Source organism: Arthrobacter sp. P4_H3 (genome assembly GCF_056400885.1).
In genome coordinates, this window is record NZ_JBFUKK010000030.1 from 1 (window position 1) to 40763 (window position 40763).

Below are 40763 nucleotides of genomic sequence, written 5' to 3' on the forward strand. Positions count from 1 at the left end.
TCGTGGCGAACGTCGCAAGCTTCAAACGATTCTCATCGTTCAGGACCGGCGTCGACCACTTGTCAACCCGGGCATCAACCGCTTCCGATGGCACGCTCAACGCATTCTCCGTCTTCGCTGACAAGATTCCCACCTCTACTTAAGGCTCAATATGCGCGGTATCGGCAACAAACCTGCCAGCCAACAACTCACGCAATCCAATTGTTTGGATACGATACCATAACCGGATTGGACACGAATCCACAAGCCCTCGCAGATGTGCCTGCGGCCCCGAGATGGCTGGTTCGCGGGTGGGCTGATCCGAGCGCGGATTAGTTGGGGGATTGCCGATGTTCGGATTGGTGAGGCATCCTTCCGACGGTCGTGGAACTGAGCCTTACCAACACCCGAGTTACCCGTAGGCCCTCCCGTTTCAGCAGAATTGAAGCGTCAACTTGAATACGATGCCATTGCGGCTTGACTGAAGACATCTGTTGATGATCGAATCCGTGTATGCACACAACAGGCACGTCAGCCGAAGGCTTCACCACTCGAGTAGCGCAGGAGGTTGTCGCGCTCCGCTACGACAACCTGCCGCCGCAGGCGCTGACTAGGGCACGGCATGTCCTGCTTGACTGGCTTGGAGCCACGATCGCTGGCTCCGTTGAACCAACCGCGCGAATAGCACAGGCGATCGCATCTGAACCTGGCTCACGACCGGTGGCGAGTCTCATCGGAACGCACCTCCGCAGTTCGCCTCGGGACGCTGCGCTTGCCAACGCGGTTGCCGCTCACGCTTTGGATTTTGACGACTCAAGCATGTGGACTGACGGGCATCCGTCCGCAGCCATCCTCTCGGCAACCGTGGCGCTTGGCGAGATGCTGCAGTCAACGACCGGCGAGCTCGTGGAAGCGATCATTGCAGGTCTGCAAGGACAAGCCCGCATCGCCCTCGCAACCGGTCCGTCGGCATACGAAAAGGGCTTCCACGGCACCGGTACGTACGGCACATTCGGTGCCGCGGGCGCTTGCGCCCGGCTCCTCCACCTCGACGTCAATGGGCTTGAGCGAGCATACGGTCTAGCCGCCACCCAGTCCGCTGGCCTCAAACGCACTTTCGGTACCATGGGCAAGCACCTCAATGCCGGCAAGGCGGCAGCCGACGGTATGCTGGCCGCCCAACTGGCGGCGAAGGGATTCACGGCACCCTCGGACGCTATCGAGGGGCGCCAAGGCTTCGCATGGACTCACAGCACTACCTTCGACCCGTCCCGCCCGCAGGCCGTCATGGGCGACCGCCTGGCCATTGAGTCGGTCCTCTTCAAGCGGCACGCATGTTGTCATGGCACGCACTCGTCCATTGATGGAATTGCGCAACTACGCGGTCAACACTCTTTCACCGACGACGACATCGACGAGGTGCGCTTGCTCGTTTCTGACAAGATGCTCGACATCTGCTGCATCAGCGAGCCAGCAACAGGGCTTGAGGGAAAATTCAGTGTGCGCCACGCTGCAAGCGTCGCGCTGGCTGGCCTATTCGCTGGTCCCGAGGCATTCACCGACGAGTCTGTTCGAGATCCGCGTCTGGTCGCATTGCGTGAGCGAGTTACAGTGGTCCCGGAAGCCGATAGGCCGCTGGACGGGCCGACGCGCGTGCTCATCACCCTCGCCAGTGGCGACCGCTTCGAATCCGAAGTCGATGTCTTCGAACCCACCCCCGATGCCGCGCTGGCGACGGAGTGGGAAGCGCTCGTTACCAAGTTCACCTTGCTCTCGAGTCCCATCGTCGGCGCCTCAGCAGCCCGAGAGCTCGTGCAGCGCATTGCACGGCTGGATCCAGACTGCCCCGTCAATGAACTGCTGGACCTGCCGGCAGATAGATGACCATCAGGAAACTTGCTGTGGCGTGACCCCCGGACCTGCTGATGTCGGATCGGGTTCCTAAAGTAGGATCATTATCATGGTGGAGAGTATGACGGAGAGTATGACAGAGAGTAATGCAAAGACGGTCATGACGAGCCGAGATATTGCGCTGCTCTGCGGTGTGTCCCAGAGCACCGTTTCACGTGTGCTGAGCGGTCATCCAAATGTCTCCGCGAAGACCCGTGAGGCGGTCACGACAGTACTCAACCAAACAGGCTTCGTGCCGAACGCCTCCGCGCGAGCCATGCGTACCCTGCGGACGAAGACGATCGGCGTCGTTGTGGGCACACCAGTCAATCTCTACCATATGGAAGTGATGGGACAAGTGCACGAGCACGTTGCCCGTCATGGGCTGCGGTTGAGTGTGTGGCTGGCCGACGCTGATGGCTATGCTCCCGATGCTTTGCAGGCCCTGCGAGAGCGGTCCGTCGACGGGTTGATTTACACCACAGCCGTAGACCCGATGCCGTCGCTCGAGGCTGATATAAGAACCGGCGCTCCCATCGTGCTCATGGGGCGCACGATTCGAGGGACAGAAACGGACATCGTGGCCGGGGCCAATGTGCAGGGCGGCCGCCAGGTCGCTGGCTACCTCGTGCGCAGCGGTCGCCAAAAAGCCGCACTAATTGGAGGCCGGGCTTTCAGTCCAGGGCGTGAAATCGAGCAGGGTTTCCGTCGAGGTCTAGATAACCTCGGTGCCCCCATCAGCGACCGTCGTGTCATTTACGGGGACCTCTCCTACGCTTCCGGCCAGGAGGCGCTCGATGAGTTGTGGAAAGGGGATGACAGGCCGGACGCCATCTTCTGTGTCAATGATCTCATCGCCTACGGCGTCCTCGACGCCGCCAGGGTAAAAGGGATTCGGATACCTGAAGAGCTGTGGGTGATCGGGTACAACGGCCTCACAATGTCGGGCTGGGCTGCTTATGACCTGACCACAGTGCAACAGCCGATCGAGCGCATGGCAGAGATTAGCGTAGACCTTCTCCTGAAAAGGATCGACGGCGTGCACGCGTCTACGCCACAGCGACGGCGGCTGGAGGGAGAACTCATCGTTCGAGGATCAACAGCTTACGCGCCCGCCCAGCCCTAGTCCGGGTCGAGGGCGCTTTTACACCACGATGTCGCTGAGCATCTGACGCGTAGATTCACCCTAGGCGGCGGCGAGTCTTCGTGGCAGGTCTTCGTGATCAGGCGTTTTTAGAATGCGCCGTCGAGTGCGATGCGCCGGCAGGCGCACCTTCCTGGCTGCAGGTCCTGTATCCACAGGTTCTGTGGGATTGGAGGCCCGGGCTCCTCGCGCTCTGACATTCACAGGTTGCCAGTTCGAGCAGGTGGAGCCATTCAGGCCCCGCTTCCGCGGTAATGCCTCGGTTCCGCCCAGTACGCTTTCGAACAGCTCAATCAACGCCGTTGGGTGAAACCAAATTATCGAGCGCACGTGCCAATATCGGAAGTGCATCCGAGACTTGCGCCACCTCTGCCGGTGTCATTTGGTTGGTCAATTCTGCCATGATGCGAGTCCTGGCCCGACGAACCGCATGGTAGGCTTCCTTGCCCTCATCCGTCATCGAGACAAGGTACGCGCGAGAGTCCGATTCGTCCGTTGTTCTGCTGACGTAACCAGCTGCCACCGCTGCCGCTACCTGCCGGCTGAGGGTGGACCTATCGAGCCCAAGACGGTCTGCGAGATCAGAGATCCGGAGAGTGCCGGCGGCGGACAACCGAGTGAGTATCGAAATCATAGATCGATCTATCGAAACGCCGGACGTCTCCACTAACCTTGCGTGGAACTTGTAAAGGGACCAGCGAATGATGGATCCCAACGCCTCATCAATCACGCGCTGATGAGGATTAAGCTCGACCATATCGCCCACCGATGTTACTGCTCCCATTACCACCCTTCCTCGATTTTCAAACTAGTGATTGCCTCAGTCGCTGCGGATCGTGTTTTCGCTCCTGGTCGAAAGACCTCGTCCGCCAAAATGACCACAAAAGGGAGCCCTGATCCTAACGGGGCGGACCATCCGGTTAGGTGCACCACACACGTATAGGATAACTGGCTTTCCGTCTCTAGCCGTGGTTCCAGCACCCGGGTTCAGGACAGCGGGGATGACGAACATAGGATTGTCTCCGCCGACGGGATCTGCTGTCCGCCTTACCGCCGCTCCACCTGCCTACTGACCTCACTGTTTAAAGCCACCGAACCTTCTCCCGGGAAATGACGGTCAGTAGCGCACTCTCTGTTCCCAAGGGGAGCTTAGTGCTGCGCGGCCAACTGTTGATGTGGTTCAGTCGCCTCAACTTGGAGTAGTTGGGTTTGCACTCCGCGTGGTGATGCCCCAAAGAGCTGATTGGCAGTCATCCGATAGTGAAGCTCGCCCGGCAGTTCTTGCGGGGTGACCCATACCTGGTGGCCTTGGGATACTTCAAATATTTGCCGCGGTCCATCGCCACCCTGGCGCCAACCAGCAGGCTCAATTCGGCGTGCTGGCGGGCAGTTGTTCCGTTGGTTGGCATGTGGCTCGCAGGCGCAAACTGGTTCGGGTAGTGAGTGGGGCCAGGAGCCGATGACTTCCAGTGCAATTTCGGTCTTTCGCCCTGAGTTTTCATGTAAGAAATTCCTGGCCTGCGCCGGCGGCCCAGGAACGCACGCACGCCACGTCGTCCACAATCTGTGAGACGAGCTGATCGACTCGGTGAAACCTTCGTTGCGGGCGAAGATAGACGTTCAGAGTCACCAAAACGGTCCGACCGTACAAGTCACCGCTGTAGCCCAGAAGATGGGCTTCCAGTAGCCGCGCGCCTTTACGGTAGTACGTTGGGCGGCGACCCACCGAGATGGCGGCCGCGTATGTCTCGCCCGGCCCTTCGGGGCCAAAGTTGACGGTCCCTGCCCAGACCCCGTCTCGAATTTCCATGTCTTGTACGGAGATGTTGGCCGTGGGATAGCCGAGTTCGCGACCCCGGGCATCGCCATGCTCAACTACGCCTTCAAGCCGGATGGTGCCGCTGATTCGCCCCCTGGCACCAGAGAAGGCATTCGCTTGGATCAAATCATTCATATTGACTCACTAGCAGTAACGGTTTGGGGGTATTTAGGCGCCCACGGTCGAGCTGCCGGGAGAGTAGCTGGGTTGTGGCCGGTTGCTTCGAGTACGTTGTCCAGCCAAGTTACTCGGTTTATAAAGCGCTTCGCCTTGTCCGGATTGGTCCACCGGTAAGAGTCATGCTCCCAGTTGATTTCAAGTCGCCGCCGGGATGTGACTGCAGTGAAAGTGTAAACGAGCCAAGGCGTCCCGAGTTCGTCGGCGACTACCAGATCCGGTCCTTGCCGGAGTTCCAAAAGGTCTTTGGCCTGTAGCCCCGTTTCTTCGGACAACTCTTCGAGAGTTTGCTGTCTCGGTGTTGCCCCTGCTTCCATATACCCCGTGATGCAATGCCAAAGGCCACTGTCGTGGCCAAGGAGACCGCTTCTTTTGAACAGGGCAATCCTCCCGCGCCATTCGATGACAACAGCAATGACGACGTGGTCTCGAGGGACGTCATATCCAGAGTTCATTCAGTCTCCCATCGAGGGCTTCATTGGTGTGACGCATGGTGCCACGACGTCAGTTTTTGGTTACCGAGCCCATTAGCGCTGCGATAGGCCGCAGGATGATGGGCCGGGTGCCCACCCACAGCACCGCCATAAGCGTGAGGGCTCCGGCGAAGAACCAGAAACCGACCCAGCTGTCATCATTGCGACCGGCGAACATGTGGTTGAGATTTCGCAGGGCACCGGTCGCGAATACGAGGGTCACATGGCCGACGATGAACAGCACGAAATAGAGCATTACCGGGAAGTGGATGGCCCGGGCGACTTCGACGCGGTAGACCTTGTTGATTTTCGCGTCCTTGGGCCATGCCCCTGACATGCGGATGCCGGTGACGATTGAAAGCGGTGCGGCGATGAAGGCGGTCACGAAGTACGCGATCATCTGCAGGCTGTTGTATGACACCCAGGCGTTTTCAAGCGGCCAGTCAAGAGACGCGTACTGCAGTGCGGCCGACAATGCGTTGGGGATGTGCTCCCATGAGGCTGGCACCAAGCGCTGCCACTGGCCTGTCGAGAACAGTAGGACGTAGAAAGCGAGCCCGGTACCGACCCACAGCGCATTGAGGCTCAGATGCAGCCACAGGTCGAGACTCACCTTGTTCGGCTTGCCCTTGGTGCGGATGAGCCCCTGATTGTTTCGGGTCCAGTAGGCGGGGGGTCGCTGGGTGGTGCGCACGTGCCAACCGCTGCGGATAATCATCAGCATCAGTAGCATGTTGAAGAAGTGGCTCCATCGCAACCACTCGGGGAAGCCCTCGGGTGCTCCGAGCGGCAGTTGGACGTGGCCAGGGTAGTTGGTCACGAACGACTGCACGCCGGAGAGAGTGCGCAGCCACTGCGCGCCGAACACTATCGCAGTGAGCACGACCAACGCGGCAGGGATCACCCACACAAGCGTGAACCAGCGGCTGCGCTGGCCCTTCTTCTTCACAGTGCTGCTAGTCATTTCTGCCGCGCCTTGATTCCCTCGACTAGCTTCGGTACTACTTCGAAGAGATCTCCGACGATGCCGAAGTCAGCGATGTCGAAGATGGGCGAGTCACTGTCCTTGTTGATAGCGACAATCGTCTTGGCGGTCTGCATCCCGGCCCGGTGCTGAATCGCACCCGAGATTCCGAGGGCGATATAGAGTTGTGGCGAAACCGTGATGCCGGTCTGCCCTACCTGGTGTGAATGCGGCACGTACCCTGCATCCACGGCCGCCCGCGATGCCCCCAAGGCAGCGCCGAGCACGTCGGCAAGGTCTTCGACAATCGAGAAGTTCTCCTTTGAGCCGACACCGCGGCCACCTGACACGACCGTGGTTGCACCCTGCAGTTCGGGGCGGGTCGACACGATTGTCTCGTCGTTCACAGCCGTGATGACGGTTGACTTCGATCCGTCGACCTCGATGGGGACAGTGCTGGTCTCGGCGGCTGCCCGGGGCGCGACATCCTCGATGGCACCGGGCCTTACCGTCGCGATAGTTAAGCCCCCGGTGACTGTAGCGTCGGTGTTGTAGGCACCTCCGAACACCGAATGGGACCCGACAATCCTGTCACCGTCCGCGTGCACACCGACGACGTCGAGGAGCAACGCTCCGCCGGTGCGGACCGCCAGTCGACCCGCGACCTCAGCCCCGTCCAGAGTATTCGCGGTCAGCACCGCAGTTGGCGAGTACTCGGCCACCGCAGCCTGAAGCGCGGCAACCTGGGCGGCGGCAACAGTGGTCGTCGCGGCATCAGTCTCGGCGATGTACACCAGCGCTGCACCCAACTCACCCAGACGCGAGGACACTGCTGCACTTTGCCCGGGCGCGACCGCCGCAACCGCAACGGGCGTGCCTATGGAGGCGGCAGCACCGATCAACATCTCCGACGAACGACGGATCATGCCCTCGGGGGAGACCTCGATGAAAGCAAGAACGTTTGACATCGTGATTTTCTCCAAATCTCTTTGCAGCTTAAAGAAGCCGCTCGGCAACGAGGAATTCGATGAGCCTGTCGGCTGCAGCGCCTTCGTCATGGATTTTCGTACCGGCCTGGCGGGCGGGACGTGCGGACGTGGAAAGGACGACCGAGCGGGCCAGGCCGGGGAAGGAAGGATCGATCCCGAGGTCAGATAGCGAGACCACGTCGACCTTCTTGCGCTTGGCCGCCATGATCCCTTTGAAGCCGGGAAAACGGGCCTCGTCTGCGCTCTCGGTGATAGACACGACGGCCGGAAGTGTCGCCCGCACTTCGCGCGTACCCGACTCGGTCGCCTGTGTTCCTGTCACCTCGTTGCCCACCTGCAGTCCGTTGAGCGAGGCCAGATACGACAGGCCTAGGTGCTCCGCGACCATGGCGGGGATAACACCACCCCGGCCATCGGTCGATGCATCGCCCGCCAGGACCAGATCAACACCGCCTACCCGCTCCACCGCCCTTGCGATAACCAGGGCGGAACGTACAGCATCCGCCCCCACTAACTCGTCATCGAGAACGTGCACTCCGGAATCGGCACCCATCGAAAGTGCTTTCCGAACGGACGCTGTCGCCGATTCCGGACCCATCGACAGGACGATTACCTCGGTCGTCTTGTCAGCGTCCTTCCGCTGCAGCGCGACCTCGATTGCTCGCTCGCTGATCTCATCGATAACCGCGTCGCTCTGCTCACGATCAACCCGGCCGTCGGCCAGGAGGGTGCGCTCCCCATAGGTGTCTGGCACCTGCTTGGTCAGTACAACAATTTTCACTGGCTACTCCTTTGATACATGGATATCCCCGACGGTGGTCGAGAGGCCGCTTCTGCGGCAAGGTGCGGCGCAAGCGGGCTCCCATAGCGAACATTCCAGGTGTTCCCCTTGCAGGAGGGGTGATTTAGGCGACCTCGAAGAGGCCTGCCGCGCCCATGCCGCCACCGATGCACATTGTCACGACCACGAGCTTCGCACCTCGACGTCTGCCCTCGATCAGGGCGTGGCCCACCATTCGTGCGCCGGACATCCCGTAAGGGTGGCCAATGGAGATAGCCCCACCGTCTACGTTGTACTTTTCGGGATCGATTCCCAGAAAGTCACGGCAGTAGAGCGCCTGGCAGGCGAATGCTTCGTTGAGCTCCCACAGGTCGATGTCATCAACGGAAAGGCCATGCTGCTTCAGCAGCTTCGGCACGGCAACGACGGGACCGATACCCATCTCATCGGGTTCCACTCCAGCGACCGCGATACCTTTATATATGCCGAGTGGCTGCAGGCCACGCCGAGATGCCTCACCGGCCTCCATCAACACCGCGGCTGAAGCCCCGTCTGAAAGCTGCGATGAATTGCCGGCCGTGATTGCTGCGATCTTCGCGACCTCCCCGTCCTTCAGCACCGTCCGGAGAGAGGCGAGGCCCTCCAAAGTGGTCCCCGGCCGGTTGCCCTCATCCTTGGTCAGTGTGACCTCACGGAAGCCAATCTCCTTTGACTCTTTGTCCTGCACCATCATGGATGCGGTGAACGGAACGATCTCGTCATCGAACGCCCCCGCCTCCTGCGCGCGGGCGGTTCGCTGCTGTGAAAGCAACGCGTATTCGTCCTGCTCCTCGCGCGAGATCCCGTACCGCTCCGCTACGATCTCGGCCGTGTGCAGCATCGGCAGGTAGATGCCCGGATGATTCTCCTGAATCCAAGGATCGACCGCCCGGTCCATGTTCATCTTCTCGTTTTGCACAAGCGAGATCGATTCCACGCCGCCCCCGATCGTTACCTGCTGGCCATCCACAATGATCTGCTTAGCGGCGGTCGCGATTGCCATTAGGCCCGAGGCACACTGACGATCGAGGGTCATGCCAGACACGCTCACTGGCAGGCCCGCACGCACCGCCGACTGGCGGGCCACATTCGTTCCCGTGTTGCCCTGCTGCAGTGCAACACCCAGGACGACGTCATCAACCTCGGCACCGTCGATACCTGCACGCTGCACCGCGTGCGAGATCGCGTGACCGGCGAGGGATTGCCCTTCTGTGTTGTTGAAGGCGCCACGGTAGGCACGGCCGATTGCCGTGCGGGCGGTCGAAACGATCACAGCTTCTCTCATGGGGTTCACTCCTTTGTCGAACACATCCGAAATTTTATTTGTACCATACACGTAATTTGCTCTGGGTGACAGAGGATACCGACATTTTCAGGGAGCAGATGCCCAGTGCGGCGGCGCGTAAGAAGGAAATGTCCCCCTGACATCAGCTGGGCGAAGGAGTCGTACTCCAGATTCGGGGCAACATTTGGACGAACGGCGTTTTCGTTCCAGGCCGTTCTGCTACGTGCTGGAGGAGTCCTCAAGCACGTGGAGTGCGATCATCTCGGCGACTGCTGCAGGTTTCTGCACCCCATCGATCTCGACGACGATGCTCGTTGCGATGCGTGCGCCCTGGGGCACCCGCTCGACCAAAGCGATACTCGATCGAGCGCGTATCCAGCTACCCACCGGAACGGGGTGGACGAAGCGCACCTTGTTAAGCCCGTAATTGATGGACATCAGGGTTCCTTCGATCTGCACGGCACCCTCGGTGAGACGTGTGAGAAGCGACAATGTAAGGAAGCCGTGCGCTATGGTGGCGCCGAACGGGCTTTCCTTCGCCCGCTCGGGGTCAAGGTGAATCCACTGGTGGTCCTCGGTGGCATCTGCGAAGGTGTTCACCCGCTCCTGAGTAATTTCGAACCAGTCGCTTACTACTTCGGCCCCACCGGCTGACTCGACAGCGGCGATATTTGGATATGTCGCCATGGCGTCAGTCCTTCGGGCCGCCGGCGACGTAGAGCACCTGTCCGGAGACAAAGGATGCTTCGTCGCTCGTGAAGAATGCAGCAGCAGCGGCAATATCGTCAGGAACGCCAGGGCGTCCAACGGGGATCTCTTTGACGACGTCAGAGAGGAAGTCTTCGAAGGAGACTCCCAGACGCTGCGCCGTCTGTCGGGTCATCTCAGTCTGGATGAATCCGGGGGCGATGGCGTTGGCAGTCACACCGAACTTGCCCAATTCGATCGCGAGCGTCTTGGTGAAGCCCTGCAGGCCGGCCTTTGCAGCCGAGTAGTTCACCTGCCCGCGGTTGCCGAGCGCCGACGTGCTTGAAAGGTTAACGACCCGTCCCCAGCCAGCTTGGACCTGGTGGGCTTGAACGGCACGTGACATCAGGAAAGCACCCCGAAGGTGCACATTCATCACGGCGTCCCAGTCGTCGTCGCTCATCTTAAAGAGGAGGTTGTCGCGGAGGATTCCGGCGTTGTTGACGAGAACAGTGGGTGCCCCCAACTCTTCGGTAACCCGTTCGACTGCGGCTTTGACGGCACCCGAATCAGAAACGTCTGCACCGATGCCGATGGCCTCACCACCGGAGGCCTGGATGGCCTCAACCGTGGCAGCCGTGTCGGTCTCGTGCAGGTCGATCACAGCGACGCGGCGGCCATTTGTGGCCAGGCGCTGAGCAATCGAGGCACCGATACCCCGCGCACCGCCAGTGACGATTGCAGTTCTCTTATCTGTCATTTCCTAAAGCTCCTTGCTCATTCATTGCAGCCTCCCCTGACAGGGCTGACGTGCGTTGTTTTGTTATTGTCGGGGCTGCCGCCGGGCTGAAAGTCATAGCCATGACGCCAGAACTGCGGCGGGGTCGCACCCTTAGAAGCCGAGGTCGCGGCCAATGATGTTTTTCATGATCTCGTTCGAGCCGGCCCAGATCTTGGTGACGCGGGCATCTTTCCAAGCGCGGGCGACGCGGTATTCATTCATGAATCCATAGCCGCCGTATAGCTGGACGCAGTGGTCGAGAACGTCATTCTGTATGTCAGCAGCCCACCATTTGGCTTTGGCGGCATCGACGGCGGAGAGCTCTCCGCGGACTTGCGCAGCGACGCACTGGTCGACGTATGCCTGGGTCACCTCAGTCTTTGTCACGAGTTCCGCGAGCAGGAATTTGTTGTGCTGGAACGACCCGATCGCCTGGCCGAAGGCTTGGCGATCGCGTGCATACTCAATCGTCTCGTCGAGGATCTGCCGCGCGTGGGCGAGATTGGTAACGGCAGCGCCAATGCGCTCCTGTGGAAGTAGTTCCATCATGTGGCCAAATCCGCCATCGAGACTTCCGATTAGGTGGCCCTCACTGAGGTGGACATTGTCGAAGTAGAGTTCGGCGGTGTTGGCCTCAGGTTGGCCCACCTTATCGAGTGGCGTTCCGCGGCTGAAGCCAGGCATCGATGCTTCCACAGCGAAGAGAGAGATTCCCTTCCCACGGCTACCTGGAGTCGTGCGCGCGGCCACGATAATAAGGTCCGCAGAGCCTCCGTTGGTGATGAAGATCTTGGATCCGTTGAGAATCCAGCCACCGTTCGGATTTCTTACGGCAGTGGTTCGGAGTGCGGCCAGATCGGAACCGGCGGAAGGCTCGGTCATGCCGATTGCCGTCACAATGGAGCCGTCACAGAATCCGGGCAACCAGCGTTCGCGCTGCTCTGGCGTCGAGAGCTTTACCAGATACGGTGCCACCACATCGAAATGAATACTCAGCGACGATGCGAGGGCGAGGTTCACTTTGGCTAGCTCTTCGAGCAGTACGGCATTGAATCGGTAGTCACCAGCTTCGCTTCCGCCATACTCCTCAGGAACCTCAAGCCCAAGGAAGCCGTGCTTGCCTGCTTCCTCCCAGACTTCCCGAGGGATACGCTTGCTCGAGGCATGCTCGTCGACGTAAGGGGTAACGGAGCGTCGAATGAATTCGGTGACCGAGCTGCGGAAGGCCTTATGGTCATCGTCGTAGAGTGTGCGCTCAATCATGTGGGATAACTTCCTCGGTATCTGCCTTGACGGACTCGTGGTTTTTTGCCTTGTTCACAGGGGTGCTGCTGCAGTTGCAGCGGTGCAAGGCGATATTGATTGCATCATACACGTAATACTCCGCACTGGGAATGCCGCCAGAGAGGCGCCGGTGAGGGGAGGTAGCGCTGGCCGTAGCGGGCGCGGTTTTATGTTACTGGACGACACCCATACGAGAACGCTTCCTGAGTCTTTGTTGCGCTTTCCCTAGCTGTCGATAGTTGACATATCAGGGTAGCGCGCGCCAGCTGCCGAGCCGGCAGGCGCCAGCCCATTGAGTAGTTCAAGATCCTTCGGGGAAAGTCCGACCTCAATCGCGCCCAAGTTCTCCGCCAGTCGCTGCCGGTTTTTGGTACCCGGAATGGGGACGATGTGCTCTCCCTGTGCGAGTAGCCACGCAAGGGCAAGCTGCCCCGGTGTGCACTGCTTCTGGTCCGCAAGTTCTTTTACGCGGTCCACGAGTTGCAGGTTGCGGGTGAAGTTCTCGCCTTGGAACCGAGGGGAGTGTCTGCGAAAGTCGTTTTCCGGGAAATCCTTCGGGCTGCGAAGCTGGCCAGTGAGGAATCCACGCCCGAGCGGGCTGTATGGCACGAAGCCGATGCCCAGCTCGACCAGGACGGCGAAGACCTTCGTTTCGGGCTCACGTTCCCACAGGGAGTACTCGGTTTGCAGTGCCGTGATTGGATGCACGGCGTGGGCGCGGCGGATGGTATCCGGCGCAGCCTCGGAAAGGCCCAAGTGCCGAACCTTTCCTGCCTGGACCAGCTCGGCCATTGCGCCGACGGTTTCTTCGATGGGGACGGTCTTGTCCACCCTGTGCTGGTAGTACAAATCGATGTAGTCGACGCCGAGGCGTCGCAGGCTCGCGTCGCATGCGGCGCGCACATATTCAGGCTTGCCGTTGACTTCAGCCCAGGAGCCGTCGTCGCGCCTTTGAGTTCCAAACTTCGTGGCCAGTACGACGTCGGAGCGCCGGTCGGCGATCGCCTTGCCTATGAGCAGCTCATTAGTGAAGGGTCCGTACATGTCGGCCGTGTCCAGGAAACTGCCACCTGCGTCGAGGAAGGCATGGATGGTGGCAATGTATCCGCGTTCGTCCCCCTCCTCGCTGAACTCTCTCATGCCCATGCAGCCGAGGCCGAGGGTGGAAACGGCCAATGAACCAAGCATGCGATATTCCACGAGATTTTCTCCTATGGGCGACAGAACGTGCGCTGGATGGTGATCAGAGGGTGTTTGCTGGCCTGTATAGGCGCGATGACCGCTGGGGTCGCAAGGCACAACCAACAGGAATCTTTTTTGGACTCGTATGCAAGCCCTATGGCCCAGCTTACAAGACCCTCATGATGCTCATCTAGAACGGGCCGCTAAAGCGCTCTGCCGCGCGAACTGAAACTATCATCGGGGTAACGTGGAACGATGGAACTAGACGATGTTGGAACCGGAAACATCGGTGGGCCGAAGCGGAAGCTGTCCGGAGGGGATCAGTCCAGCTTTAGGTCGACGGTGGCGGAAAAGGCTGTGCAGTTGTATGCCGCGCACGGCTTCGAGGCCACCAGTGTAGAGGATATCGCTCGTGCCGCCGGGATTTCGCGAAGCACTTTTTTTCGGCACTTCCGCTCTAAAGAAGATGTGGTTTTCGCTGATCACGATGAGTTAATCGACCAAGCGGGTGCGTTTCTTGCCGAGACTCACGACGATCCTTGGCGTGCTGTCTGCGAGGTCGCCGCCATGGTATTTCGCCACTACTATCGGCAGGGAGCCGTGGCAAGGCAGCGTTATCAGGTAGTCAATGGCGTTCCGGCGCTGCGGGACAAGGAATTGGTCATGGTCTTTCGCTACGAGCAGCTGTTTAACCAATTTTTGCGCCGGCGTTTACCAGGGTTGGCGCCTCTGGAAGGCATCAGATTTAGTTCCGCCGTCGTTAGCACCAATAACTATTTTCTGCGCACCTTTATGCGCGACGACGTTCCGCCAACTGAGGATCAACTTTGGAGTGCGCTGGACGACGTGCGCCGGTTACACAACGTTCTCCACGAAGGGCGGCCGACCAAGGAGGAGGTTGTCGTTGCCGTTTTCCCCCGATCCATGCCGTCCGCAGAGATTGCGCGCCAGATTCAGCAACGCTTGATCTGACGCCCATTGGTGCGACATGAAACGTAGTCTCACTTGACTTGACACTGAGTCCCAGGCTGAACTTGCGTGTCTGTTCTCTTCTACGCAAGGAAGCGCCGTGTCCGAGAAATCAGCAATCCGAGAGATCTTCCAAGCTCCGACAGCCATCCGCACCGATAACATCGAACACGCGGGCTTCCGCTTTGCCCTTCTGACCCTGGCGAATGATGAACAGCGCCCGATGACCATGGGCCCGGCATCCCTGGCAGAGTTCGCGGCCGCTGTGCGCGCCCTGGACCTGTCCGCCGTCGATGCAATGGCAGTCACCGGCACGGGTTCTGTGTTCTGCGCCGGCGCGGACCTGCAGAAGCTGACGGAGGCGGCCACGCCCGAACAGGCCGTGGACATGGCATGCCAGGGCCTCGAGGCTTTTCGCTTGCTGGCGGCGCTTCCCATCCCCACCTTTGCGTTTATCAATGGTTCTGCGCTGGGCGGGGGACTGGAACTCGCCCTGCATGCGGGCTACCGCACGGCCGCGCAATCGGTTCTTTCGCTGGGTTTCCCCGAGGTGCGACTGGGTCTGATCCCTTGCTGGGGTGGTATTCCTCGCACGGCAGCTTTGATCGGCCCAGCGCTGACGGCCCGCATCGTGGTTTCGGATTCGCTCGCGGGTAAGCACCTTACCGCGGCGAGTGCCGCCGAACTGGGCCTTGTTGACGCCGTACTTCCGGACGAGAGTTTCCTTACCGCGTCGCTGGACTTCGCGGCCGGAATTCTCCGGGGCGGGGCGCAGGGACCGATCCGGGTTACGGGATCGGCCACAGAGGTCGCCGCGCTGGCCGACATCAGAAACGAGCTCGATGCCCGTCTGCATGGTGCCGCGCCTGCGCCTTACCGGGCGCTCGAACTCATCGCCGCAGTCGCAGCGGACCCTTCCAGTGAGGCCGGTCAAAGGAGGCAGGCGGCAGAGATCCGGGCGTTCGGCGATCTGCTCATCTCCGACGAGGCCCGCGCCAGCGTCTATGCCTTCCAGCTGACGCAGTCACTGGCGAAGAAACCTGCCGGCTGTCCCGCCGTCGCCCCATTGCCGGTGCGTACCGTCGGCGTCGTAGGGGCGGGGCTGATGGCGAGCCAGCTCGCGCTTGTTTTCGCTGAGCAGCTGCGCGTTCCGGTGCGGATCACGGATCTGTCGCTGGGCCGCGTTGACGCGGCATTAAGCTGGATCGCCGGCCAGTTGGACAAGGGCGTGGCCCGGGGAAGACTGGATGGTGCCGACGCCGCCTCCATCCGTGCCCTGGTCACGGGCGGCACGGACAAGACGGCTTTCGCTGACTGCGATGTGGTGATCGAGGCGGTCTTTGAGGAGCTGGAGGTTAAGCGGGCAGTGTTCGTTGAGCTGGAACCGGTGGTCCGACCGGACACTCTGCTGCTGACCAACACGTCCTCACTGTCCATCGAGGCGATGGGCGATGCGCTGATGAATCCTGGACGGCTGATCGGCTTCCATTTCTTCAACCCGGTGGCCGTGCTTCCGCTGGTGGAAATTATCACGACCCCTCAGACGGACCAGGACACACTTGCGACGGCATTCGAGCTGGCCCGCAGGTTGCGCAAGACGCCTGTGCTCGCCACCGACACGGCAGGCTTCGTGGTCAACCGTGTGCTGACCAGGCTCTTCAGCGAGGTCCTCTCGCTACTTGATGTCGGCGCCAACCCAGATACGGTGGACCATGCCCTGGACCCGTTGGGCCTGCCCATGACGCCGTTGCAGTTGCTGCAGTTCATCGGTCCGGCCGTCCAGCTGCACATCTGCGAGAAAATGAACCAGACCTATCCCGAGCGGTTTGGCGTCAGTACCAGCCTCCAGGGGCTGGTGGCCGCGGGACTGCCCGGATATTTGGACGACGGCGGCCGCATCTCGCCGTCCGCCGCCAGGCTGCTGCCGGCGCCCGTGCCCACGGATGCCGGCACGGTTCGGGCCTGGATCCTGAACGCGCTGGCCGAGGAAGTCACCGTCATGCTCGAAGAGGGCGTGGTGGCCGGACCGGAACAGATCGACCTGTGCATGATCCTTGGTGCCAACTACCCACTCCACACCGGCGGGCTGACCCCGGTGCTGGACCGGGAAGTAGGCACGGACTTTCATCCGGACCTACGTGTACCCGTTCCGGCCTCCCGTTCGGCAGCAGGCAAGGGGTCGTCATAATGCCCTCAACTACCAAACCTTCCAGCGCATCCCCGTTTAAGGAGAAAAAATTGGATTCCAGTTCTGATGTTGTCATCGTTGGCGCTGCCCGCACGCCGCAGGGCAAGCTCATGGGCCAACTGGCCCCGCTGACCGCCGTCGAGCTCGGCGGTGCCGCTATAGCCGGTGCGCTGGACAAAGCGGGAGTCCGGCCGGACGCCGTCGAAGCCGTCATCATGGGTCACGTGCTCCAGGCCGGCGCGGGGCAGAATCCTGCCCGGCAGGCCGCCGTGGCCGGAGGCATCCCACTCAGCGCGCACGCCGCCACTGTGAACAAGGTGTGCCTGTCCGGGCTGAGCGCCATCATCGAGGCAAGCAGGCTGTTGCGGCTAGGGGAAGCCGCGGTGGTGGTCGCTGGCGGGCAGGAATCCATGAGCAACGCGCCGCACTTGCTGCCGGATTCCCGTGGGGGGCATCTCTTCGGGGACACGACCCTCGTAGACTCTGCCCTCTACGATGGCCTTACCGACGCCTTCGATCGGGAATCCATGGGGCTGTGCACCGACCGGGCCAATGATTCCTTGGGCATCTCCCGGACCGACCAGGATAAATTCGCCGCCGATTCCCACCGGCGTGCCATGGCTGCCCAGACTGCCGGGCTTTTCGACGCCGAGATCGTCCCCGTCAAGGTGCCGCGTCGCCGCGGGGAGGCCGAACTCGCCGTAATCGACGAAGGCGTTCGTCCCGACAGCACCGAGGAATCGCTCGGCAAACTCCGGCCAGCCTTCTCCCCATCCGGCACCGTAACTGCCGGCAACGCCTCCCCACTGAACGACGGCGCGGCCGCCGTCGTCCTCACCACCCGCGGCTACGCGGAAACTCACGGGATCGAGGTCCTCGCGACGCTCGGCGCCTCGGGACAGACCGCCGGTCCGGACACTTCACTGCCGGACAAACCCGCGCGCGCCATCAGCAAGGCACTTGCAATTGCTGGCTGGACCGTTGCAGACCTGGACTTCGTGGAGATCAACGAGGCATTCGCCTCCGTAGCGCTGCACTCAGCCGAACAGCTTGGCCTGAATGTGGACAAGGTCAACGTCAATGGGGGGGCGATCGCACTCGGACATCCCATCGGTGCATCCGGCGCACGGGTCGTGGTCTCTGCCGTTCACGAACTAATGCGCCGCGGGAACGGTAAAGCAGCCGCGGCGCTGTGCGGCGGTGGCGGCCAAGGCGAAGCCCTGCTCCTGTCCCGCTGACTCACCGCAAAATCCCGACGCCGGTGCCCACTTTAAAAGAACCTCCATTCCTGGACCGCTAGATGATTTGCAGGTTGTAAGTACTCGGCGGCCGGGACCGGTGCGCCATGCCGCCACTCAGGGACAGGACCTGGTCCTAACCGCTGGGGAAAGTGGCGTACGGAACCGAACCCGCCGACATGAAGGAAAAGAGAGAGGCAATGACCGCCGCTACCTCAAGAATCACCGTCAAGGTCAGGAACCAGAAGTTGCGAGACCGGCAACTGGAGCAGGCCACTTCACAGCTCCGTGAGAAGGCAATTGATTGCGGCATTCTCATAGTCAGGGTCGGCTACACAACATATAACCTTTCCCTCAGCACTAAAGTCGCCTACGGCCAAACCCGGGAAGTCGATTTGCTTTGAAGGGCGGCATGATGACTGCAAGCCACTCCATGGAGGCGAAAGGATACGACCCAAAAAGCAGAGCAGCCAAGCGACGACGCTGGGAAACATCCTCTGCAGATCTGGGTAGGACTCATCCCCGGGGACGTCGTAGCACTGCGAGCGTTGGAAAATCAGCACTATGTCGGAACGGTGGAACAGAGGTCCATAGGCGGACTCAGTATTTGGATGAGGGATCATCTAAATGAGAGAAAGCTCTTCCACTCTCGCGACTGCCGGTCCGTTGTCCTAATCCCATCTACTTCCCGCCGATAGCCAAAGAGTGTGGAGCTGCGCGGCGCTCTTGCTGCTCCGGAGGACTTCCAAAACCCACTATTGCCGTTGCCAACAGCTTTACAGGGTTCGTTGCCGGCGTCACCCACCTGCAGCCCGTTGGAAGCATCGTTTCCGGAAGCATGCACCCCGCCAGCGGCTAGCGTGTCATTTCAAGACCATCGCCGTTGACGACTGCATCATAGAAGCTGGTGGGCGCCCTACTGCAGGCGGTGCTAGTCGGCGTAGGGGTCTGCGATGCCGATGTATTGGGTGGTGGTGTATTCGGCGATGCCTTCTGAGCCGCCTTCGCGGCCGAGGCCGGATTGTTTGACGCCGCCGAAGGGTGCGGCGGCGTTGGAGATGACGCCGGCGTTGAAGCCGACCATGCCGAACTCGATCTGCTCGGCCACCCGAAGCAGCTTGTTGAAGTCGCGGCTGTAGAGGTAGGACGCGAGGCCATACTCGGAGGCGTTGGCCAGTTTGATGGCATCCTCCTCAGTTTTGAAGGTGGTGACCGGGGCGACGGGTCCGAAGATTTCCTGGCCCAGGATCGCTGCATTATTGGGGACGTTGGCCAGGACGGTGGGCTGGTAGAAATACCCCGGCCCGTCCACGGGCGCCCCGCCGGTGATGGCGGTCGCTCCGGCGTCGACGGCGGCACTAACCAGGGCATGGACGTCGGCGCGGGCGTCGGCGTCGATGAGCGGGCCGACCTGGGTAGCGGGGTCGGTGCCACGGCCCGTGGTCAGGGCGCCCATCGAGGCGGCGAATTTCTGCGTGAACTCGGCGGCGACGGATTCATGGACGAGGAAGCGGTTGGCGGCGGTGCAGGCTTCGCCCATGTTCCGCATCTTCGCCGCCATCGCCCCTTCGACGGCGGCGTCGAGGTCGGCGTCCTCGAACACGATGAACGGGGCGTTGCCGCCCAGTTCCATCGAGGTGCGCAGGACGTTCTGCGCGGCGTCGGCCATGAGCCGTTTGCCGACGGGGGTGGACCCGGTGAAGCTCACCTTCCGGAGGCGGGAGTCATTCAGCAGCGGCCCGGAGATCCCGGAGGCGGAGGAGGAGGCGACGACGTTGAGGACGCCGGCGGGCAGGCCGGCGTCGAGCATGGTCTGCGCGAAGTACTGCGCCGTGAGGGGGGTGAGTTTGGCTGGTTTGAGGACCATCGTGCAACCGGCCGCCACAGCGGGCGCCACTTTGCGGGTGGCCATGGCCAACGGGAAGTTCCACGGCGTGACGAGCAGGCACGGGCCGACAGGCTTGTGCTGAACCAGGATCTTGTTCTTGCCCTCCGGGGTGGTGAGGTATCGGCCGTAATCCCGGACTGCTTCTTCAGAGAACCAGCGCAGGAACTCGGCCCCGTAGGTGACCTCACCCCGGGCTTCGGCCAGAGGCTTACCCATTTCCAGCGTCATCAGCAGGGCGAAGTCCTCGGCGCGTTCGGTGACCAGGTCAAAGGCCCGGCGCAGGATCTCTGCCCGCACCCGCGGTGCGGTCCGGGCCCAGGACGCCTGGGCGGCGTCGGCGGCGCCCAGCGCGGCGATCGCGTCTTCGCTGGTGGCGGAGGCAAGAGTGGCGAGGACCTCCCCTGTGGCGGGATCATGCACGTAGAAGGTGCCGCCGTCTGACGCGTCCCGCCACTGCCCGCCAATCAGGAGGCCCTTGGGGACAGAATCCAGCAGTTCGAGTTCGGTGAGTGCGGGGACAGAGACAGGCATGGGTTTTCCGATCATTGAGCAGGATGCCGTGCGCGGCGATGGACAGGGCGCGGGTCAGCGGTTAGGGAAGTGCTGCCGCGGCTGCCTTAGTAGGCTTTGACGCGTTGTTCGACGACGAGGTGGATGAGTGCGAAAACGTGGTCGTCATCGATGGCTTTGAGCGCTGCTTCGATGGCGGCGGGAACATTGACGTCCTGTTCGACTTTGATGCCGAAGCCGCCGAAGGCCTGGGCCATGAGCGCGAACTCCGGGTTCTTCAGTTGGGTGCCGGAGATCCGGTCCGGGTAGTGGCGTTCCTGGTGGGTGCGGATGGTGCCGTATTCCTGGTTGTCCATGACGATGACCAGGGGAGTGGCGCCGTACTGAGCTGCGGTGGCCAGTTCCTGGCCGTTCATGAGGAATTCCCCGTCCCCTGCGATGGTGACGATGCACCTGCCGGGGTATTCCAGTGACGCTGCGATGGCGGAGGGGATGGAGTAGCCCATGGAGCCGTTGCGGGCGCTGATCATGGACGCGTAACGCTTAGTGGGGAAGTAGCGGTGCGCCCAGTTGGTGTGCTCGCCGGCGCCAAGGGTGATCATGGCATCCGCGGGGAGGGTGGGCACGAGGTTGGCCATCAGGGTGTCCATCCTCGCAGGACCGTTTGTCGGCGTGGCCAGGGGGAGGGCTGCGAAGGCTTCCTGTTCGCCTCGCATCCGTGCCGTCCAGGCCTTCCATTCGTCCTTGACCGGGACTTCGATCTTGGCAAGGTCGCGGATGAACACGTCGGGCTTGGCGACAATCTGGTACGAGACCGGCCCCGAGCGGCCGCGGAGGGACGGGTCGATGGTGACGAGGAAGTTTTTCTTGGACCAGTCCTGGCGGCACAGGAATCCGTCGGTGATGACATCTCCCGGGACGGTGCCGACAAAGATCAGAAGGTCCGTTTCTTCGAGCAGGTCATAGGTCGGGCGCGGGCGACCGTAACCGATAGGACCGACGTAGGACGGGGAGTCGAAGGGGACGGTGCCCTGGGTCCGCCATTCGGCCGCTGCTGGGATGTGGTGCTTTTCCAGCCACGCGGTGAACTGGTCCGCGCCTTCCTGGGTCCAGTCGTTGCCGCCGGTGACGAAGAGGGGCTTGCTGGAGTTGGCCAGGGCGGTGGCCAGGGCATCGGAATCCACCGTGGTCATGCCTCCGGTGGCGACGGGGATGGGCGGGTGAAGGTCGGCGGGGATCTGTTGTTGGATGACGTCTTCGGGCAAGCCGATAACAACGGGGCCGGGTCGGCCGTTCATGGCCGCGAACATGGCCTCAGCGACGATTTCCGAGGCCCGCTCGGCGTGGTCCAGGACCATGACACGCTTGGCCCCGGTGTCGAACCAGGCTTTGATGTCGAATTCCTGGAAAGCTTCCCGGTCCCGGTGGGCGAAGGGGATCAGGCCTACGAACAGCACCATCGGGGTCGAATCCTGCCACGCGGTGTGAAGTCCGACATGGGCATTGGCCGCTCCCGGACCGCGCGTGACCATCGCGACGCCCGGCATCTGTTTCATCTTGCCGTCAGCTTCGGCCATATACGTCGCCCCACCCTCATGACGACAAACGATTGTCTCGATAGGGGAGTCGTGGAGACCGTCGAGGACATCCAGGAAACTCTCACCAGGGACTACGTGGACCCGCTTGATCCCGTGCGCGACGAGCGTGTCAACGATGACGTGACCGGCTGATTTTGACGCGGGGGCTGAAGCCACTGTTACTTCCGGACCCGTTGCGGGTTGGGCGGGTATGGCCTGTTCTGCACGTGAGTACCCAACCGTACCGGTCTCGGTCTCTGTCTGTGATGTCATGTTTCTTATCTCTCGCTCTGCAATTCTTACGACTAGCGGGTCGGGACAGGGGACAGCGACGTCTACGAAAGGCATGCTGACTGATCATGTCTGCCGGGCCGCGGCGATCCCCACGCCTTAGTAGAGCTACGGCCGGCTCACGGACTCCAGGACAGTACTGCAGCTCCTTGGCCTCCAAATGCTCGCGCACGGCATCTAGAAGGCCAAGACTTAGGTGCCTTGGGCGTACAGTGCGCGTTTCTCCTGTTCGGCGGCGGCGACCACCCCGGGGTTGTCCTCGCGCCGGACTACCCAGACGCAGTCATCATCAGCGACAATGACGTCGCCGGGGGAGATCATCCGGGGCCGCACACGATTAAGATCTGAACGTCGGCGCACCAGCGGACCGACGCTGATATCGCAGCAATGCCCGTGGCCGCCGGGAAGTTCCTACCGGTCACCCGGGTCTTGGGCGAGGATGCCATCACGGCGCACCGCGAATTCCATCGAGCCGCCTAAACCGCCTCCCACAATGCCAGCGTTATCAAGCTCCTTGATGACCTATGGGACAAGTCCGACCGCTACCGCCGCCTGAGTCTCGAGCTTCCCTCCCGTGATGAGCCCTGAACCGTGGACCTAAACCAGCACCACCAAGTTCTTGACCTCGTAGCCTTCGGCGATGGACCCGGCGCAGCCGAACTTGCCCCACCCGCATTGTCAACAGCCTCAGTAACCGGAGCCCTGGAGGAACGCGAGAACGTCCAGGCGGTAACTCTGGAGAAGACCGTCTAATATTCAAGCGATGCTAGGGCCCGGCCACTACCGGATGCCCTTGTACTGCAAACGATATTCACCCCGAGATGCAAAACCCCCACAGAGGCCGCCAAGTTAGACGCAATCATTCTTCAAGACGGAAACCGAGCTTAATGGTGACCTGCCAAGAAGCTACTTTGCCCTCCTCCAGGTGGCCCCGAATTTCTTTTACCTCAAACCAGTCAAGCTTTCTAAGGGTCTTAGATGCCTTGGTGATGCCGCTTCTAACGGCGTCGTCCACGCCCAGATCCGACGTGCCGACAATTTCAGAAATACTGTACGTGTGATTGGACAACTTCGCTCCTCGTGATTGCAATGCGATTCCCGGCTACGGACGGTTCTTGAAGCCTGCTGGACACTATAAAATGGTTGGTCTATGTCCGGAAATTCTGTTCAGAACCGTCACCTCGGATGGGCTGACACTCCGAGGCGACTTGCCTCAGGCTGCAATGCCTCCGGCCAACGGTCCCGTGATTACTTGAGGCCGAATAGGACTTCGTCATAATCGGTTGCCGCTTCAGATTGCCATTTCTGACGCTTTTTTTCGCTCTTAACCCTGACTGAATAGAACCTATCTCAATCAGCCACCGGTTGTCTTCGCATCACTGAAAATTGGCGATGCCACCGATAGCGCAGATCACCACCCCAAATGCCAGCGCAAGCCTATTTAGACCACTCCTCCACCAATTTTCAATGACGGATAACATAGGCTGCGGGCCCTCTTTATGGGCCTGATGGTGCTGACAAATAATGTAAATCTATTGCCAGAAGAGGCTCCGCTGAATTCTACCGGTGGTCTCGTAGGGAGAACCCTAGGATCGATCAGCCGACGCGGCGTCTGCGGGCATGGGCGCTTCCTGTCCGGTCTCCAGGACGTTGACCAAATCAGACCACAGCATGTCCATAAACTCACCGTCGAGTTCCACCGCCCACGAATCCGGAGCGACGTCAGTGATCCACTCGAAGCGGCAGCGACCGTCGCCGGTGTCGAAGACCCGCATGGACGCATGGTGGTAGGTCGCCTTCCAGAAGGGCGACTCGAGCACGCTGTAAGACGCGTACATGTGTTCCGGATCGATCGTGATGTTCAGTTCCGGCTGCTCAAGGCCTCCGCCGATGTCGGAGACCACGGTTCGCAATGAACCTTCGATTCGATTCTCTTTGATGAAGCTGAACACGCGAATGTCGGCCCGCATGAAGCGATCGACAATGTTCCAGGCGGCAGCCGGAGAGACGCTCAGGTTTGCTGATTTGAAGATAATTGCCACGGGTGGGCCTTTCGATTGTCCCGCTGAGGTGGGACGGATGTGATTTGTGAAATATTTGCGGGGAGCGGGCAGGGCTGCAGGTTGCTAGGATCTGAATCCTGCCGCTGTGCCTCCCCTAGATGGCCGCGACGGGGGTGCTCGACTCATTGGGAGCCGAGCACCCCGTCGCGTCAGGTTCCGAACGTTTTGCTCACGCTTCCCGACTTCCCGGTCCGTCACCACGGCGCACTCCGCGGACGATGTCCTCTGGCAGCTGCTTGCCCGGGTCTATGGAGATGGTGCGGCTGTGGAGATATTCGTCCACCGCCGTGGGGCCGTGCTCGCGTCCGATTCCTGATTTGCCGTATCCGCCGAAGGGCGAACCGAGGTCGGCGGTGACGGTGTTGACTGAGAAGGTCCCTGTTCGGATGCGGCGGGCTACTTCAAAGCCGTGGGTGTCGTCGGCGGTGAATACTGATCCGGCCAGGCCGTAGGGGCTTTCGTTCGCGATGCGGATGGCGTCTTCCTCGCCGTTGTGCGGTATGAGCACAGCGACTGGGCCGAACACCTCCTCGCGGGCGATTTTCATGTCGTTGTGGGCATCCGTGATGAGTGTGGGTTCGTAGTACCACCCCTGCGACAGTTCCGAGGGCCGCTGTCCGCCGGCAGCTACGGTGGCTCCTTCAGCTCGGGCCTCCTCGACGAGTGACTCGACGCGATCTCGTTGCCTGGCTGACACGAGCGGGCCGATCACGGTGTCAGGCTCCATGGGATCGCCGACTTTCAAGGACTTATACGCCTGCGTGAGGGCCTCGGAGTACGCCTCGTACTGTTGGGCCGGCACGATGAGCCTGGTCAGTGCAACACAGACCTGTCCCGAGTTGGCCCCGACGCTGGCGCCGACCAGCATTGGCACGACATCTTCGAGTCGGGCATCGTCGAGGACGATCGCGGCGGACTTGCCGCCCAGTTCGAGCACGACCGGCCGAACCAACGCACCACAGGCGGCAGCGACCTTGGCGCCGACCGCATCTGAGCCGGTGAAGCTGACCATGTCGACACCTGGGTGCTCGACCAGGTACGCCGACTCGTCAGCGGCTGCGGCCACGATGTTCACGACCCCTGGCGGGAGACCCGCTTCCTCGAAGATCTCGCCATAGATGAAGGTTGCCAATGGGTTGGGTTCCGGAACCTTGAGCACAACCGTGCACCCCGCGATCAGCGCCGGAGCCAGTTTCTGTCCGACTGCGGCGAAGGCAAAGTTGTAGGCTGGGAACGATGCCACCACGCCTATGGGCTCACGGATCACCAGGCTGTTGCCTGCCATCGGGACCGTGGGGCCGCCGGCCGAGCCACCAGTGAAAGACGTGAGGTCACTGATCCGCACTTCCTCAAGTTCCAGCGTGCGTCCCACCTCCGCGAAGTAGTTAAAGCTCATCACCGGCGCTACGACCATGTAATACTGTGAAAGCGGCAGAGAACAGCCGAGTTCCTCGGTGATCAGCGGCGCCAGTTCGTGCTGTCGCTTCTCGATCCCCGTAGCGATACGACTCAGGTACTCCGCCCGCTCCGAAGGGTTCATCCGAGGCCAGGGGCCCTCGTCGAAGGCCCGGCGCGCAGCGGCGACCGCGTCGTCAATGTCTTCCCGCGACGCGGCAGCGACACGTCCAACCTGCTTTTCCGAGCGCGGGGAAATTACATCAAAGGATCGATCGGATTTGGCGGAGCGCCACGTCCCGTCGATGAAGAAGGTATTGTGCTCACCGTTTGCATCAGTAGCCCTTCTTGATCCCGCAACCAAGGCAACCTTGTCTTCGAGCATTCCCATGACTCTCCTTTGAGTTTCTTCTCGCGATCCGCATCAAGCCCACGAGCGCTGAAGAAGTTCGCGAGCTGTACGAACGGGCTAAGACCCGTTCCTTTTGGAATCGTAGTCAACATTGGTGCAAGAGCGCAAGCATCCGTGCTTCACCGTCCAGCTACCGACCAAAACCGCCCCCGCTCGGTCTAGCGCGGATCAGCCAGCCAAGGAAGAATGCCCGACCCTTGTTCGCAGGCAGGGACACACCCCTCTGGGCCGTGTCCACTGCAGGGAAGCTGCTTGCCTGGCGTGACAGTCCGGAACGCGCTGCCTACGGCTTGGGAAAATTCAAAACATGTGCACCATGTGTCGCACGCCACAAATTGTATGTATGATGCAACCAAAGATCCGATGGTCTTCGCCTCGTTGTCGGAAGTAGACAAGAAATCACTCAGTCCGGCGAACTAAACGTGAGGCAATGATTTGTCTGTCAAAGGAGATGTGATGAATTTTCGGATGGTGGCTGCGGCCCCACTGCTGTTCCCGGCGCCTGCCGCCGCCTCTTGGGAACGGGATTGGAGCGCCTTGCAACACTCGGGGGAGCCAATGCTCGGAGCTGTTGGGCCAGGCGCGTGGGCCTGGGATGTGCATGTCTCGGATAAGCCGGTCCCGTCCAGCGCCCCCGGCCAGGACTGCCAGGCAACCGACAAGGTGTGGGTCGCTTCGTGAATTCCCCGTCCCCCATGGGTACCCCCAAGCTTCTCCTAGAGGGTTTGACGAAGACGTTTCAGGGTCAGCGTGCGTTGAACGAGGTCAAATTCGAACTGAGAGCGGGCGAAATCCACTGTTTGCTCGGCCAGAATGGGTCCGGGAAGTCAACCCTCATCAAAGTCTTGGCTGGATATCACTCTCCCGAACCCGGTTGGACCGCCACGGTATCCGGTACGCCTTTCGACCTTGGATCCTCTGCTGCTGCACGTGATCTTGGGTTGCGCTTCATCCACCAGGATCTGGCTCTCATCGACGAGCTTTCCGTCTACGACAACCTTGCCCTTGGCAGCGAGTACTCAGGTCGTTTCTGGCTTTCAGAGAGACGCGAGCGACGCCGTGCCAAAGAGATTTTCGCTAAATACGGCGTCGACATCGATGTCTCAGCGCCTCTGGGAAAACTAGACGCTGCGAGCCGAACGATGACGGCAATTGTGCGGGCTCTACACCACGGTGATGCTGCCCGCGGAATCCTTGTCCTCGATGAACCGACGGCGTCGCTCTCCGAGGTGGGCAAAGACCACCTTTTCGCGATGCTGCGCGACGTGAAAGCCCAAGGCGGAACGTTGCTCTATGTGACCCACAGGCTACACGAGGTCTTTGAGCTCGCTGATCGCGTCACCGTTCTCCGCGATGGCCGTAGCGTTGCCACACGTGAGGTCAAAGAGCTTGACCATGACAGCCTGGTCGAGCTCATCCTGGGCCGCCCGGTAGAGACGTTCTATCCCGAGCCGCCTACCCCGGGGAAAGACACCGTACTCGAAGTCTCAGGACTGCGTGGCGGAGGCATCAAGGATTTCTCCTGCACCGTGATGGCGAACGAAATCGTCGGGGTCGTCGGTCTTGCGGGCTCCGGTGTCGAGGACATCCCGAAGCTGATATTTGGGGCGGGCAACCGAGAAGCGGGCGAATTCAAACTCGATGGTATTCCCTGCACGCCAGGCTCTCCCTGGGAAGCCATCCGGGCGGGGTTCGCGTTCGTGCCCGGTGATCGCAAGCGCCTCGGTGGCGTGGCTGAATGGACGCTTCGCGAGAATCTCACCCTTCCAAAGATCCTCGGCCGCGGGCCCCTACGATGGCTGGCACGGCGGCATGAGGCACGGGATGTCGCCCCATTGCTGGGGCAACTGGCTGTGAAGCCAAGCGATACCGAGGCTAGATTCTCCTCCCTAAGCGGCGGCAACCAGCAGAAGATCATGATCGCGCGGTGGCTGCGGTGTGGAGCGCGCGTCTACCTGCTAGATGAACCGACTGCAGGCGTCGATGTTGGAGCCAAGACCGCGATCTATAATGCCCTCCGCGGGGTAGCGTCAGACGGCGCCGCAGTCCTGATGGCGACGTCTGACCTCGAAGAAGCCTGCGCGGTTTGTGACCGCGTATATGTCATTCACGACGGACGCGTTGAGGTCGTCCTTAGCGGCGACCGCCTAACCGTCGACAACCTGCTGGCGGAGATGCTCCGGCCGGCCACCGCAACACAGGAGAACCTGACACATGCCTGAGACAAGTAATCGCGTCCAACAATCGGACGCCGTCGTGGACCGTAATCCGACTTCCACCCTTGCGGGGGACCTCTCCGTCGAACCCGTTACGGGGCGGACGCTGCGGGGTATGCGTTTCAGCTTGCCCCAGCTGCAACTAGGGAAATTCTCCGGACTGTTCATCTTCGTTGGAATCTTCTGCGTATTCGCCCTGTGGGTTCCGGACTCATTCTTGACGGCGTCAACGTGGAAAACGATCGCTCAGGGCCAGGCAATCACAGCATTTCTGGCCATAGCCATACTCTTCCCGCTCGCCGCCGGTGCGTTTGACCTTTCAGCGGCCCAGAACATGGGTTTCAGCGCGCTCGTATGTGGCGCATTGATGAGTCGCGAGACGCAACTAGACCTCGTTCCTGCGGTGGCCTTGACGCTGCTCGTCGGCGCAACCATCGGTGCTCTCAACGGGCTCCTGGTAGGTATTGTGAAGTTGGACAGCTTCATCGCTACGCTCGGTACAACGTCCCTGCTCGTCGGGGCCGCGGCAATTGTCGGAAACGGGGAGTACCTGGGGCCCTTGCCCGGTTCACTCACGTCCCTGACATCTGGAGCGTTATTCGGAGTTCCTGTGCTCACGGTCTACGTCATAGTCATCGCTTTCCTCGGGTGGTACGTGCTCGAGCACACGCCTTTGGGGCGCCGCGTGTACGCCACCGGGGCAAATCGGGACGCGGCTCGCTTGGCCGGCATTCGGACGACGCGCTTCACGTTTTGGAGTTTTGTCATCTGTGGCACTGGCGCGAGTCTCGCGGGAGTGCTCTTGGCTTCGAACCTCAACACTGTTAACCAGTCGTTGGGACCTCAGTACCTCCTGCCTGCCTTTGCCGCGGCTTTTCTCGGGACGACCCAGCTCAAGCCTGGGCGCTTCAACGTCTGGGGCACACTCCTCGCAATCTGCCTGCTCGGAACGGGTGTCCAGGGCCTTCAACTCGCCGGAGCGGATCTCTGGGTGACCGACGTTTTCAACGGCGTCGCCCTGATCGGCGCCATATCGATAGCGCTACTGATGCAGCGGGTTCGCGGTAAGCGTGAAGTCAAAGCCACCGAAACCGCCAACAACCCGGCTCAGCAAAGGACTTAGGCCTGGCGAGACGGGACGTTGGAACAGACTGCCCCTCACCGCCTTCGCCTGACGCCGCATCAAGGGCCACTGCGTCATGCCCATCGCCCCACCGCTCACGGGAACCAACCCCAACAGGCAGCGCGCAAGCAGCTCGACAAGATCATTGAGATTCCCATTGGTCTGGGACGCGCGGATTGATCTTGGGCGGGCTTTGGGAAATCAGCACCATCGGGTCCACGACCCCACGGGTGCGCCGGTCGCCGGTGCGATATGTTTCCGGCTGATCCGGCCAGCGGGCAGCGGTACCGCTATTTCGCGTTCCCAGCGGTCAGAAATTAGACGGTCAGTTTTTTGAGCAATCGCCTAGTTACTGCTGATTCTCTTGACACTCGCCTGGCAACTGAGTTCTACTGATTTTAGTTGTAGGCTACATCTTTTATCGAGTTCGCTAGTAAATCTGGCAACACGTGAGTCCAAAAACCCCTCCTCAGAGGGTTTGGCCTCGCCCCCGCGCTCGGTGTCGCCCTAGCTGCAACGTGAGCGGACAAAATGGCAGCGTCGCCGGGTTTGCTCCCAGCGTCATCTCTCCAATGGAGGAGTAAAAATGAAGAAGAAAGTATTTCGTGGGCAGATCGGGGCAGGAGCTGCAGTCATGCTTGCGGCCTCGTTGTTAGCCGGTTGCTCCTCGGCCGGCTCCTCAACCGGCTCACCGGACACGACGAGCGATTCGTCTGGTGGTTTCGCCGCTGCAAAGAAGGTCTCAGACGAACTTCTGAGCAACCCGGCACTGCAGATTGACCCGCTACCCAAGGCAGCCGAAAAGGGAGTTTCAGTTGCCGTTGTGAACTGCACTCTCCCCTCCTGTTCGCCCGGCGCGGGCACTGAACCAGCAGCAGCACTCGGATGGACCGTGCAAGACTTTCCATTCGACCTGACCAAAGGGCCAGCTGATTACGTTGAAGCCGTAAAGAGAGCGATAGCATCACAGCCCCAGGTCTTGCTAGTGACCTCCGTTTACCCGGAAACACTAATCCAAGACCAGATCGATGCTGCAGCCAAAGCCGGTGTCAAAGTGATCGACATCGGGGGAGAGCTCTCACCCGGCTTCGTCGCCTGCATCCAGTGCCAGCCAGCTCTGGAAGCGCAGGGCGCTGCACTCGCGGACGTTGCCTTGGCCGATGCCGCTGCCAAAACCTCGGTCGGCATTGTCATAGACAAAACGTTGGCGCCGATGGTCAATATGGGCCAGTCGGCAGCAGCGACGATCAAAGAAAATGGCGAGGGAAGCAAGTCAGAGGTGCTGGAGCTTAACGTTGCCGATAACCCGGCAGCTAATGCTGCACGCACGGTGAGCTTCCTGCAGCGTCATCCTGACGTGAAATACCTGCTTTACACCACGCCCAGCCTTTTGCTCGGTGCTGGCAGCGCCCTGAAAGCCGCCGGACTGGACGTGAAGACAATCAGCGTCAACCCCTCCAACGCAGGTGATGTCGCACTGATCCAAACCGGTGACGTGTACAAATGGGTCGGTGGCGAAAGCAGCGGCGGCGCATTCGTATGGCGCGCATTTGACGCCGCAGCTCGCGCGGTGCAAAATGCGCCAATCGACCCCAAAGAGCCAGTGACAGCGATGCGTCTCATCACAAAAGACAATGCCGCGCCAACACTTGGCGCACCCACCGACTTCAAGAGCATCTACGCGAAGGCCTGGGGCGTTAAACAGTAGTATCCATTTTCATCAGCTTCATCAGGCGGAGGTTCCTCATCAGGGACCTCCGCTTGGTGCTTGCGCCCAAGGCGCTATAAGCGGCCTTTATGAGTCTAGTGTCAGGACATGGGTGCCGAGCGAGAATTGCACGAACTTGCTGTTTTGATATGAGCGCTTGTGGCGCCACGCGAGTGTCAATGATGAGACGGATGCCGGGCAGGCAGTAGTTGTAAGCGGTGTTCCCGGGGGCAATTTTCTATCGCTGCGGGGAAGGCGGCGTAGTTTGGCGCGAAAAGGCTCCACATTATGAGGAACTGTCGTTGAGGGAAAACGGTGGGCGCAGCAAACCCGAAGTGAGGCCCTCGTCGGGGTCGTTGCCAAGCTTGATGACACAGCTGTTTTGGTCCACGTGCACCACTTTGGGCATGTGGCTTTTCGCTTCTTCCCCGCTCATCTGGGCGTAGGTAATCAGGATGATTGTGTCATTCTCTCGTACTAAGCGGGTGCCGCTCCATTGGTGCCGATGGCGCCGGAGCCGCGTTCACCGGCAATGGTAGGTCTCGCGGGCTCCGTTAGTTACGTTCAGGATGGCCACGAACTCGCCCGGCAGGATGTCGGCGGCATCAAGAAGGTCCAGGTCTATGGTGACGGACCCTACCTAATGCAGCTCTGTGCGTGACTGTGGCTCGGTGAATCTTTGACTTGAACATTGTTCGATTGAAAAGGCACCCGCTGTCAATGTTCATGAACTTGGTCAATGCAGCACGGAGGAGATCATGCGGCAAGCCATTTCTCCCCCTTCATTGAGTTCGACCCAAACTTCGTAACCTTCGACTTTGGCGAAAAGAGTTCTGCTGGCTAATTCGTCGGCGGCGAGCCATAGTGCCGAGGAATCCGGCATGGCGTCATCCACGTAGCCGGATCGCAGACACCGCATGTTTAGTCGGACTTCAACGAAAGCGCCAACCAATTGGCTCCAGTCCTCATGGCGGTAGGCATGCATCACAATCTCCAGGGGGGTGACGTCTGTTCACTAGAAACGGGACATGTGGGTTGGGCTTGTGCTGCCACCTAACCTCTCACTCAAGTTGGCAGCCACTCCGCACTTGATGTGCGCCGTCTCAGCACATCTTCCCAGCTAGGATGTTAGATGTATTATGCAATCAAATGCGCTGCAAGGTCAACAGCGACTGCAGCAGCAGGCTCGGCCCCCAAGCGAACAGTGGGTGACCGGCATGACTTACGTCAGCATCGGCGACCAGATCGCGCCGCACTCGGTCAGCGTAACGCCGATCTTCTGCCCGGGTGAAACCCTCGACTCGGGGCGCGAAACCAATGGGCATCAGCACCTTGTCGGCCTGAATTGAGCCGGGCTTGCCGTCCTTGCCCGGAGTTCGTTCAGGAACTTCCCGCGCCGGAGGCGGGAGTCACTCCAGCTTGACATTGCCATTAGTGTGAAGGTTGCAGGATTGATGAATGATGTATATGTCTCCGCACTCCGTGACACCCTTGATGGTGAGGCGCACTCTCGCAGGATTCGCGGGGCTTCTCGGTCGTCGCCGCCGAGATCGACGGCCGGATCATTGGGATGCCAGCCAACTCGCTCAATGCGTTTTCTTTAGATCCCTGGCTGATAGCCCGTGCGTTCGCGCACACGCTGGCCACATAACCCGAACTCCGCACCCGCCGCGCTGAGATATCAGCTTTTCGGTGAAGAGCAATCCGCCCACCTCAACGCCCTTCGGCGGTATGCCGATGAACGTTGTGTTGGGACCGGCGTGCGCATCCGGGACGTTCGCGACGATCGCCGTCGTGCCTCGCACCGTTGGTGAGGCGGGAGATCACGACCTCGTGCTCCACGAGGTGACCATCTGCACAGAGACGAGACGCAGCGGCCGCTCGTCTTCTTCGACAGCACGGCACACCTGCTGTCTTATTGAAAGGAAACGCCTACATGGCAGACAAGAAAATGATCCTCGGAATGACGCTGAACTCCGGCTACGGCAACATCTCGGGCGCGTGGCGGGCGCGGCAGGTGAACCCGGACAATTACGCGAACATCGAATCAAATATCCGCTACGCCCAGAGCGCCGAGCGGGGAGGATTCGCGTTCCTGTTCACCCCGGACTTCCCCGCCGTCCGCGGGGACGTCGAGTTCTCGGGCATCCAGAACATCATGGAACCGATGCTCGCGCTGGCCGCCATCTCACAGGCCACCAACCGCATCGGACTCATCGCGACAGGGTCGACGACCTTCCAGGAGCCGTTCAACACGGCGCGCCAGTTCAAAGCTCTCGACGTGATGAGTCATGGTCGCGCCGGATGGAACGGGGTCACCACAAGCGACCCGATGGTCTCTGCCAACTACGGCCGACCGGTTGCCGACCGCAGCGAACGATACCAGCGAGCTGACGAGGCGATCCAGATCGTGCAGGCACTGTGGGGCAGCTGGGAGAAGGAGGCCTGGATCAAAGACCAGACGTCCGGCCGCTTCCTGGACGCATCGAAAGTTCGACCTGTCAATCTACAAGGCGAACATGTCGCCTCGCGCGGACCTCTGCCCATCCCACCGTCCGATCAAGGCCAGCCCGTCATCTTCGCCTCTGGGGGCCCGAGCCCGCACCTTCTCGAGCTCGCCGGCCGCTACGCCAGCGGCTTCATCGCCGAAGTGTGGACGATTGAGGAAGCCCGTGCCCAGCGTCAGATGGTGCGGGATGCCGCACAGCGCGCAGGGCGCAACCAGGACGAGATTAAGTACATCGCTGGACTCATGACCACGGTCGCCCCCACGATACGCGCGGGCCTTGACCGCCGTCTAGCAGTGGCAGGCGACGTCATCGAAGCCCGTCTGCCTCATGTCGGCGCCCTGCTGGGACTGCAGATCGACCCGAGCCGTTACGACGAGCCCCTCACACAAACCCAGCTGGCGGCAGCGCACGCTTCCCCGATGGACCCGCGTTCCGGGATCGTTCTGAAGGTTGCCCGCGAAGGCTGGTCTCCGCGAGACATCCTCGCCCATGGCGTGATCGACTTTCATCCGACCACGGTCGGCCCTGCAGAGGTACACGCAGATCACTTGCAGGAGTGGCTCGAAGCGGGAGCCGCCGACGGGTTCTGGATTTCTCCTGACATTTACGAGGACGGTGTTGACGCGTTCGTCGATGAGGTCGTTCCAGAACTGCGGGGTCGCGGGATCTTCCCCGAAGAGTACGTAGGCTCGACCCTGCGAGAGAATCTCGGCGTACCTGAACAGTACGGCCTCGACACCCGTGTCGCGGGCGGCACGTCCTGATCAGGCTAGCTTCGATGCGAGGGCGCCCGTAGGGCGCCCTCTGCGCAACCGGACCCTCCAACCCGGGCCTTTCCTCGACGGTGCTACCAACCAGTCAGCGGCATTACCTTGCACAGGCGTCGACACTGCGCCGGACAACGTCATCGCAACTCCCCTCCCCGTTACGACATATRCACTCCCACGAAAGGACTTCCATGCACATCGGAATCATAGGAGCAGGACCGTTCGGCACGACCCTGGCCCAGCGACTGAGTCAAGCAGGAAACCAAGTCAAGATCGCCAATTCGAAAGCCCCCGAGACGATCAATCCGCGCACCCTCCACGCCGGTACCAGGCCGGTGTGGGCAGCTGACGTCGCCACAGACACCGACGCCATCATCGTGGCGGTAAACTTCGGAAAAATTCCCTCAGTGGTCGATCTCGTTCGTCAGGCTCCAGCAGAAGCTGTGCTCATCGATGTAACGAACTACTTCCCAAAAAGCGATGGCGTCATTGGCGGGCTGGGCAGCGGCCAGACCGAGAGCCTCTGGGCGCAGACTCAATACGGGCGCCCGCTCGTCAAGGCATGGAGCACCATCATGGCAGAGTCGCTTGCAGACAAGGCCAGTGACGCGGGAACCGTCGGACGCATCGCGCTCCCAGTGGCCTCGGACGATGACGGACACCGGATGGCCGCCATGACCCTGGTAGAGCAGACAGGGTTCGACGCGATCGACGCCGGAAAGTTGGCCGACTCCTGGCGTCAGCAAGCAGGCACTCCGGCGTATTCGACCGACCTCACCGCGAACCAACTGCCGGCCGCTCTGGTCAACGCCGACGCACGTCGTGCGTCATTGCGCCGAGACCTCATGATCGCCATCCTCGACGAGCGAACTGAGGCTACTGGAAAACGGCCCGACGCCAACTTCGTAGTAGCACTCACTCGTCTGCTCTTCCAATAAGCCACGCTCAAACACGCGGGCCCCTGCAGCGATAAAGCTCAACGCGTTGGACTCCCCGTCATTCGTCGGGGTTGCCATGCTGCCTCGGCCCTGATTAATGTCGGCGGTGCGGAACCATCCTGGATGGAGTTTGCTGCCGTCGGAGCGATCATCGTTACGGGGCGCAGGCCGCCGACAGCCTCTGGGTCTCCTCGAACGTCTACGAGAACGGCATGGCGCGTCCGTTGGTGAGATCGTTCCCGAATTGCGCAAACTCGGAGTAATCGTCTCCCCGGCAGGACGGCCGGAAGTCCAGCCCGTTCTTCCCGCACAGGCCAACTCGCGCCGCTAGGTAGAGGGCTCTGAGACGGGTCCGCGGGAGGTCGAGGCAGGCTGCAGCATGTGGCCTTCTTCGCGAACAGCTAGTACTACCGAACGGTATCGGAGAGCGTAGCGAGCTCCGCACCACGCAGTTTGGTGGTGGCACCACATATGTTGTTTTCAAGATGGGCGACGCTTGAGGTTACTGGGAGAGGGGAAGGACGACCGGGCTCCTTTTGTGCGGGGAATGCACGGGTGTTCCGCCGCCAAGTTGGTGAGCAGGCTGGTTTCGCCGGTGACGAGGGGAACCAGGGAATAACCCGATGCCTCGCTCCACACCCGTTGCCCAGTTGTATGCTGATCAGCATCGTCCTCTTGCTGCTCATTGCGCATGAACCTTTCTTGCAGGCAGACGTGGACGTCCTGATGTGTCACGATGCGTCGATTGAACGACGCGCGGGGAAACCATCCCGGCGGGCGGCGGACGATGACGAGAACGACGACAAGTAGCACCAAGGTGGCGAACGGCAAAGCCCCGGAACCGAGACCGGAAAGGACGAGCCCGCCGAGAATCCCGCCCGCTGCAGTCCCGATGTTCAAGCCGGTGACGAGAAAGGATTGCGAGACATCAAAGGCTGTGCCGGCGGCGTTGGTGAGGGCTGTTTTCTGAAGACTTCCCGACCCGCCGAAAGCAGGACCCCACGCAGCGATACTGACCAAAACCGCAGCGGGCGAGGCGAAGGCCAGTCCGGGCACGACAACCTCGACGGCGAACACCGCGGTGCTACCCAGAATGAGCAGACGCAGACGCAAATCGCTGACAATTCCCGTCACCCACAGGCCAACGAGAGCGGCCACGCCGAACTCGAGAAGCGCGGCATGACACTAGTCCCTACCCCCGCGAAATCGAGGAACGACGCGATGTGAGGATAGCGCAGAGCAGGCCTACGTAATCCTGTCCGGGACGCCTACCGCCCTGGCGGCGAGGGTCAACGCGAAAACGGGCGACACGGCGACAGCGAGGCTCGTGACGATGTAGCCGCACAGCGCCATCACCAGGAGACGCCGACGCGGCCACCCCATAGTCGCCCCGATGATAGGGGTTGGCACCCAAGAGCGCTCCCAACGTGTAGAACGTGACGGTCTGCCGGGCCACCGCTTCGGTGACTCCAATTGTCACTGCTGAGAGCAGGCAGGACACCCGCAGGCAGCGTCTGGAGCCTGACCGCCAGGAACCCGGCGGTGGCTAGCGCAAGAAGCTAACAACAGGGAGACGCGTGGGCACAGAGACAGTCGCATCGGCGAAAGTCTGTGGCACCCCGATCTTGTAACAGTCAACTCGAGTGTAGGAACGGGACCCGACGCTGCTTAGCCGGCAGGTGCCTCGGATCTCCTCGCACCAACATCAACAGCGGCTATGTAACGGGAGAGAGCATCTCGATTCGAAGTCAAGAAGGCGATCTTCTGCGTCATGCGGTCGCGCTCCTGGACTAACAGATCGCGAAGCCCAGGCTCGATGTTCCGAACAACGATCGCTTGCTCCTGATCCAGGCACGGAAGGATTTCCAGAACGATACGCGACGGGATGCCCGAGTCGATCAAGCCACGAATCTTGCCCACCCGCTCCACCAGGTACTCGCCATAATGCCGGTAGCCATTCGCCTCACGAATCGGTTGAATGAGGCCCTGTTCCTCGTAGTAGCGCAGCATGCGCCGCGGCACTCCCGTTCGCGCGGAAAGTTCACCGATTCGCATCGCTCCTCCTCCTCCGGTACCTGACCTTCACACCAATGGTACCCCTTACCTCCGCGGGGATGTCTTCGACTACATCATTGCCGACACCGGCGTACGCATCTACTCTGCGTCGCCGCGACCCCCGGCAGCGGCAGCAATGAGAACACTGTGAGTATGAGACGTAGCCCGATGGCTGACGAGCGGCAATCCGGGAGCCTCTACTTGGTAAGTATTCTGATGAAGGGTAGGCGTTGCCTGCCACGCGATCAGGTAGCAGTAACGAATGAGCCGCGGTAAACCGCACGAGACTTGATAGAAGAGAACATCATCAGCCTTAAGGCCATTGGTTGAGGTACTGGGGCAACGGCGCCAGCGGGACGAATTCGACCGCGCCGCACACCTCTACGGGATCCAGAAACCTCCCCCGTTTGAACTCCCTGTTCTGGTCCAGGCTACGGAAGACCTTGGAGCAGACTCTCCACATTGGCGCCCAACTCGGCGCCCGCGGACGGTCGTCCACAAGGCCATGATGTCGAGTTTGCGGCCCTGATGTCCCGCCGTGAGGATCCGGGCAGCCCGGTCCGACGCTGGGGCTTCGGCTCCGCATACACGTCCGTCGAGGACATGCTGGATGCGCAGGACCTGGACGCAGTCTTCGTCCTGACGCCCCGATCCGAGCACGCCCACGCGGTCCAGCTGTGCCCTAACAACGACGTCGACGTTTTCTGCGAGAAGCTCCGGCCACCGAGGAGGCAGAACGTTTGGCGGACCTGGCCGACGAGCGCGGCCGCATCCTGATGGTCGACTTCAACCGCCGCTATGCACCCGTCCACACCGCCGGCCGTGAACTGTTCGGCACGAAAGGCGCTACCTTCTGCGTCGCGCAAAGAAACCGCCCCGGATCGGAATACCGCGCAACGTTCGAGAACGCCATTCACATGGTCGACCTGCTCCGCTGGTACTGCGGCGGCGAACCCGTGGACGTGGCCGCACACGCCGCAGGTGACGACCCCTGGGAAGAAGACGGCGTCGCAGCCATGATCGGCTTCAGCACCGGCAACACCGGAGTGCTCATGGCTGCCCGAACAGCAGGTGCCTGGAACGAAAAACTCGACGCCTATGGCGACGGCAAGACCGTGGAAGTCAGGGCCCCGGAAACCGTCTCGACCACTGTCCAGGGAGTCACCACATCACGCGAGCTCAGCGCCGAGGCGTACGGCTGGGCAACAGCGACCGACACTCTTGGCTTCTCAGCAGCAGTCCACCATTTCCTGGACCGGGTCGCCGACAGGGCGCAGCCACTGACCTCCGGCCGCGAAGCCGTCCATACCCAGCGGCTACTCGACCGGATCCTCTCCGCTTCAGTTTCCGGGGGCGGTCCTGGTTTGGTTGATCCGTACGACCAGTCCGTAGTTGGACGCGCGTCTATCCTTTCCTCCCATGCATAGGGTCAGTGCCGTTCCCGCTAAGAAAGGCGTCCCGAGCAGGCTTGCGGTAGATGAGGCGGATGCCGCGCCTCTCAGAGACGGGCCCGTCACCGACGGTCATTCCGCTGAACACAGCGACGAGCACGTTGGCGGCACTGGCGTGGTGGACGACGTAGCCGGCCGCTGCGGGCACCGGATGTCTGTCAGATTTGTGCGTCGTTCTGGTAGCGGAGTCAGCGCTGGGTTTGAGGGTCCGGAGTGCAACTTGGGGGACCGGGAACGGTTCAAAGTTTCGTGAGGAGATAAGCGACGGAGGAGCGCCGAGCGAAACTTTGGATCGAGCCCGGCGCAGAGCGCCCTGGTTGCGTGGAGGACCTGCCCAGCGATGATGGGGATCAGAATGACGTACAGCGAAGTTGCTTCTGGTGGTTCATGGAGGTGGGGGAGTGGGACGCCATGACGCCGTCGAAGCCTGCGGCCTTCGTCTGGAATCCGCAGCTCTCATCTCACCTGAATTGGTACTCGGCGAATGATGAAGGCTCTACCATCAGGCTGTGCTACAGGATGACATCCACGGCACCATCACCCAACTGAGCTAGCACGGAGACCATGACGCGGCACACCTCATAAAGGCGGCGGGGCCAGCCGATGGCGTCATGGTGCGGTCAGGGCAGATGCCACTGCTTTACCCAGTGTTTCTGTGGTGGCGTTGCCGCCCATGTCGGGGGTGAGTGCTTGGTGCCCTTGGGCGAGGACCGTTTCCATGGCGGTGGTGATGGCGGCCGCGGCTTCGGGGTCTCCCAGATGGTCGAGCATCATGGCGGCGCACCAGATTTGCCCGATGGGGTTGGCGATGCCTTTTCCGGCAATGTCCGGGGCGGAGCCGTGGACGGGTTCGAAGAGGCTGGGGAATTTGCGTTCGGGGTTGATGTTGCCGCTGGGGGCGATGCCGATGGTACCCGTGCATGCAGGGCCCAGATCAGAGAGGATGTCACCGAAGAGATTGCTGGCGACAACGACGTCGAACCAGTCGGGGTGCATGACAAAGTTAGCGGCCAGGATGTCGATGTGGTACTTGTCCACGTCGATCTCAGGATAGGTAGTGGACATGGCCTGCACACGCTCGTCCCAGTAGGGCATGGTGATGGAGATGCCGTTGCTCTTCGTGGCGGAGGTCAGGTGCTTCTTGGGCCGGCTTTGCGCAAGGTCGAAGGCGTACTTGAGGATCCGGTCCACACCGGTGCGGGTCATCACGGTTTCCTGGACAACGGTTTCGCGGTCGGTGCCTTCGAATATCTTCCCGCCGATGCTGGAGTATTCGCCTTCGGTGTTTTCGCGCACCACGTAGAAGTCGACATCGCCCGGGACCCGGCCGGTCAGGGGGCTGGGCACCCCGGGCAGCAGTTTGACGGGGCGGAGGCTGACGTACTGGTCGAAGTGGCGGCGGAACTGCAGGAGGCTTCCCCACAGCGAGATGTGGTCGGGGACGACGTCGGGCCATCCGACGGCGCCGAAGAAGATGGAATCGAACTGGTTCAGTTCTTCGAACCATCCGTCGGGCAGCATTTTCCCGTGTCGGGTGTAGTAGTCAGCCGAGGCGTAGTCGAAGTGTTCGTAGGTGAGGTTCAGGTCGAAGGCTGAGGCTGCGGCGTCTAGGACGCGCAGTCCTTCGGGCACGACTTCGGTGCCGATTCCGTCGCCGGGAATGACTGCGATGCGGTGGGGTTTCGACATCAGGATCCTTCTTCGTCTTAGTCAGGTTTTCGGGGATAGCGGTTAGCGGTCGACCGGGTGTGCCGGTTCGCGGTTTTCGAGGACGTCGATGACGGCGTGCGCGGCTGCCAAGCCGGCCCGTGTCCGGGCTTCGGTCGTTTGTCCGGCGAGGTGGGAGGTGATGAGCACGTTGTCCAGTCCCCGAAGGGGGCTGTCGCCTGGCAGGGGTTCGATCGCGAGCACGTCCAGCGCGGCGCCGGCGATGGTGCCGTCGGACAGAGCCTTGGCCAGAGCCCTTTCATCGACGAGTGAGCCGCGGGCC

At 61.1% G+C, this 40763-nt stretch carries 38 protein-coding genes and 1 pseudogene; 15 read left to right on the forward strand and 24 right to left on the reverse strand.

All coding sequences use genetic code 11. From position 1 onward, the window contains the following. The first annotated feature begins 492 nt into the window (after positions 1–492). Positions 493–1863 (forward strand): MmgE/PrpD family protein, encoded by a 1371-nt coding sequence (locus AC1DRE_RS23475; protein ID WP_476986887.1) that lies wholly within the window; start codon positions 493–495, stop codon positions 1861–1863. A gap of 76 nt (positions 1864–1939) precedes the next feature. Then, the gene (locus tag AC1DRE_RS23480) at positions 1940–2995 is read left to right on the forward strand and encodes a LacI family DNA-binding transcriptional regulator (protein WP_476986888.1); all 1056 of its coding nucleotides are present in this window, start codon (positions 1940–1942) and stop codon (positions 2993–2995) included. A gap of 307 nt (positions 2996–3302) precedes the next feature. Here the strand turns inward: AC1DRE_RS23480 and AC1DRE_RS23485 are convergent, their stop codons facing one another. From AC1DRE_RS23485 to AC1DRE_RS23535, 11 genes are all read right to left on the reverse strand, one after another. Further along, positions 3303–3797, reverse strand: coding sequence for a MarR family winged helix-turn-helix transcriptional regulator (locus AC1DRE_RS23485; RefSeq protein WP_476986889.1), 495 nt, complete (start codon positions 3795–3797; stop codon positions 3303–3305). 714 nt (positions 3798–4511) lie between these two features. Beyond that, positions 4512–4967 (reverse strand): riboflavin kinase, encoded by a 456-nt coding sequence (locus AC1DRE_RS23490; RefSeq protein WP_476986890.1) that lies wholly within the window; start codon positions 4965–4967, stop codon positions 4512–4514. Continuing rightward, on the reverse strand, positions 4964–5464 hold the full coding sequence (locus tag AC1DRE_RS23495; protein WP_476986891.1) for an NUDIX domain-containing protein: 501 nt from the start codon (positions 5462–5464) through the stop codon (positions 4964–4966). The genes AC1DRE_RS23490 and AC1DRE_RS23495 overlap by 4 nt, the downstream gene beginning before the upstream one ends. A gap of 49 nt (positions 5465–5513) precedes the next feature. Beyond that, positions 5514–6446 carry a cytochrome b/b6 domain-containing protein gene (locus tag AC1DRE_RS23500; RefSeq protein ID WP_476986892.1) on the reverse strand — a complete coding sequence of 311 codons (933 nt, stop codon included), beginning with the start codon at positions 6444–6446 and terminating at the stop codon, positions 5514–5516. Beyond that, on the reverse strand, positions 6443–7414 hold the full coding sequence (locus AC1DRE_RS23505; RefSeq protein ID WP_476986893.1) for an electron transfer flavoprotein subunit alpha/FixB family protein: 972 nt from the start codon (positions 7412–7414) through the stop codon (positions 6443–6445). The genes AC1DRE_RS23500 and AC1DRE_RS23505 overlap by 4 nt, the downstream gene beginning before the upstream one ends. Positions 7415–7442: 28 nt before the next feature. Continuing rightward, complete coding sequence (locus AC1DRE_RS23510) at positions 7443–8216, reverse strand: electron transfer flavoprotein subunit beta/FixA family protein (RefSeq protein WP_476986894.1); 774 nt, start codon at positions 8214–8216, stop codon at positions 7443–7445. A 124-nt stretch (positions 8217–8340) separates the two neighbouring features. Further along, the gene (locus AC1DRE_RS23515; protein WP_476986895.1) at positions 8341–9540 is read right to left on the reverse strand and encodes an acetyl-CoA C-acyltransferase; all 1200 of its coding nucleotides are present in this window, start codon (positions 9538–9540) and stop codon (positions 8341–8343) included. Between the two features lie 219 nt (positions 9541–9759). After that, positions 9760–10227: a MaoC family dehydratase gene (locus AC1DRE_RS23520; RefSeq protein WP_476986896.1), complete on the reverse strand. Its 468-nt coding sequence runs from the start codon at positions 10225–10227 to the stop codon at positions 9760–9762. A gap of 4 nt (positions 10228–10231) precedes the next feature. Continuing rightward, the gene (fabG, locus tag AC1DRE_RS23525) at positions 10232–10987 is read right to left on the reverse strand and encodes a 3-oxoacyl-ACP reductase FabG (RefSeq protein WP_476986897.1); all 756 of its coding nucleotides are present in this window, start codon (positions 10985–10987) and stop codon (positions 10232–10234) included. A 132-nt stretch (positions 10988–11119) separates the two neighbouring features. Next, a complete protein-coding gene (locus AC1DRE_RS23530) occupies positions 11120–12271 on the reverse strand; it encodes an acyl-CoA dehydrogenase family protein (RefSeq protein WP_476986898.1) in 1152 nt (383 codons plus the stop codon). A 246-nt stretch (positions 12272–12517) separates the two neighbouring features. Beyond that, a complete protein-coding gene (locus AC1DRE_RS23535) occupies positions 12518–13492 on the reverse strand; it encodes an aldo/keto reductase (RefSeq protein WP_476986899.1) in 975 nt (324 codons plus the stop codon). A 237-nt stretch (positions 13493–13729) separates the two neighbouring features. Between AC1DRE_RS23535 and AC1DRE_RS23540 the strand changes: the two genes are divergently transcribed. From AC1DRE_RS23540 to AC1DRE_RS23555, 4 genes are all read left to right on the forward strand, one after another. Beyond that, the gene (locus AC1DRE_RS23540; RefSeq protein WP_476986900.1) at positions 13730–14446 is read left to right on the forward strand and encodes a TetR/AcrR family transcriptional regulator; all 717 of its coding nucleotides are present in this window, start codon (positions 13730–13732) and stop codon (positions 14444–14446) included. Positions 14447–14543: 97 nt separating this feature from the next. Beyond that, entirely contained in the window at positions 14544–16631 is a 2088-nt protein-coding gene (locus AC1DRE_RS23545; protein ID WP_476986901.1) for a 3-hydroxyacyl-CoA dehydrogenase NAD-binding domain-containing protein, read from the forward strand. Positions 16632–16681: 50 nt separating this feature from the next. Continuing rightward, positions 16682–17869: an acetyl-CoA C-acetyltransferase gene (locus tag AC1DRE_RS23550; protein ID WP_476986902.1), complete on the forward strand. Its 1188-nt coding sequence runs from the start codon at positions 16682–16684 to the stop codon at positions 17867–17869. A gap of 152 nt (positions 17870–18021) precedes the next feature. Beyond that, positions 18022–18273, forward strand: coding sequence for a hypothetical protein (locus AC1DRE_RS23555; protein WP_476986903.1), 252 nt, complete (start codon positions 18022–18024; stop codon positions 18271–18273). Positions 18274–18800: 527 nt separating this feature from the next. Here the strand turns inward: AC1DRE_RS23555 and AC1DRE_RS23560 are convergent. From AC1DRE_RS23560 to AC1DRE_RS23570, 3 genes are all read right to left on the reverse strand, one after another. Beyond that, on the reverse strand, positions 18801–20288 hold the full coding sequence (locus AC1DRE_RS23560) for an NAD-dependent succinate-semialdehyde dehydrogenase (protein WP_476986904.1): 1488 nt from the start codon (positions 20286–20288) through the stop codon (positions 18801–18803). 86 nt (positions 20289–20374) lie between these two features. Further along, on the reverse strand, positions 20375–22057 hold the full coding sequence (locus AC1DRE_RS23565) for a thiamine pyrophosphate-dependent enzyme (protein ID WP_476986923.1): 1683 nt from the start codon (positions 22055–22057) through the stop codon (positions 20375–20377). A 270-nt stretch (positions 22058–22327) separates the two neighbouring features. Further along, on the reverse strand, positions 22328–22456 hold the full coding sequence (locus tag AC1DRE_RS23570; protein ID WP_476986905.1) for a hypothetical protein: 129 nt from the start codon (positions 22454–22456) through the stop codon (positions 22328–22330). Between the two features lie 270 nt (positions 22457–22726). Between AC1DRE_RS23570 and AC1DRE_RS23575 the strand changes: the two genes are divergently transcribed. Continuing rightward, positions 22727–22888, forward strand: coding sequence for a hypothetical protein (locus tag AC1DRE_RS23575; RefSeq protein WP_476986906.1), 162 nt, complete (start codon positions 22727–22729; stop codon positions 22886–22888). Positions 22889–22994: 106 nt separating this feature from the next. Here AC1DRE_RS23575 and AC1DRE_RS23580 read toward each other — a convergent pair whose 3' ends face one another. From AC1DRE_RS23580 to AC1DRE_RS23590, 3 genes are all read right to left on the reverse strand, one after another. Beyond that, a complete protein-coding gene (locus tag AC1DRE_RS23580) occupies positions 22995–23204 on the reverse strand; it encodes a dodecin (protein ID WP_476986907.1) in 210 nt (69 codons plus the stop codon). A 517-nt stretch (positions 23205–23721) separates the two neighbouring features. Then, positions 23722–24177, reverse strand: coding sequence for an SRPBCC family protein (locus tag AC1DRE_RS23585; protein ID WP_476986908.1), 456 nt, complete (start codon positions 24175–24177; stop codon positions 23722–23724). A 190-nt stretch (positions 24178–24367) separates the two neighbouring features. Continuing rightward, positions 24368–25984, reverse strand: a complete 1617-nt coding sequence (locus AC1DRE_RS23590; RefSeq protein ID WP_476986909.1) for an aldehyde dehydrogenase — start codon at positions 25982–25984, stop codon at positions 24368–24370. Between the two features lie 716 nt (positions 25985–26700). Here AC1DRE_RS23590 and AC1DRE_RS23595 point away from each other — a divergent pair. From AC1DRE_RS23595 to AC1DRE_RS23605, 3 genes are all read left to right on the forward strand, one after another. Further along, a complete protein-coding gene (locus AC1DRE_RS23595; RefSeq protein WP_476986910.1) occupies positions 26701–28227 on the forward strand; it encodes a sugar ABC transporter ATP-binding protein in 1527 nt (508 codons plus the stop codon). Next, a complete protein-coding gene (locus AC1DRE_RS23600; protein WP_476986911.1) occupies positions 28220–29344 on the forward strand; it encodes an ABC transporter permease in 1125 nt (374 codons plus the stop codon). Before AC1DRE_RS23595 ends, AC1DRE_RS23600 begins: the two co-directional genes overlap by 8 nt. 586 nt (positions 29345–29930) lie before the next feature. Next, complete coding sequence (locus AC1DRE_RS23605; RefSeq protein ID WP_476986912.1) at positions 29931–31052, forward strand: sugar ABC transporter substrate-binding protein; 1122 nt, start codon at positions 29931–29933, stop codon at positions 31050–31052. Positions 31053–31338: 286 nt separating this feature from the next. On the opposite strand, the pseudogene AC1DRE_RS23610 reads toward AC1DRE_RS23605, so the two are convergent. Then, positions 31339–31677: pseudogene (locus AC1DRE_RS23610) on the reverse strand (aspartate 1-decarboxylase). A gap of 111 nt (positions 31678–31788) precedes the next feature. Beyond that, positions 31789–32004 carry a hypothetical protein gene (locus AC1DRE_RS23615; RefSeq protein ID WP_476986924.1) on the reverse strand — a complete coding sequence of 72 codons (216 nt, stop codon included), beginning with the start codon at positions 32002–32004 and terminating at the stop codon, positions 31789–31791. Positions 32005–32191: 187 nt separating this feature from the next. Here AC1DRE_RS23615 and AC1DRE_RS23620 point away from each other — a divergent pair, with 187 nt between their 5' ends. The 3 genes from AC1DRE_RS23620 (at position 32192) to AC1DRE_RS23630 (ending at position 35267) form a co-directional block, all read left to right on the forward strand. Then, on the forward strand, positions 32192–32401 hold the full coding sequence (locus AC1DRE_RS23620) for a hypothetical protein (protein WP_476986913.1): 210 nt from the start codon (positions 32192–32194) through the stop codon (positions 32399–32401). A gap of 587 nt (positions 32402–32988) precedes the next feature. Then, positions 32989–34326 (forward strand): NtaA/DmoA family FMN-dependent monooxygenase, encoded by a 1338-nt coding sequence (locus AC1DRE_RS23625; RefSeq protein WP_476986914.1) that lies wholly within the window; start codon positions 32989–32991, stop codon positions 34324–34326. A gap of 194 nt (positions 34327–34520) precedes the next feature. Beyond that, positions 34521–35267, forward strand: coding sequence for an NADPH-dependent F420 reductase (locus AC1DRE_RS23630; protein ID WP_476986915.1), 747 nt, complete (start codon positions 34521–34523; stop codon positions 35265–35267). Between the two features lie 480 nt (positions 35268–35747). On the opposite strand, the gene AC1DRE_RS23635 is transcribed toward AC1DRE_RS23630, so the two are convergent. From AC1DRE_RS23635 to AC1DRE_RS23645, 3 genes are all read right to left on the reverse strand, one after another. Next, positions 35748–36425: a hypothetical protein gene (locus AC1DRE_RS23635; RefSeq protein WP_476986916.1), complete on the reverse strand. Its 678-nt coding sequence runs from the start codon at positions 36423–36425 to the stop codon at positions 35748–35750. Positions 36426–36512: 87 nt separating this feature from the next. Continuing rightward, positions 36513–36650 carry a hypothetical protein gene (locus tag AC1DRE_RS23640; protein ID WP_476986917.1) on the reverse strand — a complete coding sequence of 46 codons (138 nt, stop codon included), beginning with the start codon at positions 36648–36650 and terminating at the stop codon, positions 36513–36515. A gap of 285 nt (positions 36651–36935) precedes the next feature. Continuing rightward, positions 36936–37322, reverse strand: a complete 387-nt coding sequence (locus AC1DRE_RS23645) for a MerR family transcriptional regulator (RefSeq protein WP_476986918.1) — start codon at positions 37320–37322, stop codon at positions 36936–36938. A 462-nt stretch (positions 37323–37784) separates the two neighbouring features. Here AC1DRE_RS23645 and AC1DRE_RS23650 point away from each other — a divergent pair, with 462 nt between their 5' ends. Both AC1DRE_RS23650 and AC1DRE_RS23655 read left to right on the forward strand, forming a co-directional pair. Beyond that, positions 37785–38099, forward strand: coding sequence for a Gfo/Idh/MocA family oxidoreductase (locus AC1DRE_RS23650; protein WP_476986919.1), 315 nt, complete (start codon positions 37785–37787; stop codon positions 38097–38099). Next, the gene (locus tag AC1DRE_RS23655) at positions 38063–38749 is read left to right on the forward strand and encodes a Gfo/Idh/MocA family protein (RefSeq protein WP_476986920.1); all 687 of its coding nucleotides are present in this window, start codon (positions 38063–38065) and stop codon (positions 38747–38749) included. Before AC1DRE_RS23650 ends, AC1DRE_RS23655 begins: the two co-directional genes overlap by 37 nt. Before the next feature lie 633 nt (positions 38750–39382). Here AC1DRE_RS23655 and AC1DRE_RS23660 read toward each other — a convergent pair. Both AC1DRE_RS23660 and AC1DRE_RS23665 read right to left on the reverse strand, forming a co-directional pair. Beyond that, on the reverse strand, positions 39383–40462 hold the full coding sequence (locus AC1DRE_RS23660; RefSeq protein ID WP_476986921.1) for a tartrate dehydrogenase: 1080 nt from the start codon (positions 40460–40462) through the stop codon (positions 39383–39385). Between the two features lie 42 nt (positions 40463–40504). Further along, positions 40505–40763, reverse strand: a 259-nt coding sequence (locus AC1DRE_RS23665; RefSeq protein WP_476986922.1) for an NAD(P)-dependent oxidoreductase, incomplete at its 5' end; no start/stop codon positions are given.

What these genes read in the sequence shown, in the direction of transcription:
- AC1DRE_RS23570 (WP_476986905.1), bottom strand. Translation starts at nt 22,456, where the DNA reads ATGATCTCCCCCGGCGACGTCATTGTCGCTGATGATGACTGCGTCTGG.
- AC1DRE_RS23645 (WP_476986918.1), bottom strand. Translation starts at nt 37,322, where the DNA reads ATGCGAATCGGTGAACTTTCCGCGCGAACGGGAGTGCCGCGGCGCATG.
- AC1DRE_RS23600 (WP_476986911.1), top strand. Translation starts at nt 28,220, where the DNA reads ATGCCTGAGACAAGTAATCGCGTCCAACAATCGGACGCCGTCGTGGAC.
- AC1DRE_RS23485 (WP_476986889.1), bottom strand. Translation starts at nt 3,797, where the DNA reads ATGGGAGCAGTAACATCGGTGGGCGATATGGTCGAGCTTAATCCTCAT.
- AC1DRE_RS23505 (WP_476986893.1), bottom strand. Translation starts at nt 7,414, where the DNA reads ATGTCAAACGTTCTTGCTTTCATCGAGGTCTCCCCCGAGGGCATGATC.
- AC1DRE_RS23560 (WP_476986904.1), bottom strand. Translation starts at nt 20,288, where the DNA reads ATGCCTGTCTCTGTCCCCGCACTCACCGAACTCGAACTGCTGGATTCT.
- AC1DRE_RS23475 (WP_476986887.1), top strand. Translation starts at nt 493, where the DNA reads ATGCACACAACAGGCACGTCAGCCGAAGGCTTCACCACTCGAGTAGCG.
- AC1DRE_RS23640 (WP_476986917.1), bottom strand. Translation starts at nt 36,650, where the DNA reads ATGGGGTGGCCGCGTCGGCGTCTCCTGGTGATGGCGCTGTGCGGCTAC.
- AC1DRE_RS23480 (WP_476986888.1), top strand. Translation starts at nt 1,940, where the DNA reads ATGGTGGAGAGTATGACGGAGAGTATGACAGAGAGTAATGCAAAGACG.
- AC1DRE_RS23490 (WP_476986890.1), bottom strand. Translation starts at nt 4,967, where the DNA reads ATGAATGATTTGATCCAAGCGAATGCCTTCTCTGGTGCCAGGGGGCGA.
- AC1DRE_RS23595 (WP_476986910.1), top strand. Translation starts at nt 26,701, where the DNA reads ATGGGTACCCCCAAGCTTCTCCTAGAGGGTTTGACGAAGACGTTTCAG.
- AC1DRE_RS23605 (WP_476986912.1), top strand. Translation starts at nt 29,931, where the DNA reads ATGAAGAAGAAAGTATTTCGTGGGCAGATCGGGGCAGGAGCTGCAGTC.
- AC1DRE_RS23540 (WP_476986900.1), top strand. Translation starts at nt 13,730, where the DNA reads ATGGAACTAGACGATGTTGGAACCGGAAACATCGGTGGGCCGAAGCGG.
- fabG (WP_476986897.1), bottom strand. Translation starts at nt 10,987, where the DNA reads ATGACAGATAAGAGAACTGCAATCGTCACTGGCGGTGCGCGGGGTATC.
- AC1DRE_RS23630 (WP_476986915.1), top strand. Translation starts at nt 34,521, where the DNA reads ATGCACATCGGAATCATAGGAGCAGGACCGTTCGGCACGACCCTGGCC.
- AC1DRE_RS23530 (WP_476986898.1), bottom strand. Translation starts at nt 12,271, where the DNA reads ATGATTGAGCGCACACTCTACGACGATGACCATAAGGCCTTCCGCAGC.
- AC1DRE_RS23625 (WP_476986914.1), top strand. Translation starts at nt 32,989, where the DNA reads ATGGCAGACAAGAAAATGATCCTCGGAATGACGCTGAACTCCGGCTAC.
- AC1DRE_RS23620 (WP_476986913.1), top strand. Translation starts at nt 32,192, where the DNA reads ATGCAATCAAATGCGCTGCAAGGTCAACAGCGACTGCAGCAGCAGGCT.
- AC1DRE_RS23500 (WP_476986892.1), bottom strand. Translation starts at nt 6,446, where the DNA reads ATGACTAGCAGCACTGTGAAGAAGAAGGGCCAGCGCAGCCGCTGGTTC.
- AC1DRE_RS23515 (WP_476986895.1), bottom strand. Translation starts at nt 9,540, where the DNA reads ATGAGAGAAGCTGTGATCGTTTCGACCGCCCGCACGGCAATCGGCCGT.
- AC1DRE_RS23520 (WP_476986896.1), bottom strand. Translation starts at nt 10,227, where the DNA reads ATGGCGACATATCCAAATATCGCCGCTGTCGAGTCAGCCGGTGGGGCC.
- AC1DRE_RS23495 (WP_476986891.1), bottom strand. Translation starts at nt 5,464, where the DNA reads ATGAACTCTGGATATGACGTCCCTCGAGACCACGTCGTCATTGCTGTT.
- AC1DRE_RS23590 (WP_476986909.1), bottom strand. Translation starts at nt 25,984, where the DNA reads ATGGGAATGCTCGAAGACAAGGTTGCCTTGGTTGCGGGATCAAGAAGG.
- AC1DRE_RS23660 (WP_476986921.1), bottom strand. Translation starts at nt 40,462, where the DNA reads ATGTCGAAACCCCACCGCATCGCAGTCATTCCCGGCGACGGAATCGGC.